The organism is Orrella marina (genome assembly GCF_003058465.1).
Taxonomy (GTDB): domain Bacteria; phylum Pseudomonadota; class Gammaproteobacteria; order Burkholderiales; family Burkholderiaceae_B; genus Algicoccus; species Algicoccus marinus.
Genome location: NZ_CP028901.1, coordinates 2131215 through 2188885, shown reverse-complemented (window position 1 = coordinate 2188885; position 57671 = coordinate 2131215). Strand labels below are relative to the sequence as shown.

At 54.7% G+C, this 57671-nt stretch carries 57 protein-coding genes and 2 pseudogenes (1 of these 59 only partly in view); 33 read left to right on the top strand and 26 right to left on the bottom strand.

Annotation, left to right across the window (positions count from 1 at the left end; all coding sequences use genetic code 11):
• Positions 1-585: 585 nt before the first annotated feature.
• Positions 586-1038, bottom strand: coding sequence for a metallophosphoesterase (locus DBV39_RS20630; protein WP_108621389.1), 453 nt, complete (start codon positions 1036-1038; stop codon positions 586-588).
• A 316-nt stretch (positions 1039-1354) separates the two neighbouring features.
• Here DBV39_RS20630 and DBV39_RS09855 point away from each other — a divergent pair, with 316 nt between their 5' ends.
• Positions 1355-2077 carry a DUF4145 domain-containing protein gene (locus DBV39_RS09855; protein ID WP_108621388.1) on the top strand — a complete coding sequence of 241 codons (723 nt, stop codon included), beginning with the start codon at positions 1355-1357 and terminating at the stop codon, positions 2075-2077.
• Between the two features lie 185 nt (positions 2078-2262).
• Here the strand turns inward: DBV39_RS09855 and DBV39_RS09850 are convergent, their stop codons facing one another.
• Both DBV39_RS09850 and DBV39_RS09845 read right to left on the bottom strand, forming a co-directional pair.
• Positions 2263-2907 (bottom strand): FMN-binding negative transcriptional regulator, encoded by a 645-nt coding sequence (locus tag DBV39_RS09850; RefSeq protein WP_108621387.1) that lies wholly within the window; start codon positions 2905-2907, stop codon positions 2263-2265.
• A gap of 10 nt (positions 2908-2917) precedes the next feature.
• On the bottom strand, positions 2918-3538 hold the full coding sequence (locus DBV39_RS09845) for a LysE/ArgO family amino acid transporter (protein WP_108621386.1): 621 nt from the start codon (positions 3536-3538) through the stop codon (positions 2918-2920).
• 97 nt (positions 3539-3635) lie between these two features.
• Here DBV39_RS09845 and DBV39_RS09840 point away from each other — a divergent pair, with 97 nt between their 5' ends.
• From DBV39_RS09840 to DBV39_RS20435, 10 genes are all read left to right on the top strand, one after another.
• The gene (locus DBV39_RS09840) at positions 3636-4535 is read left to right on the top strand and encodes a LysR family transcriptional regulator ArgP (protein WP_108621385.1); all 900 of its coding nucleotides are present in this window, start codon (positions 3636-3638) and stop codon (positions 4533-4535) included.
• 343 nt (positions 4536-4878) lie between these two features.
• Positions 4879-5721 (top strand): DUF4062 domain-containing protein, encoded by an 843-nt coding sequence (locus tag DBV39_RS09835; RefSeq protein ID WP_108621384.1) that lies wholly within the window; start codon positions 4879-4881, stop codon positions 5719-5721.
• Between the two features lie 417 nt (positions 5722-6138).
• Complete coding sequence (locus DBV39_RS09830) at positions 6139-9429, top strand: helicase-related protein (RefSeq protein WP_108621383.1); 3291 nt, start codon at positions 6139-6141, stop codon at positions 9427-9429.
• Positions 9426-10094 (top strand): DUF4391 domain-containing protein, encoded by a 669-nt coding sequence (locus DBV39_RS09825; RefSeq protein ID WP_108621382.1) that lies wholly within the window; start codon positions 9426-9428, stop codon positions 10092-10094. The genes DBV39_RS09830 and DBV39_RS09825 overlap by 4 nt, the downstream gene beginning before the upstream one ends.
• Positions 10095-10112: 18 nt before the next feature.
• Positions 10113-11993 (top strand): ATP-dependent nuclease, encoded by a 1881-nt coding sequence (locus DBV39_RS09820; RefSeq protein WP_108621381.1) that lies wholly within the window; start codon positions 10113-10115, stop codon positions 11991-11993.
• Positions 11994-11995: 2 nt separating this feature from the next.
• The gene (locus DBV39_RS09815; RefSeq protein WP_108621380.1) at positions 11996-13405 is read left to right on the top strand and encodes a DUF2130 domain-containing protein; all 1410 of its coding nucleotides are present in this window, start codon (positions 11996-11998) and stop codon (positions 13403-13405) included.
• A 61-nt stretch (positions 13406-13466) separates the two neighbouring features.
• Positions 13467-15323, top strand: coding sequence for a site-specific DNA-methyltransferase (locus DBV39_RS09810; protein ID WP_227870578.1), 1857 nt, complete (start codon positions 13467-13469; stop codon positions 15321-15323).
• 68 nt (positions 15324-15391) lie between these two features.
• Positions 15392-16990: an RNA-binding domain-containing protein gene (locus tag DBV39_RS09805; protein ID WP_265415989.1), complete on the top strand. Its 1599-nt coding sequence runs from the start codon at positions 15392-15394 to the stop codon at positions 16988-16990.
• Positions 16991-17093: 103 nt separating this feature from the next.
• Positions 17094-20147, top strand: coding sequence for a type III restriction-modification system endonuclease (locus tag DBV39_RS09800; protein WP_108621377.1), 3054 nt, complete (start codon positions 17094-17096; stop codon positions 20145-20147).
• 145 nt (positions 20148-20292) lie between these two features.
• Positions 20293-20559 carry a hypothetical protein gene (locus DBV39_RS20435; RefSeq protein ID WP_322348707.1) on the top strand — a complete coding sequence of 89 codons (267 nt, stop codon included), beginning with the start codon at positions 20293-20295 and terminating at the stop codon, positions 20557-20559.
• Between the two features lie 404 nt (positions 20560-20963).
• Here the strand turns inward: DBV39_RS20435 and tnpC (DBV39_RS09790) are convergent, their stop codons facing one another.
• From tnpC (DBV39_RS09790) to DBV39_RS09765, 6 genes are all read right to left on the bottom strand, one after another.
• The gene (gene tnpC, locus DBV39_RS09790) at positions 20964-22616 is read right to left on the bottom strand and encodes an IS66 family transposase (protein ID WP_108621263.1); all 1653 of its coding nucleotides are present in this window, start codon (positions 22614-22616) and stop codon (positions 20964-20966) included.
• Positions 22617-22647: 31 nt separating this feature from the next.
• Entirely contained in the window at positions 22648-23004 is a 357-nt protein-coding gene (gene tnpB / locus DBV39_RS09785; protein ID WP_108620452.1) for an IS66 family insertion sequence element accessory protein TnpB, read from the bottom strand.
• On the bottom strand, positions 23004-23342 hold the full coding sequence (tnpA, locus tag DBV39_RS09780; protein ID WP_108620453.1) for an IS66 family insertion sequence element accessory protein TnpA: 339 nt from the start codon (positions 23340-23342) through the stop codon (positions 23004-23006). The genes tnpB (DBV39_RS09785) and tnpA (DBV39_RS09780) overlap by 1 nt, the downstream gene beginning before the upstream one ends.
• A gap of 173 nt (positions 23343-23515) precedes the next feature.
• A complete protein-coding gene (locus tag DBV39_RS09775) occupies positions 23516-23680 on the bottom strand; it encodes a hypothetical protein (protein WP_159078893.1) in 165 nt (54 codons plus the stop codon).
• A 129-nt stretch (positions 23681-23809) separates the two neighbouring features.
• The gene (locus DBV39_RS09770; RefSeq protein WP_159078892.1) at positions 23810-24130 is read right to left on the bottom strand and encodes a hypothetical protein; all 321 of its coding nucleotides are present in this window, start codon (positions 24128-24130) and stop codon (positions 23810-23812) included.
• Between the two features lie 63 nt (positions 24131-24193).
• Positions 24194-24457, bottom strand: coding sequence for a hypothetical protein (locus DBV39_RS09765; RefSeq protein WP_227870577.1), 264 nt, complete (start codon positions 24455-24457; stop codon positions 24194-24196).
• 158 nt (positions 24458-24615) lie between these two features.
• Here DBV39_RS09765 and DBV39_RS09760 point away from each other — a divergent pair.
• From DBV39_RS09760 to DBV39_RS09735, 5 genes and pseudogenes are all read left to right on the top strand, one after another.
• Positions 24616-24981, top strand: a pseudogene (locus DBV39_RS09760) (integrase core domain-containing protein); the annotation flags it as partial.
• Positions 24982-25211: 230 nt separating this feature from the next.
• Entirely contained in the window at positions 25212-25547 is a 336-nt protein-coding gene (locus DBV39_RS09750) for a hypothetical protein (protein ID WP_108621372.1), read from the top strand.
• A complete protein-coding gene (gene ltrA, locus DBV39_RS09745; protein ID WP_108621371.1) occupies positions 25547-26812 on the top strand; it encodes a group II intron reverse transcriptase/maturase in 1266 nt (421 codons plus the stop codon). Before DBV39_RS09750 ends, ltrA begins: the two co-directional genes overlap by 1 nt.
• Positions 26813-26922: 110 nt before the next feature.
• Positions 26923-27189, top strand: coding sequence for a hypothetical protein (locus tag DBV39_RS09740; RefSeq protein ID WP_193853017.1), 267 nt, complete (start codon positions 26923-26925; stop codon positions 27187-27189).
• Positions 27179-27931 (top strand): DUF5131 family protein, encoded by a 753-nt coding sequence (locus DBV39_RS09735; RefSeq protein WP_108621370.1) that lies wholly within the window; start codon positions 27179-27181, stop codon positions 27929-27931. The genes DBV39_RS09740 and DBV39_RS09735 overlap by 11 nt, the downstream gene beginning before the upstream one ends.
• A 941-nt stretch (positions 27932-28872) precedes the next feature.
• On the opposite strand, the gene DBV39_RS09725 is transcribed toward DBV39_RS09735, so the two are convergent.
• From DBV39_RS09725 to DBV39_RS09705, 5 genes are all read right to left on the bottom strand, one after another.
• The gene (locus DBV39_RS09725) at positions 28873-30663 is read right to left on the bottom strand and encodes a DUF927 domain-containing protein (protein WP_108621368.1); all 1791 of its coding nucleotides are present in this window, start codon (positions 30661-30663) and stop codon (positions 28873-28875) included.
• Positions 30660-31613 (bottom strand): DUF7146 domain-containing protein, encoded by a 954-nt coding sequence (locus DBV39_RS09720; protein WP_108621367.1) that lies wholly within the window; start codon positions 31611-31613, stop codon positions 30660-30662. Before DBV39_RS09720 ends, DBV39_RS09725 begins: the two co-directional genes overlap by 4 nt.
• Positions 31606-32064, bottom strand: a complete 459-nt coding sequence (locus DBV39_RS09715) for a hypothetical protein (protein ID WP_108621366.1) — start codon at positions 32062-32064, stop codon at positions 31606-31608. The genes DBV39_RS09720 and DBV39_RS09715 overlap by 8 nt, the downstream gene beginning before the upstream one ends.
• A gap of 2 nt (positions 32065-32066) precedes the next feature.
• Positions 32067-32357, bottom strand: a complete 291-nt coding sequence (locus tag DBV39_RS09710) for a helix-turn-helix transcriptional regulator (RefSeq protein WP_108621365.1) — start codon at positions 32355-32357, stop codon at positions 32067-32069.
• A gap of 155 nt (positions 32358-32512) precedes the next feature.
• The gene (locus DBV39_RS09705) at positions 32513-32692 is read right to left on the bottom strand and encodes an ATP-binding protein (protein ID WP_108621364.1); all 180 of its coding nucleotides are present in this window, start codon (positions 32690-32692) and stop codon (positions 32513-32515) included.
• Positions 32693-32824: 132 nt separating this feature from the next.
• Here DBV39_RS09705 and tnpA (DBV39_RS09700) point away from each other — a divergent pair, with 132 nt between their 5' ends.
• From tnpA (DBV39_RS09700) to DBV39_RS09665, 7 genes and pseudogenes are all read left to right on the top strand, one after another.
• Positions 32825-33184, top strand: coding sequence for an IS66 family insertion sequence element accessory protein TnpA (gene tnpA / locus DBV39_RS09700; protein WP_108621363.1), 360 nt, complete (start codon positions 32825-32827; stop codon positions 33182-33184).
• Positions 33184-33540 (top strand): annotated as a pseudogene (gene tnpB / locus DBV39_RS19935) (IS66 family insertion sequence element accessory protein TnpB). The gene tnpA (DBV39_RS09700) and the pseudogene tnpB (DBV39_RS19935) overlap by 1 nt, the downstream one beginning before the upstream one ends.
• Before the next feature lie 23 nt (positions 33541-33563).
• Positions 33564-35294: an IS66 family transposase gene (tnpC, locus tag DBV39_RS09685; RefSeq protein WP_108621360.1), complete on the top strand. Its 1731-nt coding sequence runs from the start codon at positions 33564-33566 to the stop codon at positions 35292-35294.
• 165 nt (positions 35295-35459) lie between these two features.
• Complete coding sequence (locus DBV39_RS09680; RefSeq protein ID WP_407669182.1) at positions 35460-35891, top strand: c-type cytochrome; 432 nt, start codon at positions 35460-35462, stop codon at positions 35889-35891.
• Between the two features lie 70 nt (positions 35892-35961).
• Positions 35962-36378, top strand: coding sequence for a DUF411 domain-containing protein (locus DBV39_RS09675; RefSeq protein WP_108621359.1), 417 nt, complete (start codon positions 35962-35964; stop codon positions 36376-36378).
• Positions 36379-36538: 160 nt separating this feature from the next.
• On the top strand, positions 36539-36943 hold the full coding sequence (locus DBV39_RS19930; RefSeq protein WP_108621358.1) for a hypothetical protein: 405 nt from the start codon (positions 36539-36541) through the stop codon (positions 36941-36943).
• 152 nt (positions 36944-37095) lie between these two features.
• The gene (locus DBV39_RS09665) at positions 37096-37302 is read left to right on the top strand and encodes a hypothetical protein (protein WP_108621357.1); all 207 of its coding nucleotides are present in this window, start codon (positions 37096-37098) and stop codon (positions 37300-37302) included.
• A gap of 49 nt (positions 37303-37351) precedes the next feature.
• Here DBV39_RS09665 and DBV39_RS09660 read toward each other — a convergent pair whose 3' ends face one another.
• The 6 genes from DBV39_RS09660 to DBV39_RS09635 all read right to left on the bottom strand — a co-directional run bounded on the left by DBV39_RS09660 (position 37352) and on the right by DBV39_RS09635 (position 43257).
• Positions 37352-37798, bottom strand: a complete 447-nt coding sequence (locus tag DBV39_RS09660) for a DUF305 domain-containing protein (RefSeq protein ID WP_108621356.1) — start codon at positions 37796-37798, stop codon at positions 37352-37354.
• Between the two features lie 104 nt (positions 37799-37902).
• On the bottom strand, positions 37903-40152 hold the full coding sequence (locus DBV39_RS09655; protein ID WP_322348759.1) for a heavy metal translocating P-type ATPase: 2250 nt from the start codon (positions 40150-40152) through the stop codon (positions 37903-37905).
• A 236-nt stretch (positions 40153-40388) separates the two neighbouring features.
• A complete protein-coding gene (locus tag DBV39_RS09650; RefSeq protein WP_108621354.1) occupies positions 40389-41675 on the bottom strand; it encodes an arsenic transporter in 1287 nt (428 codons plus the stop codon).
• Between the two features lie 88 nt (positions 41676-41763).
• Positions 41764-42243: an arsenate reductase ArsC gene (locus tag DBV39_RS09645; protein ID WP_108621353.1), complete on the bottom strand. Its 480-nt coding sequence runs from the start codon at positions 42241-42243 to the stop codon at positions 41764-41766.
• 93 nt (positions 42244-42336) lie between these two features.
• Entirely contained in the window at positions 42337-42858 is a 522-nt protein-coding gene (locus tag DBV39_RS09640; protein ID WP_108621352.1) for an arsenate reductase ArsC, read from the bottom strand.
• Positions 42859-42915: 57 nt separating this feature from the next.
• Complete coding sequence (locus DBV39_RS09635; RefSeq protein WP_108621351.1) at positions 42916-43257, bottom strand: ArsR/SmtB family transcription factor; 342 nt, start codon at positions 43255-43257, stop codon at positions 42916-42918.
• A 40-nt stretch (positions 43258-43297) separates the two neighbouring features.
• On the opposite strand from DBV39_RS09635, the gene arsC reads away from it, so the two are divergent.
• From arsC to DBV39_RS09620, 3 genes are all read left to right on the top strand, one after another.
• A complete protein-coding gene (gene arsC / locus DBV39_RS09630; RefSeq protein ID WP_108621350.1) occupies positions 43298-43723 on the top strand; it encodes an arsenate reductase (glutaredoxin) in 426 nt (141 codons plus the stop codon).
• Positions 43724-43782: 59 nt separating this feature from the next.
• A complete protein-coding gene (gene arsH / locus DBV39_RS09625) occupies positions 43783-44541 on the top strand; it encodes an arsenical resistance protein ArsH (RefSeq protein ID WP_108621349.1) in 759 nt (252 codons plus the stop codon).
• 182 nt (positions 44542-44723) lie between these two features.
• Positions 44724-45707 carry an arsenic resistance protein gene (locus DBV39_RS09620; RefSeq protein ID WP_108623208.1) on the top strand — a complete coding sequence of 328 codons (984 nt, stop codon included), beginning with the start codon at positions 44724-44726 and terminating at the stop codon, positions 45705-45707.
• Between the two features lie 175 nt (positions 45708-45882).
• Here the strand turns inward: DBV39_RS09620 and cadR are convergent, their stop codons facing one another.
• On the bottom strand, positions 45883-46305 hold the full coding sequence (cadR, locus tag DBV39_RS09615; RefSeq protein WP_108621348.1) for a Cd(II)/Pb(II)-responsive transcriptional regulator: 423 nt from the start codon (positions 46303-46305) through the stop codon (positions 45883-45885).
• A gap of 149 nt (positions 46306-46454) precedes the next feature.
• Between cadR and DBV39_RS09610 the strand changes: the two genes are divergently transcribed.
• From DBV39_RS09610 to DBV39_RS09580, 7 genes are all read left to right on the top strand, one after another.
• Positions 46455-48884 carry a heavy metal translocating P-type ATPase gene (locus tag DBV39_RS09610; protein WP_108621347.1) on the top strand — a complete coding sequence of 810 codons (2430 nt, stop codon included), beginning with the start codon at positions 46455-46457 and terminating at the stop codon, positions 48882-48884.
• Between the two features lie 98 nt (positions 48885-48982).
• Positions 48983-49507, top strand: coding sequence for a copper chaperone PCu(A)C (locus DBV39_RS09605; protein WP_108621346.1), 525 nt, complete (start codon positions 48983-48985; stop codon positions 49505-49507).
• 162 nt (positions 49508-49669) lie between these two features.
• Positions 49670-50200, top strand: coding sequence for a signal peptidase II (gene lspA, locus DBV39_RS09600; protein WP_108621345.1), 531 nt, complete (start codon positions 49670-49672; stop codon positions 50198-50200).
• Positions 50201-50263: 63 nt separating this feature from the next.
• Positions 50264-50755 carry a c-type cytochrome gene (locus DBV39_RS09595; RefSeq protein ID WP_108621344.1) on the top strand — a complete coding sequence of 164 codons (492 nt, stop codon included), beginning with the start codon at positions 50264-50266 and terminating at the stop codon, positions 50753-50755.
• A gap of 77 nt (positions 50756-50832) precedes the next feature.
• Positions 50833-52377, top strand: a complete 1545-nt coding sequence (lnt, locus tag DBV39_RS09590) for an apolipoprotein N-acyltransferase (RefSeq protein WP_227870576.1) — start codon at positions 50833-50835, stop codon at positions 52375-52377.
• A gap of 70 nt (positions 52378-52447) precedes the next feature.
• Positions 52448-53695, top strand: a complete 1248-nt coding sequence (locus DBV39_RS09585; RefSeq protein WP_108621343.1) for a cytochrome P450 — start codon at positions 52448-52450, stop codon at positions 53693-53695.
• A 10-nt stretch (positions 53696-53705) separates the two neighbouring features.
• Positions 53706-54353 carry a cation transporter gene (locus DBV39_RS09580; protein ID WP_108621342.1) on the top strand — a complete coding sequence of 216 codons (648 nt, stop codon included), beginning with the start codon at positions 53706-53708 and terminating at the stop codon, positions 54351-54353.
• 695 nt (positions 54354-55048) lie between these two features.
• On the opposite strand, the gene DBV39_RS09570 is transcribed toward DBV39_RS09580, so the two are convergent.
• The 5 genes from DBV39_RS09570 to ccmI all read right to left on the bottom strand — a co-directional run.
• The gene (locus DBV39_RS09570) at positions 55049-55699 is read right to left on the bottom strand and encodes a DsbA family protein (RefSeq protein WP_108621340.1); all 651 of its coding nucleotides are present in this window, start codon (positions 55697-55699) and stop codon (positions 55049-55051) included.
• Positions 55696-56130, bottom strand: coding sequence for a disulfide bond formation protein B (locus DBV39_RS09565; protein WP_108621339.1), 435 nt, complete (start codon positions 56128-56130; stop codon positions 55696-55698). Before DBV39_RS09565 ends, DBV39_RS09570 begins: the two co-directional genes overlap by 4 nt.
• 125 nt (positions 56131-56255) lie before the next feature.
• A complete protein-coding gene (locus DBV39_RS09560) occupies positions 56256-57002 on the bottom strand; it encodes a cytochrome c biogenesis CcdA family protein (RefSeq protein WP_108621338.1) in 747 nt (248 codons plus the stop codon).
• A 46-nt stretch (positions 57003-57048) separates the two neighbouring features.
• Positions 57049-57663, bottom strand: coding sequence for a TlpA family protein disulfide reductase (locus tag DBV39_RS09555; protein WP_227870575.1), 615 nt, complete (start codon positions 57661-57663; stop codon positions 57049-57051).
• Positions 57660-57671, bottom strand: partial view of a c-type cytochrome biogenesis protein CcmI gene (ccmI, locus tag DBV39_RS09550; RefSeq protein WP_108621337.1) — the 3' end only. It continues 867 nt past the right edge of the window; 12 of the gene's 879 nt are visible here — the last part of the coding sequence; the start codon falls outside the window, past its right edge — the gene reads right to left on this strand; it ends in the stop codon at positions 57660-57662. The genes DBV39_RS09555 and ccmI overlap by 4 nt, the downstream gene beginning before the upstream one ends.

The window sequence follows — 57671 nt, the reverse complement described above, 5'->3', positions numbered from 1 at the left end:
AAGGGCGACAGGCCGCCTCCGGGCGGTTTTGTCAATTCTGGAAATGGATTTTTGCGGGCAGTTGTCTATGTGTTCCCCGTTCGCTCACAGTAAAGGGGTTTCGGCTGATGTGATTGACTGGACTCTGCTGAAGGCCTGAGGATTGTTTACAGGTTGATTGCGGGCTGTTCTCAGGTTTTGGCGATCAAAGTCCGGTCAGCCACGGGTGAATCTGTTGATGACACACCAGTTGAAGACAGCTGTGTGGCTCCCGTTTAAAGGCGCCCCGGTCCAAATAAAAATGCGATGCATGAAGTCGCAATTGATATGCGGGTGTATGCCCTGCATAGACGAGCGACAGTCCAGGGTGCCATGGCTTTCTGCTCACCAGAAGCCGACCGACCGGAGAATCAACCGCTTGGGCCTGACCCGGCTTAGCTGCCTTGAATACCCGTCTTCCCCAAACCATGGCGTCGCGCATGGAACTCAGAACATCCTCCGGACTCGAATCCAGCTCAGCATCTGTCAGAATCCTGTCGGGTACGGGTTTCTTGTGGATATTTTGTTGCTCAAAGAAGCGTGGGCTCAACTCCGGGTCGCCCGTCATCAGCTGCGAGTGCACGACGTGGAACCTGCCTGAACCCTCTCCCACGCTGACGACGAAGGGCAGGGCAGCGACTCTAGTAACAATTCGTATTGCAGTTCTGTCTGTTCGGTTTCATCGAGTTTTTGAACCCAACTGCCGCCGTTCTTGATAAACAGGTCATCGTTCTGCAAGAGTGGGCTAGATTTCATGCCGGGGTAAGAATAGTCAAGCAGCATAATTTCGTGGTTACCGCGAACAGCGTGAAACCAGGGTTCTTTTAGCAAACGCAGGCATGCCAAGGAGTTCGCTCCCCGGTCAATCAGGTCACCCACACTGATGACGCGATCACAAGCAGGATCGAAACTGACCTTCTCCAGCTCTGCTTCAAGCAGGTCGTAGCATCCATGCATGTCCCCCAAGATGAAATCGCGTCCGTTCGTATTGAAGGGCAAGCGCTTGTGAAGTGGCTGCATTGTTGACCCAGGTGTGTGTTTGACCGGCAGATGTGCTGACGGGGAACAAGTTTCTTATGATCAGGTTACATCGGCTCTGTTAGATGCGGTACTGTTTGTCTAAGGGGTGAGTGGCTGCAAACGGCCAGAAGCCGTCGTTCAATTATTGATCCTTGGGTTACTTGTAACAAGCTCCAGTCTCGAAATTTTAAGGTTTGCCTAAAATCTTGCTTGCGGTTGCTCACTTTCAGAATTTCGGATAGATTCGTTTTGTAAGAGCGACGGTCCCATTTTTGCGGTTCAAATCTAGTTATGAATCATTCGTGTAGGAAGTGACATGGAGTTATGGAAAAACTGTTGGAATTGTGGCCATGACACACCACAGGAAAGAGTGGCCTTAGAGTTTTTCCCTCGTATTTTAGAAATGTTTTCTAAGAAGGATGACGGTAAAGTTAATCAGCGGGCGTGGTCAGTATTCTACGATTCATATCTATTTGCGAAATGCAGGAAATGTTCTGCTCCATCGCTATTTGTCGACGAATATTGGACACAGACAACTTCTACTGAGGAATCCAAGTTGATTTCAGAAGAAGTAAAAGCAAACGGGGTTTCAAAATCAGGCAATCTCGTTCATAGTCTTAATTATCCTGCTTTCTCGAAGAACCCTTTTCCACAATGGACACATGATCTTGAAGAAACCTATATGGTTTTATTTTGGGAAGTGTATCAGGCGACAGCACTAGGTCTAAATTCGTTGGCGATGATGGGTATAAGAACGATTGTCGACAAATACGCTTCAGATAAGATTGGTGATATTGGCGGATTTGAAAAAAAACTTAACGCCTTATTGGAATCGAAAATAGTTAGTTCCGATCAGCATGCCTTACTTAAGGTGGTTGTTGATGCAGGTAGCGCATCGGCACATAGGGGATACAAACCAAGCAATAAACATTTAAAAAGTTGCTTGCAAATTATTGAGCACTTAATTAGTGTTGAAAAATTTGGTGATGTAATAAATGAGATCAAGCAAGCGACTCCAAAAAGAACTCATAATAATTAAATGCAACCGATCGCTGGCGTTTCGACTGCATTTAAACGCTAGTGGATGTCTGCTCTGGGTCGAAACCAGACTGTCATGAATGACAGCTTCCGACCCTTTGTCGACGTTGTGCCAGCCCCTAAGGCGCCGTTGCCCGAACACTCAAATCTTTACTTCGATTCTCGGAAGCCGCCACTCGGCTCCCGCTACTGGGGGCTGTCAATCTGCTGACGCACGAGTTCCGCCATCGCGTTTGATTGGGAGTCCTGCTCAGCCATTAATCCATCAACCGTCCCGTGTCTGTCGACGAGCGCTTCATCCTGACTGACCTTGAGTCGCCCTTCCAGTCGATCAATGCGAATTTCAATACCGACAATAGCGCGCAGTAGCTTTTCGACATAGTCCGTCGGAGCATCTTTCACGCTCCACGGAGTCGGCCGTGACGACTCCTGGGCATCAGTCAATTGATGCAGCATGCTCAGAATCCACTCGCCGTCTTCAACAGCCCTCGCATTTCCATGGGCATGAACCGTGACGTAATTCCAGGTGGGAACGACCTTGCCATGTCCCTCCTTGCCGGGATACCACGACGGCGTTATATAGGCTTGAGGCCCCAAAAACATGACGACTGACGGGGCACCTGCAAGAAGTAGTCGCCAAACCGGATTGACTCTCGACACGTGCCCGATCAAGCGACCGCTTTCCCCGTACGTTCGGTCAAGAACAAACGGTATGTGGTTAGCCACGAGACCGTCGCCCGTCTGGCAGGCCCATCCACCTAGTGGATATTGGTCGATATGGGCATGCATCTGGGCCAGATCGTTTAAGGCGTGATATTTCGGCCGGTACATGTTTTCTCCTTCAATTGCTCACGACGTGGCTGAGTAGCAAGGCCGCCAATACCCACATGGTCACGCCAATGATGCCATCTAGCACTTGCCAGGACCTCGGCTTGGCGAATAATGGCGCCAACCAGCGGGCACCCAAGCCCAATGCGCTGAACCACGCCAAGCTCGCCGAACTAGCACCGGCAACAAACCATCCCCTGAGAGAAGATGGTTGCTGCGCACCGATGCTCCCGACCAGCAAGACGGTATCCAAATAAACGTGTGGATTGAGCAGCGTAAAGGCAGCCGCCTGTGCCACCGCAGCGCCTCGGCTAAGTCCATCGCTTCTCGCATCGGCGCGCAATTCTGCTTTTTGTCGCATGCGCTGTAGTGCTTGCCATCCATACCAACCAAGAAACACGGCGCCAGATAACGCCATGGCCTTCGCCAAATCGGGTCGATCGCCAATAACCTGGGCCAAGCCAAAGACCCCTGCGCCAATCAATAAGGCATCCGCCAAAGCGCAGAACAGCACAATCAACCCGACGTGCTCTTGCCGTAACCCTTGACGCAGGACGAATGCGTTTTGCGCGCCAATAGCGACAATCAAACCGAGGCTGAGTACAAGACCTTGAATAAATACTGCGACGGCCATCTTTATTGCTCCCCGATGCTTGATGTCAGACAGATTGCCTTCCGAATGCAATGAAGGCAAACTATCTTTACTGAGCCAAGATTAGGAAATCTAAAGAGTGTTTGACTACGAATCGCTTTTTGCGCTCGCCGCCATCATTCGTGAGGGTAGCTTTGAGCGTGCAGCACGTACCCTGAACGTGACCCCATCCGCGGTGTCGCAGCGAATTCGCTTGCTGGAAGAGCGTGTCGGCACGCCCTTGGTCGTGAGAGGGCAGCCATGCCACGCGACAGAAATGGGTAGGCGACTTTGCCAGCACGTCGATCGCGTACGGTTGCTGGAAAGGGAATTACACGATGCGTTACCAACGCTTGCAACGGATGGTGGCGCCCGAGTGGAAATGCCAATTGCGGTCAATGCTGACAGTCTGGCGACGTGGTTTGCGCCCGTGGCAGCAACGTTTGCTGCCGAGTCTCCTGTGCTGCTTAATGTGGCGCTTGATGATCAGGACCATACAGCAGAATGGTTGCGCAGTGGTGTCGTCATCGCTGCAGTGACGGGGTCATCGCGACCGCCTGCCGGGTGCAACAGTCGGGCACTGGGTGCCATGCGGTATCTGGCAGTTGCCAGCCCCGCCTACGTAGCTAGATATTTCTCTGCAGGCGTCGGCGCGGGTACGTTGGCACGCGCACCCAGTTTGGTCTTCAATACGAAGGACGAATTACAGGCGCGTTGGGCCTATCGGTTGTGCCATCAACATGTGGAATTGCCGCGACACACCTTTCCCTCTCCCCATGCATTTGTGACGGCCGCTTTAGCTGGCATGGGTTGGGGACTGCATCCGCAATCGCTCATCACTCCCTATCTTGCGGCTGGAGATCTGGTCGAGTTGGTTCCCGATTCTCACTCGGATGTGCCATTGTTTTGGCAGCACGCCAGAGCTTCATCGTCTCTTCTAGAAGGTTTGTCGAGGGTAGTGATTGATGCCGCGAAAGTGGCGCTGGTGCAGACGGGTTGATTGTGGCGCCAAATTCCATGGATTAATTTGCTTACCTTATTGCTGCCGTTCGGGATGCGCATATGGCTGAAATTAAGAGCGCGACGGCAGTGACGGCTATTGGCCGAAACCAGACTGTTATCAATGGCAGCTTCCAACCCGGTGTGGTCGTTCAAGGAACAACCTAATTCAATCGGTCAGAACTATCTCAAGTCGATTCTGTTGCGATTCTTGCAAGTCGGATTTGGACTTAAGTGACCATTGACGGTAAAGAGGAAGAAGATTTGGTCAGATTGCAGTGGCTTGTATGGCCTACGCTTCGGTGCAGTCTACCATTACGTTATGTCGTACAAGGAGAGTGGAAGTGAGCTACAAAGCAACTGCGTTCAATGTGATGATTGCTTCGCCAGGCGATGTCGCGTCGGAGCGAGCAATTGTTCGAGATGTGGTTTACGAATGGAACGCTGTCAATTCTGGAACGCGAAAGACAGTCCTACTTCCGGTCGGTTGGGAGACTCATTCGTCCCCGGAAATGGGGGCTACCGCACAACAGATCATCAATCGTCAAGTATTAAACAAGTGTGATCTTCTCGTAGGTGTCTTCTGGACTAGGATTGGCACGCCAACTGAAAAGCACTTGAGCGGGACGGTAGAAGAAATAGAGGAACATATTGGCTCTGGCAAGCCAGCCATGCTGTACTTTTCTAGTCAGCCCGTTGCCATGGATACAGTTGAACTCGTGCAACTCCAGCAACTAAAAGAGTTCAAACAATCTTGTCAGAGTCGTGGTCTCTACGAGAGCTATGACAGTCATGCTGAGTTCAAGAACAAGTTCTATCGACATCTGCAGTTGAAAGTGAACGAGCATGAGCTATTTCAAGTAGCCGAGGCCGAACCGATTGACGCTACTGTCATTGAGTCGCGCACTTCGCTCCCTGATCTTGCGCAGGAGGCAAGAATTCTCCTCAAGGAGGCCAGCAAGGATTCCAGGGGAACGATTCTCCAGGTGCGCGATATGGAAGGGACCTCCATACATACCAATGGAAAGGATCTGATTCAGTCAAAGGACCGACGCGAAGTCGCGAAATGGGAAGAAGCGCTTGAGCAACTGAGATCTCACGACCTTGTTGTGGGTCGCGGCTATAAGGGAGAAGTATTCGAGATCACAAACCTCGGATATCAAGTCGCTGACATGATCGCATTATGATCATATTTAATTCCGTCACGGCGATTGCTGAACGCCAGCATGGGGGCACGAGGACGTGTATCACTTGACGCCAGCCACTTTGAGCCATCTTCAGGAGCAGCGTCTCATCGGCTTCACGAGAGTAGCTCAACGGCTCAAGCTAGAAAACGTACTGCCTACGAGATCAGGCGGCATGTACTGGCTCGATACCACCTACTCGGACGCTGACATACGGACTTCTGTTTCGAATATGAAGCGGAACTCGGTGCCAATCGCTACCCCAAAATAGCTAGGAAATTTATAGGTTCGCAAGCGATTAGCAAGCACCAGTCAAGAGGCCCTTCAAGCGCAGAGACTAAATTTGAGTTACCTTGATTAAACTTAGATCAAATGTGTCGTACTCAATCTCGTAAAGACTGAGTCACTGGGTAACAAACTATGCAACTCATCGACAATATCAATACGCTTTTGGGTGACGACCTAAAGCAAAGCTTGATTTTCGACTCGCGACTAAAAATCGCAGCGTCCTGTTTTTCGATGTACGCCTTCGAAGCATTGAAAGACGAGCTGGAAAAAATCGATGAACTGAACTTCATCTTCACTTCGCCAACCTTTGTGGCCAACGAGGTCACTGACAAGATTCGTAAAGAACGCAAGGAATTCCACATTCCGAAGCTTGATCGAGAGCGCAACCTTTATGGCAGTGAGTTTGAAATTCAGCTGCGCAACAAGCTCACCCAGCGGGCGGTAGCCAAGGAGTGCGCCCAGTGGATACGGCGAAAGGCCAAATTCAAGAGCAACCGCACCAAAGCGCCGATGCAGCAGTTCGCCTGCGTGCAGTCAGGAGGCACTAACATAGCTTACATGCCCCTGCATGGCTTCACTGCGGTCGATCTCGGGTACCAGCAAGGCAATGCGGTATCCAACCTCGTCAACAAGATGGACGAGGCACCGTTTGCGGCAACGTACCTGAGCCTCTTCGATCAGATCTGGAACGACCCCGAAAAGCTGGAGGACGTGACAGCGCAGATTTGCGAGCACATCGCTTCGGTCTACCAAGAGAACTCACCCGAGAGCATCTATTTCCTGATGCTTTACAACATCTTCAACGAGTTCCTCGACGACATCGACGAAGACGTCCTGCCCAACGACCGCACCGGCTACCAGGACACCCTGATCTGGAACAAGCTCTTCAACTACCAGAAGGATGCTGCTACCGGGATCATCAACAAGTTGGAAACGTACAGCGGCTGTATCCTTGCCGACAGCGTCGGCTTGGGCAAGACCTTCACCGCTTTGGCCGTCATCAAGTATTACGAACTGCGCAACCGATCTGTGCTGGTGCTTTGCCCCAAGAAACTGGCGGATAACTGGCTGAACTACAACCGCAACCTCAAGACCAATATCTTTGCCCGCGACCGGTTCAACTACGACGTCCTTTGCCACACAGATCTTTCCCGTACTAGCGGCGAGTCCTTCGGTACACCGCTGAACCGGATCAACTGGGGCAACTACGACCTCGTCGTGATTGATGAGTCGCACAACTTCCGCAACAACGACGCCTACAAGGATAAGGAAACCCGCTACCAGAAGCTAATGCGCAAGGTGATTCAGGAAGGGGTAAAGACCAAAGTGCTGATGCTCTCAGCCACACCGGTCAACAATCGCTTTAACGACCTGCGCAACCAGCTGGCGCTGGCCTACGAAGGCGACTCCGAAAACCTCACAAAAAAACTGCGCACGGACAGAAGCGTCGAGGAGATCTTTCGGGGCGCACAAGCAGCCTTCAATGCGTGGTCGAAGCTCCCCCCGGAAGAACGTACCGCGCGTGCGATCCTCGACTCACTGGACTTCGATTTCTTTGAACTGCTCGACAGCGTCACCATCGCACGCTCGCGTAAGCACATCCAGACCTTCTACGATACCAAGGACATCGGTCAATTTCCGGAGCGCCGCAAACCGCTGTCGTTTCACTGCCCGTTGACCGCGAGGTCGGACGTTTTGGGTTTCAACGAAATTTTCGAGCAACTCTCCCTGCTCAAGCTGGCCGTGTATGCGCCCATCAGCTACATCCTACCTAGCCGTCTGAAGAAGTACGAGGAGATCTACGACACCAAGGTCGGCGTTAAGGGAACGCTGCGTCAAGCCGACCGCGAAAAGAGTCTCCAGGCCCTGATGACGGTGAACCTGCTCAAACGGCTTGAAAGCTCGGTGCAATCGTTCAGGCTAACGCTGCAATCACTGCGGACCAACAACGAAGCCACCCTCGCAAAGATCGCCGCGTTCAATCAATCCGGCGGCGCGGTCACGGTGGGGGACCTCACGGAAGTGTTGGAAGGGTTGGATGCAGACGATGATGACCTGTCAATGCCCGGCGACGAGGGCGGCGAGATCGGCAGCAAGATCAAGATCAGCCTCGCCGACATGGACTTGCCGTCCTGGGAGCACGAACTGAAGGTGGACTTACAGGTCATCGATGCCTTGCTGGCTTCGATGAACAAGATCACGCCGCAGGACGACGCCAAGTTGCAGCACCTCAAAGCGCAACTGCTCGGCAAGATTGCAAACCCAATCAACCCCGGCAACAGAAAGGTGCTGATCTTCACAGCATTTGCTGACACCGCTGATTACCTATACGCCAACCTCGCGCCTGATCTGCTGGCGACACTCGGCATCCACACCGCCAAAGTCACAGGCTCGGGTGCGCCGCAGTCCACCATTAAGAGCAGAACCCACAAGCGCAGTTATGACTTCCAGGAGCTACTCACCCTGTTCTCTCCTCGCTCGAAAGAGAAGGCGGTGGTGCTGCCGGACGAGCCGCACGAGGTTGATCTGCTGATCGGCACCGACTGTATATCCGAGGGCCAGAACCTGCAGGACTGCGATTACCTGATCAACTACGACATCCATTGGAACCCGGTTCGCATCATTCAGCGCTTTGGCCGGATAGATCGAATTGGCTCCCCTAATAGCAGTATTCAGCTGGTCAACTACTGGCCCGATATTTCGCTCGATGAGTACATTAACCTCAAAGAACGCGTCGAGAGTCGGATGATGATCGCCGATGTCACCGCGACGGGTGACGACAACGTATTGTCTGCGCAGGCCAACGACGTGTCGTACCGCAAGGAGCAACTGCGTCGCCTGCAGGAGGAAGTCATCGAGCTGGAAGATTTGAAGACCGGAGTCTCGATTACGGACCTGGGCCTCAACGACTTCCGCATGGATTTGCTTAACTACGTCAAAGCCCATGGTGAACTGAACACCATGCCTAACGGGATGCACGCTGTCGTTGCGGCGAGACCTGCGATGGGCCTGCTGCCAGGTGCAATTTTCACATTGCGCAATCGCAATGCCGGAATCAGCCCCAATCAACACAACCGCCTGCATCCGTACTACCTGGTCTATATCAACCGCGAGGGTGAGGTCATCCATGATCACACGGAGGTCAAACGCCTGCTTGACCTGGTGCGTACCTGCTGCAAGGGCCAGGACAAACCCATCGTTGCCGTGTGCCAGCGCTTCAATCAGGAAACAGCGGATGGCCGCCGGATGCAGCTTTACTCGGATCTATTGGGAAAGTCCATCCGGTCGATGATCGAGGTGAAGGAGGAAAAGGATTTAGACAGCCTGTTCAGCGGAGGTAAGACCACGGCGCTGACTGATACCATCTCCGGACTTGACGACTTCGAGCTCATCAGCTTCCTTGTGATTCAGGAATCTGTATGAGCGCCTTATTTGCCTACCCCAAGCAAGCAGCCTTCGGACGCGTTCTACCCAAGAACAAGATCTACGAGCACAGCGGGGCTAACACCCGGTTGAAGGATCTGTTTGTTGAGCAGGTGGAGCAGATCGTGTGGCAATACAAGCTGGCCCCGGAAACAATCAACCTTCCTGCGCGGCCTGGCGTGCCGGAAATCCAGATTTTCAGCATCCATCTCAAAACGCCAGAACTGCACGCCGATGTGCTGCGCTGCATCGATGGGGCCATCCCGTTCCCCATTGTGTTCGAGCTGTCTTTCGATAGCCAGACACAGGTGACTGCCGCCTACAAACGCCCGAACGAAGCTGATGCCAGCCGCTGGGTGCTCTCGGACTACTTTGCATCAAGCTGGCTGGTCATGAACAGCGAACGCACCGCGATGCCCGTAGCCCTGCATCTGGGCGGCCTGTACGAGCAATTGCTGCACCGACTGATCCCACTGTCAGCTCGGCCACAGGAAACACTGGCCGAGCTGGTGGCGCGCGTCGAACAGGCACAAACCAAGCAGCGCGAGATGGATAAGACCACGGCGCGGCTGACCAAGGAGAAACAGTTCAACCGCAAGGTGGAAATCAATGCCGAACTGCGGAGGCTGAAATCTGAGTTGGACGAACTCAAAAAGAACAAGTGATAAATTCAAGGAGCCGAAATGAAGATTCAATCCGTTCGTATCAAAAATTTTCGCACGTTGAAGGATGTGACAATCCCTTTCGATTCTGTTACGACCTTCATAGGACCAAACGGTGCAGGGAAATCTACCGTACTTCGTGCTCTTGATTGGTTCTTCAATGGTAAACCTGGCTCTCTGACAGAGAAAGACTGCTCTTTTGGAGCGATTGACGAAGATATCGAAGTTCAGATCACATTCGCCGATCTCACTGAAAAAGATCGAGGGGCGCTTGGAAAGTATGCACCGGAAGGCGCAGCCACGTTTACAGCTTGGAAGCGTCGCTCACCTGACGGCTCCGATATTCTTTCGGCAAACGCAAAGGGCTTTCCAGATTTCAATGTGATTAAGGCGGCAGGCACCGCTACAGCAAAGAAAGATTTGTACGCCTCGCTTCGGCGTGATCGACCAGACCTAGATCTGCCTGCGGTCACCAGCGGCGCAGCCGTTGAGCAAGCAATGGTGGCATGGGAAGCAGATCACACGGATCAGCTTATCGATGCACCTGAAGCACTGCAAACCAACTTTTTCGGTTTCAACAGTGGCGGCAAGATGAGCGGTCTCTTCGACTTCGTCTTGGTTACCGCCGATCTTCGCGCAAGCGAAGAGTCTCTTGACGGAAAGTCTAGCATCATAGGCAGAATTCTTGAGCGTTCAATTGATCGCACGGCTGCTGATGAAGAAATAGCAAAAATTGTCGAAGAGTCTCGCACCAAACAGCAAAAAGTTTATGAAGAAAAGTTTAAGGAACAACTTGTTTCAATTACTGCGCAGCTCAATTATGTTGTCTCGTCTTATTCGCCGGGTCGTTCCGTTACCGTGTCTCCAGCAGACGTAGAGCTCAAAGCTCCAAAGACAACATTCGAAGTGGCTGTGCTAGATGGTACAACTGAGACCGCTGTAGAACGGCAAGGTCATGGTTTTCAGCGCACGATTTTGATTTCAGCACTCCAGCTTTTGGCGCAGTCCGGTGCGGCCTCAGCAGAAGGGGTCATTTGCTTGGCAATTGAAGAACCAGAACTCTTTCAGCATCCAATCCAAGCACAAGCCTTTGCAAAGGTACTCCGCTCGTTGGCCGAAGATACAGAAAAACGTATTCAAGTAACTTATGCTACGCATAGTCCATACTTTCTTGAACCGCGTCATTTTGATCAAATCAGGCGGCTGACGAGATCGACTGATGAGATTCCGGTCGTTTCTGTTCACTATGCAACTATGACGGACGTGAAGGCCAAGCTGCACGGGATCGTGGATGGCGAGGTGGTCGACCGTCGACTTGACCACAATGTAGCTGACCAGTTGGCTATCGCACTCTTCGCTAACCGAGCCTTTCTTGTGGAAGGTCCAACAGAGTCATCTATTTTTTACGGTCTTGGCGATAGACTCTCTCCCGGTTCGCTTGAAGCGGCAGGGGTATCCATAGTCTTCGTGGGAGGAAAAACTTCAATTCCACTCGCGCACGCAATTTTGGATTCGATAGGCGTTCCTGCATATGCTCTCTTTGATGCAGACACCGGTTGTGTAGCGCGTGCAACAGCTAGTGGGAAAACACAGCAGAAAATTGATAGTGAACGCAATCAGAACGCAAAAGAGAATAGAAAACTACTTCAGTACTTCGGGTTGGATCAAGAGGATTTTCCGGCAGCTAGGGTGGCTGAGAATGTGGCAATTCTAGACGATCACCTTGAGGGATTTTTATCCGAAAAGTGGGAGACCTGGGTTGTCGCCTGTCAAGATTTAGAGATCAATACAGGCATTAGTCTTGCAAAAAATCAACTTGCATACCGCACGGCAACACTCAGGGCAGAAGGTGACGTGCCCGAGATGCTGTTGCAAATCTTGGCCAAGGCGACGGGAGAGTAACTATGCACGAAATCATCTGCCCCCACTGCGGCAAGGCATTCAAGATTGATGAGGCTGGGTATGCGGACATACTGAAGCAAGTACGCGACAGCGATTTTGAAAAGCAGTTGCATGAACGATTGGAGTTGGCCGAAGAGGACAAGCGTAATGCGATTGAGCTTGCTCAGGCCAAGATCACTAGCGAGTTGCAGAAGGCTGCTTCTGCCAAAGACGCAGAACTACAGTACCTGAAGGCCAGACTTGATGCCACCGAGGTTGCACACAAGCTCGCGGTGGCCGAAGCACTGGGCAAGGTGGAAAAAGAGCGTGACGCGCTGGCCAATGATCTAGCTCAAGCGCAACGCGATAAGCAAGCTGAATCTGCCTTGGCAGAAACAAAGTTGACCATTGAATTGCAGAAAGCAACGGCTGCAAGAGATGCAGAAATACAAGATCTGAAAGCGAGACTGGATGCAAACAATGTTGCGCATAGGCTTGCGGTGACTGAGGCCGTGAATGCAGTTGAAAAGGAGCGTGATGAGCTGAAGAATGGCCTGCAGCGCAAAGAGCTTGAGAAGGATCTGGCTGAGAAGTCTCTGAAAGAAAGATACGAAATACAGATCAAGGATCGCGAGCACGAAATCGAGCGACTTAGGGATATGAAGGCCAGACTATCGACGAAGATGGTCGGCGAAACCTTAGAACAGCACTGTGAGACTGAATTCAACCGCATTCGTGCCACGGCTTTTCCGCGAGCCTACTTCGAAAAAGACAACGACGTGAGCAGCGGTAGCAAGGGCGATTATATTTTTCGGGATTTAGATGAGGATGGCACCGAAATCGTCTCAATCATGTTCGAAATGAAGAACGAGAGCGATGAAACCGCCACCAAAAAGAAGAACGAAGATTTCTTAAAGGAGCTGGACAAGGACCGTACAGAGAAAGGCTGTGAATACGCCATTCTGGTTTCCCTGCTAGAACCCGAGAGCGAGTTGTACAACACCGGAATCGTCGATGTATTTCATAGATATCCGAAGATGTACGTCATCCGACCACAGTTCTTCATTCCAATCATCACATTGTTGCGTAACGCGGCGATTAAGTCCCTAGCTTACAAGTCGGAACTAGCAGTGGTCAAGGCCCAGAATATCGACATTACCAATTTTGAAAGCAAGCTGGAGGCATTCAAAACAGGGTTCGAAAGGAACTACGATCTTGCTTCCAGGCAATTCACGAAGGCTATCGAAGAGATCGATAAGTCGATCGATCACCTGCAGAAAACCAAGGATGCTTTGTTGAGCACTGATCGCAATCTACGCTTGGCTAACAATAAGGCGCAGGACGTGACGATCAACAAATTGACGCATGGTAACCCCACTATGAAGGCCAAATTTTCAGAATTGAAGCAATTTGAGAGTGAGGGTGACGAATAAGGCGCCTGCAGCCTGTTGTCATGTCAGGGTCGATAACACCCATTTAAGAAGAGATTGAGTAGTGGACAAGTTAAAAATGCATTCACCCAACCTGACCGAAAACAACATCGCCCGCATTCGCGAGATATTTCCAGGCTGCGTGACCGAGGCACAGGGGGAAGATGGCAGCGTGAAGCTTGCTGTGGATTTTGATCAACTCCGACAGGAGTTGTCCGACGCTATTGTGGAAGGCCCACAAGAACGCTACCACCTCAACTGGCCGGGCAAGCGCGAGGCGTTGCTGATGGCTAATGCGCCGATTGCCAAGACGCTGCGCCCTTGTCGTGAAGAGAGCGTGGACTTCGACACCACGAAGAACCTGTTCATCGAAGGCGATAACCTCGATGCGTTGAAGTTGTTACAGGAGACGTATCTCGGCAAAGTGAAGCTGATCTACCTCGATCCGCCATATAACACCGGGAATGACTTTATCTACGAGGACGACTTTGCAGAAGGTACAGAAGAATTTTTGCGCCGCTCAAATCAAAAGGATGAAGAAGGTAATCGGTTAATCGCCAACACTGCAGCAAATGGACGATTCCATTCCGATTGGCTGAGCATGATTTACCCTCGTCTCAAGTTGGCACGAAATCTTCTAGCCGACGATGGATTGATTTTTATCAGCATAGATTCGCACGAGGTCCACAACCTCAGGAAGCTATGCGACGAAGTTTTTGGAGAAGGAAGTCACAAAAATACGATCGCAGTCCGACGAGGAATCAAGAATGTCCAAGCTCAGTTCGACAATGTAAGTTCTCTCTCTCAAGGACACGAATACGTTTTACTTTATTCAAAAAACTCTGAAGTGCGGTTGCCCAAGCTTTCACTCGCACACGAAGACAAAAAGCCTGGGAAGTGGGACACCTTTTGGCGAGGAACTGACCGACCAACAATGCGCTATGAGTTGCTCGGCGTACATCCTGAATCCGGGCAGTGGCGTTGGGAGAAGTCACGTTCATTGGAGGCTGTCGATAACTACAACAAATATTTGGCGCAAGCCGAGAGTGGCTTGTCGCTTGATGAATATTTTATTGATCACCTCACATCAACAAATATCAAATTGAATTTTGTCAGGAAAAACGACGAAGGTACCATTCAATACTACGTGCCACCAAGTGAGGGGAGGTTGCTAAGTGATAACTGGATGGACATCACTTTGAGTGGAAATGAAACTCAAGAATTTGACACCGAAAAGAGTGTGGCCCTTCTCCAACGAATTGTTGAGTGGGCGTGTGACAAAAATGGCATTGTGCTCGATTTCTTTGCAGGTTCAGGTACAACCGCACATGCTACGATGGCTGTAAACGGGAAAGATGGGGGAGAAAGAAAATTCATTATGGTCCAGCTCCCCGAGCAATGCAGCGAAGATTCCGCAGCTTTCAACGCGGGCTACAAAGCCATATCAGATATAACCAAAAATCGCATTCGTCGTGCTAGTGAAAGCTTTGTGGGCAGAAATAGCCCCGATGTTGGCTTCCGCGTCCTTAAAATCGACACCTCCAATATGGCTGACGTCTACTACGCCCCCGATGCTCTGGACAAAGCCAGCCTCGACCTATTCGTCGACAACATCAAGCCCGACCGCACAGCGGAAGATCTGCTGTTCCAGGTCATGCTGGACTGGGGTGTTGATCTTGCCCTACCCATCGAAAAGCAAAGCATTCAGGGTATGGACGTGTTCTTTGTCGATGACAACGCCCTAACCGCCTGCTTCGATGCCCACGGCGGTATCGACGAAGATTTTGTCAAAGAGCTGGCGAAACATCAGCCACTGCGCGTGGTGTTCTGTGATGCGGGCTTCAAGAGTGATGACGTCAAGATCAACGTTGAGCAGATCTTCAAACTGCTCTCACCGGGTACAGAAGTGAAGAGTATTTGAGAGCGCACATGGATTCATTGGAGCTTAAAACCATACTGGAGCGCTTGATTGCCACCTGGGAGAACGAGGTGGTGGAGTTCAAGCAGGCGGGCAACGACTATGACACGGACAAGATCGGTGAGTATTTCTCTGCCTTGAGTAATGAAGCCAATCTGCGGGGCTCGGAGCGTGGCTGGCTGGTTTTCGGCGTCAATGACAAGACCCGTACGGTTGTGGGAACGAATTACCGTCCCGAGCCGGAGCGTCTGCACGGTCTGAAGACTCAAATTGCCCAAAACACTGAGCCCAGCATCACCTTTCGCAATATTCATGTGCTGAGTGATGAAAAGGGTCGTGTAGTGCTGTTTGAGATTCCGGCAGCGCCGCGCGGCATTCCCATTGCCTGGAAAGGTCATTACTACGCCAGGGCGGGTGAAAGCCGTGCGCCGCTCGGTCTTGACAAACAAGATGAAATACGCCATCAGACTCTGGCCATGGACTGGACGGCACAAATCGTCCCTGGTGCCACGTTGGACGATCTGGATGAGGCGGCTGTATGCAAAGCCCGGGAATCCTTTGCCCAGAAGTACGCCAATCGCATCACGCTTGAAGAAGCCATGAGCTGGCCCCTGACGGCGTTTCTTGACCGTGCTCGTCTGACCCAGGAGGGCCAGGTCACCCGTACCACTTTACTGCTGCTCGGCCAGGCCGAATCGGCCTGGCGGCTTTCACCGCATCCGGCACAATTAACCTGGAGTCTGGAAGGCACTGAACGTGCCTATGAGCACTTTGGCCTGCCCTTTCTACTCAACACGACCCAGCTTTATCAGCGTATCCGCAATATACAACTACGCATCTTGCCGCAGCATGAGCTGTTGCCGGTGGAGGTGCCGAAGTATGACCAGAAGATTGTTCTTGAAGCCTTGCATAATTGCATCGCCCATCAGGATTACAGCCGCAATGGCCGTGTGGTGGTCACGGAGCAGCCGGATCGATTGATCTTTGCGAACGAAGGGGGGTTCTTCGACGGCCAGCCGGATGAGTACGTCGAAGGCACCAAAGTCCCTCGCCGCTACCGCAATCCATTTCTAGCGCAGGCGATGGCCGAGCTGAACATGATCGATACGATGGGCTACGGCATCCGCGATATGTATGTCGGTCAGGCTCGGCGTTATTTCCCAATGCCGGATTACGATCTGAGCGAACCAGGGGCGGTGAAACTGACCTTGTATGGCGGTGTGGTGGACATCGCTTATAGCCGCTTGCTGATTCAGAAGACCAACCTGCCATTGGCGGACGTGCTGGCATTGGATCGAGTGCAAAAGAAGCTGCCTATCCCGGACGAGGCGGCGACTCGTCTGCGCAAGGGAGGGCTGATCGAAGGGCGTAAACCCAACTACTTCGTTTCTGCCGTCATTGCTTCAGCAACAGCTAATAAAGCTGACTATATCCGCACCCGCGCGCAGGACGACGAGTTCTACGCCAAGTTGGTGATGGATTATCTAGAGCAGTTTGGTCAGGCAAGCCGTGCCGAGATCAACACACTGTTGCTGGACAAGTTGAGCGAGGCCCTAGGTGCAGAGCAGAAAGAGAAAAAAATAGGCAACCTGCTGACCAAGTTGCGACGCGCTGGACGGATTACCAACACTGGTAGCCGGGGGCAGCCACTGTGGAGGCTTGCAGAATGAATGTAGTAAGGTTTTTTGATTCATATTCATGTAAATCAATGGCTTACTCCTTTCTGCAGCCTGGGGTTGCAGAAAGGATGCAGAAAGAAAGGCAGGTGTTGCGATGAAACTGAAGTTCAAAACCCAAGCCTACCAAACCGCCGCCATACAAGCGGTGGTCGACTGCTTCAAGGGGCAACCGCCGGCATCCAGCGAAGCCATCAGTTACCGCATCGATCCCGGTCAATCCAAAGCGCAGACAGATAGTCTGTTTTCCGACGCGGGTTTCAAAAACGCCGACCTATTACTGTCAGATTCCACCCTGCTCGACAACATCCAGCAGGTACAACGCCAACAGAACCTGACCGTTTCCGATGCATTGGCCAAGACCAAAATCGCTCGCGTGAATCTGGACGTGGAGATGGAAACCGGTACGGGTAAGACCTACTGCTATATCAAGACCATTTTCGAGCTGAACAAGCTGTACGGCTGGAGCAAGTTCATCATCGTAGTGCCCAGCATCGCCATCCGCGAGGGTGTGGCCAAGTCGTTGCAGATCACCGCTGACCACTTTCTGGAGAGCTACCACAAGAGGGTCCGTTTTTTCATATACAACTCAAAGGAGCTCCACCACCTGGAGAGTTTTTCGTCCGACGCAGGCATCAACGTGATGGTGATTAATGTGCAAGCATTCAACGCCACAGGGAAGGACAACCGCCGCATTTATGATGTGCTGGATGACTTCCAGTCTCGCCGTCCGATTGATGTGATCAGCGCCAACCGGCCGATATTGATTTTGGATGAGCCGCAGAAGATGGAGGGTGCCGCTACCCTAAAGTCCTTGGAGGAATTCAAGGCACTGATGGTGCTGCGCTACTCGGCCACCCACAAGACCACGCACAACAAGATTCACCGCCTCGACGCGCTGGACGCCTACAATCAGAAGCTGGTGAAAAAAATCGCTGTTCGCGGTATTTCAGTGAAAGGGTTGACAGGCACGGCAGGTTATCTGTACCTGCAATCCATCGAGATTTTCAGCAAGAAACCGCCCGAGGCGCGGGTGGAGTTCGAGCAGAAGCTGGCAGGCGGAAGTATCAAACGCGTTGTTCGCAAGCTGGGCAAAGGTGACAACCTGTTCGAGCTGTCTAACGAGCTGGATCAGTACCGCGATGGCTTCGTCGTTGCCGATATCAACGCGAATACAGATACCCTGAGCTTCACCAACGGGGTCGAGCTTAATGTCGGAGATGCAACAGGGGACGTAACAGAGGCCGTGCTGCGCCGCATCCAGATCCGCGAAGCCATAAAGGCGCACTTCGACAAGGAACAGGTGCTATTCCAGCAAGGCGTGAAAGTGCTCACTCTCTTTTTCATCGACGAGGTAGCCAAGTACCGTGACTACGCCTCGGCTGACGAAAAAGGTGAGTACGCCCGTGTTTTCGAGGAAGAATACCTGCTGTATCTTAACGAGGTGCTGGATCAGGATGAGACGCCGTACATCAAGTACCTAAAGGGTATTTCTGCCGACAAGACTCACAGCGGCTATTTTTCCATTGACAAGAAAAGCAAGCGGCTGGCCGACCCAAAGGTTGCAGCGCGCGGCGAGAATGCCGGTTTGTCCGATGATGTAGATGCCTATGATCTGATTCTGAAGGACAAAGAACGTTTGCTTTCATTATCCGAACCCGTGCGCTTCATCTTCTCGCATAGCGCTTTACGCGAAGGCTGGGACAATCCGAACGTGTTCGTGATCTGCGCTCTCAAGCACAGTGACAACACGATTTCCCGTCGTCAGGAGGTGGGACGTGGCTTGCGGCTGTCCGTCAATCAGAGCGGTGACAGGATGGATCACCCTGCCACGGTACACGATGTGAATGTGCTGACTGTGGTAGCCAGCGAGAGCTACAAGGATTTTGTTGCCGCGCTGCAGAAGGACATCAGTGAGTCGCTGTCAGCACGCCCACGTGTGGCAGACGAAACATATTTCACCGGAAAGGTGCTGAAGACGGAAACTGGCGATATCGAAGTCACGCCGCAGCTTGCCAAACAGATCTACAAGTACCTGCTCAAGCACGATTACACCGACAGCGCGGATCACATCACCGAGGCGTACCACGAGGCTAAGAAAGACGGTGAACTGGCTACGCTACCACCCGAGTTGGCACCACATGCCGAACAGGTGTTCAAGCTGATTGACAGTGTCTTCAGCGAGAGCCAGTTGCCAGAAATTGGCGACGACCGCAAGCCCAAAAAGAATCCGCTCAACGCCAACTTTGATAAGCAGGAGTTCAAGGAACTCTGGAATCGGATCAACCGTAAGGCTGCATACAGTGTCGACTTCGACTCCGACGAACTGGTGCGGAAGGCGGTCAAGGAGTTGGATACCAGCCTGCGCGTCACTCCGCTTCAGTACACCATCCAGCGCGGTGAACAGGCAGATACCGTGACCTATGACGGCATCAAGGCGGGTAATGCGTTCGAGTTGAAGGTAACAGAGACGGAAGCCAACCGAGCCTCGATCCATTCGGCGGTCAAGTACGACCTGATCGGCAAGCTTGCAGAAGGCACCCAGCTGACAAGACGCACGGTGACCGACATTCTGAAGGGAATTAACGCCGTCGTATTCGCGCAGTTCAAGACCAATCCGGAGAGCTTCATTGCCGAGGCGATTCGCCTGATCAACGAACAGAAGGCCACGGTCATCATCGAGCACCTGGCCTACGATCCGGTCGAGGACAAGTTCGATCTCGACATCTTTACTGCCGGGCAAAGCAAGCAGGATTTCAGCAACGCGGTCAAGACACCCAAGCACCACATCTACGACTTCGTTCTGCCGGACTCCGGCTCAAAGCCAGAGCGGGATTTTGCTGTGGCGTTGGAGTCCAGTGCTGAAGTCGTCGTGTACGCTAAGTTGCCGCGCGGTTTCTTGATCCCGACACCGGTCGGCGACTACAACCCCGATTGGGCTATCTCCTTCAAGGAAGGCGCGGTGAAACACATCTACTTCGTGGCGGAAACCAAAGGATCGATGTCGTCGATGGATCTGCGCGAAATCGAGAGAACCAAGATCAAATGCGCCCGTAAGTTCTTCGATGAGATGAACCGCCGCTTCGCCTTGGAGAACGTCAAGTACGACGTGGTGGACAGCTTCGGGAAGTTGATGGAAGTGGTGAAGTAAAAATCAAGGCGAGACAATGAGCACTTTCGACAGCACCAAGCGGTTATTGCCCGATATCCTTACTGAAATCGTCAAGGGAAAGATTCAATTGCCGGACTTTCAGCGTGGTTAGGTTTGGGTTGATCAGCACATTCGCAGTTTGCTGGTGAGCATCGCCAGGTCATTTCCGGTTGGGGCGGTTATGCTTCTGGAGACAGGTGACGAGGCTAGGTTCCAGGTACGGCCAGTGGAGGGGGCGCTTTCATCAGGCGCCTCGGATGCGGAGCTTCTGATTCTCGAGAGGCAACAGCGACTCACCACGCTGACGCAAGTCTTGACCACGAAGGACGGGGTGAAGACCCGCACTGAGAAGGGCAAGCCAATTCGAGGCCACTACTACTGGCCCTTTTTTGTAACCTCCGTAACCCCATGAGAACCACTTGAGGTTACGCTGTAGGCCGCATTAAGACTCGCTGTAACCCGAGCAACCCGCATAACTCCGGTAAAAATCACTCAGCTTTGTTTCTACATTTTGGTGCGTGGTTGCCCATCCATTGATGTAGACATATGAGATGCCGCGAAGTTAAACCCGCCAGATCCTGGTGGGCAGGAAACTTGGCCAACTTTATCTGATGGGCAATCGAGCACACACCACGGTCGGCTTTTTCGGTCTGCAGCAGATGCTCGAGCAGCCACCAGCGTCCGCGCAAGACACTGAGTGAGTATGAAAACCCTGGATGAAGCAATCACTTTAGCCGCGTGAATTGTGTAGATTCCGCTAGGCCATTACAAGGACGCACATTTCACCCCGTACGCGATCCAGCAATAACAGGATGTTCAGATTTCGCGCTGAGTGATTAAATCCTGTGGATGAAGATTCCACGGCATCAAGGCCTCATAGTCCTCGACAGTCTGCGCCAATGGCAGACGACGCAGGACGTGGCGCAACCACAGGTAGGGTTCGAACCCGAAGCCCTTGGCCGTCTCGACCAGGGAGTAGATGACTGCACTGGCATGTGCGCCAGCCGGTGTGTCACTGAACAACCAGCCCTTGCGGCCCACCACGAACGGGCGAATGGCATTCTCGACTGGGTTGCCGTCAATGGGCAGATCGCCGCGTTCGGTGTATCGCACCAACCGGCCCCAGAACTTGTCCAGATAAGCCAGCGCTGCACCCAGTTTGGTGCTCGGCGGCACCAGTGGCAGATTTTGATCGACCCACTGTCGAATCTCGTTCAGAATGGGCAGGCTGCGCCGCTGGCGAGCCAGGTATCGGTCTGCATCGCTGGCCTGACGCACGTCTTTCTCTATTTTGTAGAGTCGAGCGATCATGGCCAGCGCCTGGTCGGCCTTGCCGACTTTGCCTTTGTGCACGGCCTGGGCTTCGACAAAGGGGCGACGCGCATGCGCCCAGCACGAGAGATGTTCCACACCAGGTGTTCGGGCCACGGCCGAGTAGCCGCTGTATCCATCGGTCATGAGGTATCCCGTCCACCCCTCGAGCAGTCGCACGGGGACCGTGCCGGAGCGACTTGGATCGTAGTCATAGAGCACCATCTTCTTGCCAGGCGGGCCTGCTACCTGCACCCACATGTAGCTTTGGGCCGTCGGATCTCGGTCAGGCTCCTTGAGCACCTGCACAATCGTCTCGTCCATCACAAGCACTGGGCTGTCGAGCAGCGAATCTCGCAACAGGTTGTGCAGGGGTTGCAGCGCCTGCGAGGTGCCGATCACCCATCGGGCCAGCGTCTGGCGGGTGACACGCGCACCCGAGCGTTCGAGCACGTGACTGAAACGAGCCAGCGGCAGACCATCGACATACTTGACCGTGAGCAACATCGCCAGCAAATCGGGGCTGGCGTTGCTGCGTGGCAGCACCTGCTTGGGCACAGGGGCAATCACCGGATTCTGGCTCTTGTCCGGGCAGCCGTAGCGCTTGCGGATATGGCGCAGCACCCGGATCTGCATGGGCACGATGTCAAGTTGCTCGGAGACTTCCTCGCCGATCTCCACCATCGGTGTGCCGCAAGCACAGAGCCGCTCGCTCTCGGGCACGTCGTGCACGATATCCACGCGAGGCAGATCACTGGGCAGTGGCCCACGTTTACCGCGCGCTTTGGGTGTTCTGGGCGTTTTGGAAGACTCGGAGCTGGCCGGCGCAATCACCGCCTGGTCATCGGCCTCGGTGGTCTCGGGCGCAATGGCATCAGCTTCATCAAACAGACGACCCTGGGCCGGATGCGCTTCGCTGCTGCGGCCAAACATTCGGCGTCGGGCCAGGATGAGGTCTTCGTAGAGCTTTTGCATGCGCTGCTGAAACTCACGCTCGTAGTGTGCCGAGTAATGCGCTTCATAGTGGGCGGCGTACTGCGCACTGAGCTGTTCGTGCAAGGTCTGCGTTAATTGCTCGAGCGCCGAGGCGCTGATCCCGAACTGTTCGGGATCGATCTCAGGCATCTCGATGGGAGGTTTACTTGATGGTGCAGACATGCGTCATTGTAGCATAGTCTGCCCCAAAAATCTATGTAACACATTGATAATTAAGCGCTTTATGTGGACCGTGCGCCCAGATATCAAACCCCTCCAGAAGCCACTGCAGGGCCTGTGGCGAGAGATTAACTGTTGACCCTGCCTCACCCTTGGGCCAAGCGAAACGATCGGTCTCAAGACGTTTATACCAAAGACAAAATCCGTTTCGATCCCAATACAAAATTTTTATCCGGTTACGGTGACGGTTAATGAACACAAACAACGCGGTGCCAAACGGACTCAACCCGAGCTCTTGCTCGACCAGAGCGCTCAAGCCCGCAATGGACTTGCGAAAGTCCACGGGGTGGCAACTCAGATAGACCTGATCAATCGCGTATCCAGGATGCATCACTGATCTCCCCGAGCGGTCAGACACAGACTACGGAGCCAATTGGCGGGTGGCAACGTCGCCAGCTCAATGCGCATATCGTCCAGGGTGATCGTGCAGGCGGTGCCGGGTCGTGAGGTAGCTAGCGGTGCTGGTCGCGACTGGACAGACTCCAGATTCACGCGCATGAAGCCTGACTGCTGCTTGCGCGAACGCTCAGCCTGTCGCCGGAAATGATTGCGCCACTTGTAAAGCTCGATCGCTTTGAGCTGGTTCTGCTCGGCATAGACTTTGGTGGTCAATCCTGAAGCGTCGATGGCATCCAGGTGCTTTCGCCAGAATTGTTCAGTCTCTGACATGTTGGAATCTCCAGTTGCAAGACAACGAGAGAATCGCATGCTCGGAAAATAACGAACAGCCCCGTCATAATGGAGCGCATACATTTCACCCCTTGTGTCCCTGAACGACAGGCGAAAGCTGTCGTAACGGGCTGCGTCAGCAACAGGGGCGTCTTTGACGAACAGTGTGGTCCTCACCGGATCGGGGGGGTAGATGGGTTGTTGAGTCTGGTCAGAATGTTCGTGAGATGCTCAATGCTGACTTGGCCCTTTGATATGATTTCTTCGAACGCCATCGATACGGCCATGAGCACGGCTTTCAGACCTGCCTGAGGCACACAGGCCAAGAAATCAGCCATGGTGCGGTCACCTCCCGCATGGCGCATCAGTGCCAATCACAGTCGCCGCAAGGGTTCAGGCATGTCCAGAAAAGGAGCGCCGCTAAGCAGCGTCCCGGGCTTGCGCTGAACCGGATCAATCTAGTGCTGTCATTCGTAGGCGGTTTGATCCCTGTCGGCTAACTGGTCAATACGAGCCAGGATCTGATCGCTTGCTGCTATAGCAATGTGTGTGGAATAAAGAGGTGTGCTGACGCGCTTGCCCACCCATTCACGCCGGTAGGTTTCGGCAATGGCCTTGGCGGTGTCGGCAAGCTCGCTCCGGGTGGTTTCAGCCGTGGCACGACGCTCGCGGTTGAGGCGGTTGGTTTCCTCCGCATAGGCCCGCATGGCTTCTGCCGCCATTGCCGGGGTCATCATCTGGTTCCGCAGGCCGGTCAACACACGGGTTTTCAGCGCCTCGCGCGGCACGGTGCAGCATTGCCGCTGACAGCTTGCAAGTCTCCCGCTCAATGCAAGCGGGTACGCTCGTTCTCAACGGCCTGTTCCAGTATCCGCCGGTAGCCGGCTTTCGTCATCCAGCGAGCACGGGCAAGGTGGCTTTCCCAGCAACGCCGCGTCCGTCACGGGATCGCGATGCGGCACGATCCGCGCCACCTCGGTCCAGTCAGCGCCGTCCGCCTCGGCGTCAAGCAAGCGCATGTAGGTTACATGATGCTGCTCGTCATAGGGCGTGATGAGGTCGAGCGTCGGTGCTTCGTCGTCCACATCGGGGTCGAGTTCGGGTCTCACTTGCATCGGCTGGCGCTGCCTCCATCACGGGGACCATGAGCGCTATCGGGCCGATGATCTCGAACGTCACTCCACCAGCAGGAAAACACGCTCACTGCTCAATGTTTCACTTTATGCGCTATCGGCGGAAAGGTCGCCCTACACCCGTTAGATGATCGCCTAGCGACAACCCATACGTCGAATCGCTGATCAAGACGGCAAAGTACCGGCCCGAGTTTCCTGCGCGGGGATTCGACACATTGGAGACCGCTCAACAGTGGAGCGCAGCATTCGTACGCTGGTACAACCATGAGCACCGCCACAGTGGCATCCAGCACGTCACGCCAGATCAACGCCATCGTGGTGAAGACATCAAGATTCTGGATGCCCGCCATGCGCTGTACCAACAACAGAAACGGAAGAATCCGGCCCGTTGGTCAGGACAAACCAGGAACTGGTCGCCGGTCGGTGCAGTCACCCTCAACCCGGAACAAGAGGCTGCGGTGAAAGCCGAGATTCAGATCAAAGATAAAAAGGGATTTGTTGCATGACTCAGGCGACAACTAATTTGACGTGTGCCACGAAGCAGCCAGTGGCAGGATTTATACAGGCTGCATGCTGTACCCATGATGAGGGAAGGTCCCTCGACATCGCCATTCAGGTGGAGGTGTCAAACCGCCTCAAGCGGCTGCGGTCAAGAGTCGTGGTCGTGAGCGTTGAGGAAACGGCAGGCGAGACCTGTCAGGTGTGAAACATTGAGACGAACGCAAGTGAACCGTTGATGAAGCATCGAAAAGTTATAAATGATGTCAAAACCGTGGTCATGTCAGAGACCCGGGACAAGGTCTGGCGAGTGCCTGATGATTGGCCAGACGGCATCCGGTGTATAGACGGCGTGACGCTGTTTCAGGCGTGGGTATGGAACGTGGGAACCTGTTGCTCTGATGGCAAGGGAGACGATCAAGCGGGCGCTCCCCGCAAGATCAAGAGTACCGATGCAGAGCGCAGGGACGGAGTGACCCGTAGTAGCGTTGAAGCCGCTGTAATGGCGGTCGAGCCAAGGGGTCACGTCATTGGGTCTTGTTCGTTACGACAACCGCCTGGCGGGAGGATCTGATGAGCAAGACAAAACCTTTCGAAATCCCCAAACAGTGGGTCTGGGAAGCTTTCAAGCAGGTTCGCTCACGCAAGGGCGGACCGGGTCACGACGGCCAGAGTCTGGAGGCGTTTGAAGCCAATCTTGGCAATAACCTCTACAAACTCTGGAACCGGATGTGTTCTGGCAGTTACATGCCGCCACCTGTGTTGCTGGTTGAAATACCCAAGGCAGGGGGTGGTGTCAGGCCGCTGGGCATTCCGACCGTCTCGGACCGTGTGGCGCAGATGGTCGTGAAACGGTATCTGGAACCGGAGCTGGAACGGCACTTTCATGCTGACTCCTACGGGTACAGACTGGGTAAAAGTGCACTGGATGCCGTGGCAATCACGCGAAAACGCTGCTGGCGTTATGGCTGGGTTGTCGATCTCGACATCAAGGGTTTCTTTGACACGATCGATCATGAACTGCTGATGAAAGCAGTTCGTCGTCACACGCAAGAACGCTGGGTACTGCTGTACATCGAGCGGTGGCTGAAAGCCGACCTGATCCTGAGCGATGGGACACGGCGTACGCGCACTCTCGGCACCCCCCAGGGCGGTGTGGTCAGTCCAATACTTTCAAACTTGTTTCTGCACTATGTCTTTGACTGCTGGATGGACCGGAACTGGCCTGATACACCCTTTGCCCGCTATGCGGACGACGTGGTGTGTCACTGCGACAGTCTGGAACAGGCACAGCAATTGAAGGCAAGTCTGGAGGAACGCTTTGCACAGTGCGGACTGACGCTTCATCCAGAGAAGACGCGTATTGTGGACTGTCGTAAAGGCAACCCACCGGATCCTTATCCAAACCGCTCGTTCGACTTTCTGGGATATACCTTCAGGAATCGTCCGACCCGGGCCTACGATGGGTCCCTGTTTGTGGGTTTCAATCCGGCGGTTAGCAGGAAAGCCCTCAAAGCCATGGGAGATCAGATTCGAAGCTGGAAACTGCACCGGAAGGTTCAGCACACGCTGGAAGAATTGGCGCGTGAGATCAATCCGGTGTTGCGTGGATGGATTGACTACTACGGGCGATTCAACCATGCCGAGCTGGGTCTGTTGTTCAAACGACTTGAGGAGCGACTTGCCCGCTGGATGCGACGGAAATACAAAAGTGTTCGCCGAAATCGCAAGAAATCCTGGGACATTCTCCTGAGCTTTCGTCAGCGGATGCCCGATCTCTTTGCGCATTGGCGTCTGCTGTATACAGGTCGTAAAGGTTCAATGACAAGAGCCGTATGACGCGAGAGTGTCACGTACGGTTCTGTGAGCAGCTCGGGGGAAGTGCCCCGGGCTGACTCGACACGCTCCGGCCGTCACTGGCATATTCCCCAGCCGCTTGGTCGATGCCCTTGCTGTTCTCGCTGCAACGACCGCTTGATCAGCTTCGCGCCTCGCTGCTTAAGGACTTTGCAGGTCAGGAGCTTTCTGTTGCCGAAATCTATGAGCGCCACAGCGTCGACACGCCGTATGTCATGAAGAATTACAAGGAAAGCCCCACGCAGCTTGAAACGGAGGGGAAGATTGGCGTTCGGAGCCTCAAGGGCACCCGGCGGAAAGGAACATTTGCTGACCACCTGATGGTCAGGTTTCCAGCGAGTAACATCAATGGCGAATAACTCTTCGATCGAATGGACGGAAGCGACGTGGAACCCTGTTGTCGGTTGCACGATCATTTCGCCGGGATGCACGAACTGCTACGCGATGCGCATGGCGCGCCGGTTGGAAGCGATGGGCCAGCCTAAGTACGCTGGCACGACACGCATGTCTGGCGGCCGCCCGAAATGGAACGGCGTTGTGCGGATAGACGAGGATTCGTTATCTCTTCCGATGACGTGGAAAGTCGGTTGGATGATCTTTGTAAACTCAATGTCCGACTTATTTCATGAAGACGTGCCACTAGCGTTCATAAAGCGGGTGTTCGCAACGATGCGGGAAACCCCGCAGCACATCTATCAGATTTTGACAAAGCGGGCCGAGCGCCTCGAAGAACTATCGCCGAAGCTGGTGTGGCCCCAGAACGTTTGGATGGGCGTGAGCGTCGAGAACGAAAGCTACATGTTCAGGATCGATCACCTCCGTCGCACGCAAGCAGCGGTCAAATTCCTGAGCCTCGAACCCTTGCTAGGGCCGCTCAACAATCTTGATTTCATCGGTATCGATTGGGTCATTGCGGGCGGTGAAAGCGGACCTAATGCCAGACCTGTCGAGCCGAATTGGATACGAAGCATTCGGGATCAATGTTTTGATGCAGAGGTAGCCTTCCATTTCAAGCAATGGGGCGGTGTCAACAAAAAGAAGACCGGCCGCGTTCTCGATGGCCGTACCTGGGATGATTTTCCTGTCGGCGCTGAGGTGTAGCCGCTTGAGAGCCATGCCGGCACAGCTCTCAAATCTCCACCATCAGTAAGTGTCTGTCTCGGTCAAAGCCTGCCAGTGCCCTGATTACAAAACTCGGCATCAAACACGTGATTGTGTGCGGCTGCACTTGGCGATCTCCCTGGTCGATAACTTTTCATGCATACATATGCCACCTGACTTTCTCCAACACGTTCATGGTGATCAACTCAAAACTGCTGCTCAAAAATAAGCAGAAAGATCCAACACCACATGGTGAGTATTCATGCGCCAACACATCTGTCGGATCAAGGTGCGGTGCTGGTTCGCATCTTTGAGTGCACCTTTTGTGCTTTAGGTGGATTGTGCGCAGGCAGACGTATAGGCCTGCCAAAGTGGTAGTCCGGTCGTGCATCGCTGAAGATTCGGGTTCTGACCGGCCGCAATGCAATATTTGCACGAGAAGTGATGGACGTGATACTCTGATGCCAGTTTTTGCCAGTCGCCTAACCTGTTGTGACAGATCACCGCAGTCTGTATGGGTTGCTCCACTGTTTCCGTGGGCAATCCACTGGAATCCATGTCAAGGCTTTTAAGATTTTCAATCGGTGACGGGTAGGGGTTTTCTGCGTGTGCCGCGGCACCCCCTTTGAATGCCTCTTTTGCAACTTGTGCTGATTTCAGATCGTTACAAGGGTCGGCGTATCGTGATTGCAGATGCTTCAACAGGTCAGATGTGCCCATTTCTCCTCCTTACCCTGTTTTTGATAGGGTTACAGAGGTAACAGGGGTTGCAGCCAGCAAATACGGGCGTTTTCGTGTAACCTATTTCCTCTCTCATGGGGTTATGTGGGTTACAAACCTGACCCCTTTTTACCGATTCTGTAACCCTTGTAACCCCGCGTTTTTCTGGGCAGTACACCGACCTTGCGTCAGTGCCGATCACGCAATCCCCGATCATTTGCTTATGCATCGGCTGCCTCGCTCAGTTTTTCGGCATCAATGTGGTACAGCTTTTTGACGCCCTCGTTTGCTGTTCTGGTTGCGACCTGTGTTCTCCCGTTCGCTCCTTTTTTAGCAAACACGCCCGCGACATCAAGCGCCCTGACAACCCGTTTGATGTCATACCCTGGCGTGGCCTCTTTCATGCCGCCAGCAGTGAATAGGTAACGAATCGCCTCGCCTGACTTGTCCAGGTAGCCCGCCCGGTTTATGACAGACCGCACAGAGTCATCATTGGCGATATCCGAGAATCTGCTCTCGCCATGCTTGTCGGTAAAGTCACGGATTGCGCGCAGAATCGCGACATCCTCAGCATTGCGCCCACTTGTGCCGCGCTGATCCTTCCACAGCTTGAAACCCCTCAGCGCCGCGTCATCTGCCTGGCCTACCTTCCAGGGCACCACGCCCGCACCTATGGCAATCTCACCAGCCAGCCCGCACAGGGCAAACACCCGCGCCGCTCGGGTCTCCTGCCCGTCTGCCGCGTTGAACCGCTTTAGCGCAACTTCCAGCATGGGGGATAGTTCCAGCCCTTCATTGAAGGCATCCACCAGGGCCGCCACAAAGGCTCGTCCTGCATGGCCGTAGTTTTGGGTGGAACCATCTCTTAGCGCATCCGAGAATGCAGCGCCAGACGCAAACCCTTGCAAGTCATCCCACGCCCCGTGAGTGCCGGTGATAGGTACGTCCAGCAGCCTGAGTGCCTGGCCTGCCTTGGCTTCATAGCCGCCTGCGTTCATGCGTGATGCAATCGTGACTTCGCCAGTGGAGAGGACAAACACGCGCCACCTAGATACCTGGCGTGCTTCGCCCCTTATATTGGCTCTCGTCTTGCCGTGGCCGTTGACCAATGCGTAGGCACTTTCGTACAAGTCTTTGGGGCTAACCTCGCCCACCTCATCCAGCGCCAGCAGGGTGCCGGTGTGCATCTTGGCCGCACCTTCCAAGCCATTTGATGTGGTGCGCCACGTCCGGCGAAACATCGAGCCGCCCCAAACGGATATCGCCGCCTGAAGGATGGTTGTCTTGCCTGCGCTTGAGTCACCAAAAAGATGCAACCCCGCACCGTCAATGTTCAATTTTTCCAGCAGAACACCGGCAAACCCAGCAGATATGCCCAGGGTGAGCATCGGATTGCCGACCGCCTTAGCTGCAACCTGTGCCTGCCAGCCTTCCAGAGTGCCTGCTACGCCATAGGGGGCGGTTCGCTCTGTGGCTTGATACCAAATGTCCTCACCCCCGAAAATCGAATCTGGCAGAACAAACACGTTGCCATGCCAGCCGGTTGTACTGGCTGCTCGTAGCCTCTCACTTGGATGCTGGGCATTGATGTAATCCAGAATGCGTGACTTGGCCTTTCGATCCAGCTCCAGCCCCTCACCCAGCAGCACGCTGAGCACGTCCACGCCATCGCCCGCCAGCATCTGCATAGGCATGGCCCATTGCTTCCAGATGCCGTTCACGCTGATGTAGCGAAGCAATCGCCCGTGTTCCGCGTCTTCCTGGCTGGCAGTCAAAGCCACCACTTGCAAGGGGGCACATAGCCAATCATCTGTAAGTGTCGGACGGTCGTCGCCGTTCTGCTTGACCGCGTGCCAGTAAACTCCTGCTTTCATCGTTTCGCCGCTACGCACTACAAGTTCGTTGTAACATCGCCAGCAGGGGCGGTCACGGGCAGGCGGGAATGGATCGACGACGGCAGACACATCGTCGACCGCAAGCACGGGAGCAACAGTCGTCTGGTTTTGGGTCATACGGCTGCCCCCCTTTGCAACGCTATCAGTTCGTCGTTCCAGTCGCCCACCTTGGGGGGCGTGAGTATTCGCGTGGTCACTCCTTCCTTTGCTGTACGTTGGGCTAGCTTGGTTGCTGCATCCTGACCTGCGTTGCTTTCGTCGTGGTCTGCGAATATGTACAGGTTGCCCACGCCCTCAGGCACCTCAAACCCCATCAGGCCACTTGTTGAGACACAAGGCCAGACGGATACATCCGAGAGCATGGTTGCCGCTATGCCTGTCTCGATCCCCTCGCTCACACCAATGCCCAGCCGCCCATCTGGCCGCCGTGATGTCTGCCCAATCTTGATAGAGGAACCCCGCATCACACCAGCAGCCGGACAAAGCTTCTTGACGGTTGAAACGGGGGCCTTTGCACCTTCTGTGGTTAGGTAGGTTCTGTGGATCGTCACCAGTTCGCCCGCCGGATCAGTTACCGCCGCCAGCATGGCCGGATAAGTGCCCACGCGCTCGCCGTCTTGCCAGTAGTTCAGACGCGGTACAAACCTGAGCGCGTCGGTGTTGGGCACACACAGCCCGCGCCGATCCAGGTAGATACCTGCCGCACATGTCTGGGTGAGGGGGTATGCACCCTCCCACAGCTTGACGAGGGACTGACGGTTACGCTCCCACTGCTCGGCCTGTTCCTGCTCACGCTCGCGTCTGGCTTGCTCGATCAGTAGTCGGTGCCTGTTCTGTTCCTTTGGTGACAAGGTCCGGTCAGTTGAAATCCACTTTCCCGAAATCGCGGTTTTCCAGTTCCACCACAGGCACACGGGCACCGCGTCATCAAACAGTCGATATGCACCGCTACGCTTGCCACCTTTGTCTCCTGTGACCTTGCAACGCTGAAGGCTGCCAGCCTTTATATTGCCCGGAATCAGGCCACCAGCCGTGAGCGCTGCCTGAAGTTTTGTGTAGTCAATCATGGTCGCTCCCTTCCAACGCACGCCACTTGGCTTCGTCCCAAATCTGCGCTTTGGTGGAATTGACAGGTATTAGCTCGGACACTGCAAACCAGTGAGCAGGATTGCCCCCGCACTGAATGCCCGTCTGTTCCATGGCTGTCCGTACAACTCGCGGAGTGCGAGCAAACGAACATGCCCGTTTCCATGACATCAACCTGCGATCTGCCGCTGGCAAACCAAACCGCACACACCCTGCCAACTCGTTTTGTTGCTCAAAGGTCAGCTGTTCAATCGACCCGTCAGCACGCGCAACCATCTTGATTGCGGTTGGTTCGTACTCTTGGTTGGCAGAGAACCAAAGCAAGGGCCTCTCTTTGGGTGCTCCTACGTTGCTTGGAATAAGAAACCCAAGGCCCGTGATTGACTTAAGCCGATGGTCGCCTGTGGTGTAGTGCCATACAAATTCACTCATAATCAGGCTCCCCTTTGTTGCTCTGTCTGCCAGCCCTGTGGATCAGCCATCCATTCCCGCACGTCAGACAGGCGCCACCGAGTGCAGCGAGGAGAGATCTTGATAGGTGAGGGGAATCGTCCAGCCTGGGCGAGTTTCCAGGGCCAAGAACGCGAAGCACCCAGCAGATGGGCCACTTCTTTGTCTGTGATTAGCCGGTCATCGGCTAGCATTGAATATGCGCCGACTTTCGCTGCTTGCACTTGTTGCTTGGTAAGTAGCCGACTGTCGGCTGTAGTCGCTTTGTACGCCATATTGTGCTCCCATGGAGATTGAACATGGTGCGTACTTTCAAATATCAAGGTAGGCTCAAGGCAACACCCTAAGACCTCAGGGTTGCGCACAGTTTCAACCCTTCGGGTCGCCGGTATCTTTTACCCTGCGAAGTCAGTCGGTACGCGCTGTGCAGCTACCGATCCGGCGTGGAAGTTCCCAAAAATTTGTCGCGTGCAAAGGCCTGATCCCATTCGCCAAACTCCATGTTGCTGGTGATGATCACCGAGCGCAGTTCGTTGGGATGAATAATCAACTCAGTGAGGTCTTCGTCTTGGATGCTGGTGGGAAGTGAATCCCCGGGCGAGGAACGCACTCACTCCTGGAGTTTGTCGGCGACTGCTCACCTTTGGGGTCATCATTAAAGTATCCAGTCCATTCACCCCATGATTGTTTAGTGACCGCACCTGGCGGATCATTTGCCTGACGTTTTTTCGGAGCAAGGCAAATGAGCAGCAAGGAAATCTCACACTGGCAGTTCCATCTCGACCAGATTGACCAGGAAGGCATCAGCACCAAGGCCTACGCAGCACGCGAGGGACTGAGTCTTCAGAGTTTGTATCAGTGGCGACACGAGCTGAAGCGACGACGTGCTGATGATCCGGTCTCGCTGACGATCACGCCCCGGTCCCCGGGGAAGTTTGTTCAGGTGCCTGTGGTCGCTCCGGATCTGTCGAGCCAGTCAGCCTTGCGTTGCAGCCTGGTTCTGCCATCGGGTGTGCGCCTGGAGATGTCGGACCTACCCAGCATTGGCTGGATCACGGCCCTTGCGCACGAACTGGGTGGTCCGGCTGGAGGGCAACGCTGATGCACCCGGGTTACACCATCGGATCGGTCTATCTGCATCGCGATCCCATTGACTTCAGAAAACAGATCAACGGGCTGGCGGCCCTGGTGCAAGGTGAGCTCGAGCTCAGTCCATTCATGGATGCCGTGTTTGTGTTCACCAACCGTGGGCGCACCAGCCTGAAAGTGCTCTATTGACATCGTAACGGTTTCTGTCTCTGGCAAAAACGTCTTGAGACCGACCGTTTTGCCTGGCCCAAAGGGGCGTCGTTTGAGCAGGCTCACCCAGTGTCGGCCAGTGAGTTCCAGTGGTTGCTGGAAGGTCTGGATCCGTGGCACAAAAATTCGCATAAAGTCTTGAATTACAAACACATTTAAGCCATTTCGAGGTATAATGCAGCATGTCTGATCGTGCTGCAAACACCCCCTCATCCGGAACCGATTCCTTGCTGTCTTCACTGGTGGCAGAGGGTCTGAATCCGTCTGCTGCAAACAAGATCGAGCTTGCAATCGAGGCCATGATTCAGGCGCAGGTCGAGCAACGCATTCAATCTGAGCTCGACAAATTCATTCAGCAAGAGAAAGCCCGTCAGGATGCGCAGTTCGATCAGCGCGTGGCCCATGAGGTCGTCCAGAAGGTGCTCGAGATCATCGAGCAGAACCGTCTGGCCCGTCATCGTCAGTTTGGTGCCAGCAGCGAAGCGTATCAAGGCACACTCTTTAATGAAGCCGAGGTTCTCGCTGACCAGAGCGAGGACGAAGACGACGAGTCGTGCACCGAACAGGCACAGGCCGACAACACTCCGGATGCGCCCTCGCGCAAGAAGAAGTCCAAGGCACGCGGTCATCGCGGTGCGCTGCCACCGGAGCTGCCCCGCGTTGAGGTGCTCATCGATGTGCCGCAAGACCAGCGCACGGATACCCACGGTCAACCCATGGTGCGCATTGGCGAGGAAGTGAGCGAGCAGCTCGACATCATCCCGATGAAGATGCGGGTGATCCGCACGGTGCGCCCCAAGTACGCACCGGCCCGAGGCGATGGCAAACCCGTGATCGCTGCGCCACCTGCGAACCTGCTGCCACGCAGCATCCTGAGCGCGGGCGCCATGGCAATGGTGATCGCAGTCAAGTTTGTTGACGGCCTGCCATTGTTTCGCACCACCAAGGTTCTGGCGCGCAGCGGCATTCATCTGCCACCGCAGACGCTGGCCCGCAACTGCATCAAGACCGCCCGGGCATTGCAGCCGCTGTACAACCTGCTCCAGGACACCTTGTTTGACGGCTCCATCATTCACATGGATGAGACGCACGTGCAGGTGCTCAAGGAGCCAGAACGAAAGGCCACCACCAAATCCTACATGTGGGTGCGGCGAGGCGGTCCACCGGGCAAGACCGTTGTCCTGTTTGATTACGAACAGAATCGCTCGGGCAAAACACCGGCGCTTTTGCTTGAGGGCTGGCGTGGCCATTTGATGACCGACTGCTATTCGGGCTACAACGGCGTGGGCCATCAACCCGGTGTCATCCGCATGGCATGCATGGCGCATTGCCGCCGCGAGTTTGTGAAAGCAGATCGCGCCAACCCCTCCAAGAAGGACACACCGGCCAAACAGGTCATCCGATTCTTTGCCCGCCTGTACCGTATCGAGAAACGGGTGCGCAATGCACCCGATAGCTTCCGTTACCAGGTTCGCCAGCGACTGAGCAAACGAACACTTGATGAGTTGCGAGCCTGGCTTGATCAGATGAGACCGCTGGTCACACCCAAGAGCCAGCTGGGTAAAGCCCTGACGTATCTGGACAACTGCTGGGACCGGATGGTGCGATACATCGACCGTGGCGATCTGCCAGTAGACAACAATTCGATTGAAGCCACGATCAGGCCGTTCGCAGTGGCTCGCAAAGCCTGGCTCTTCGCGAACACGCCAGCCGGTGCCAAAGCCAGTGCGTTGCTTTACTCGCTCGTTGAAAGCGCCAAAGCCAATGGCAAAGAGCCTTACGCATGGTTGTGCTACGTGCTCGAGCGCCTGCCCCTGGCTCAGAACGCCGATGACTACGAAGCGTTGTTGCCGTGGAATATTCATGACGAGGATCTCGCCATGAATCTGGTCGCACGGGAATCATCGGCATAACAGACTGTGCGTTGACAACCAGTCAGCAACAACTCCGCAGCCAGTGAGCACACCTGAAGAGCCACGCCTGCTCGCTGCGCACATTCCGTGGTGCGGATCGCTTCTTCTTCGATGAGTTGCAGGTGGATTTGCCACCAGGCCGGATCGTGCTGTGTCATGTGTCTGATGCTGAAAAATGTCAGCCCCATGATCCACCAGACACGATCAACCCGCAATCATGGGTTAGTTGGACTGCATACATCCCTTGTGATGCAGGGCAAGGCGATCTATGCGAACAATTGCGCAGCCTGCCATGGCGAGGCCCTGCAAGGCCAGCCGAACTGGCGTGAACGTATGTCCAATGGCAGGCTGCCTGCACCGCCGCATGACAAGAGCGGCCATACCTGGCACAATCCCGATGCGATGTTGGTCGATATGGTGAAAAACGGTCTGGTCCCTGGGAAGACAGCACCTCCAGGCTATGTAAGCGACATGCCCGCGTATCGCGACATCCTCAGCGACCAACAGATCATTGCGGTACTGACTTATATCAAAAGCACTTGGCCTCCTAAAGTTCTAGAGGCACAGAAGGAAGTTACTTTGCAACGGCAGAACTAAGCTGCTTGGTTGTGGTCTTTATCTATACTATGAATCATTCAAGATCTACATTTTTGCTGGAGCAGGTTTCATGAAACTATGGCTAACAGCGGCTGCCTTATCTGTCGCGTCATCCTTTGCACAGGCTGCCGGCACGGCCATTACCGTATATCAGGACCCCAATTGCGGCTGCTGCACCGGATGGGTCGAGCATATGCGGGATGCTGGCTTTGATGTTACGGCGATCAAAACAGCCGACATGGCTTCAGTCAAGCAAAAACTCGGTGTGCCACCAAAGCTTGGATCGTGCCATACAGGCGTGGTAAACGCCACCGGCCAGATCATAGAAGGGCATGTGCCCGCCAATGCAGTCAACAAGTTGCTCGCTGACTCGTCGGTGAAGGGCGTGTCGGCGCCTGGCATGCCGTTGAATGCGCCGGGCATGGGGGAGCTGGACGGCAATTTAGTTACTGTCGACTTTAACGGTAAACCATTTTCTAAGGACTAAAATCTACAGACGAGCAACGATATAGCCGGGTACGCCACGATTGGTACGCATTTGCTGCTCTGACGCTGGAAGACACTACACCTCCACACCTACATCTCTCTTGCGCCACAAGTTCAAGCCGGTTCGTGAAAAGTCAATTTTCTGAATTTAGGAGATCAAAATGAATATGAAAGCACTATTTATTGCGCCCGTTACGGCGCTCTTGTTGGGCGTGAGCGGTGCAGGAGTAGCAGCGACTCCCAGCGGCGATGGCACATCCACGGGCATGAAAGCTGAACCAGGCATGATGCATAATGGTGACGCGAGCCAGATGGGCCAGATGAAGCCAGGTAGGATGAAAGATCACGGCATGATGGGCGACGGCATGATGGGCGGCGGCATGATGGGCGGCGGCATGATGGGCGGCGGCATGATGGGGATGATGGGCAGTTGCCCTATGATGGGTGCCGCCGGCGGCGCCAATAGCAAAGTGATGATGCAGATGCATGGCGAGATGATGCGTGCCATGGGTGACATCATGATTAAGTATGCCGATAAACTTGAAGTGCCATCCTCGCCTCAATAACGAGATCTGAGTTCGAACCAAAGAGCTGTCAAGAAAGCTATTTCGATGGCTTTGGATGCGCTGCGAGCCGTTCATGGGGCGTCGGCTACCAAATGCCGGCGCTAACCGAAGACCGCCTCCCGCATCGTCCTTGGAAACGATGGAGCGATCGCTTGAGCAAGCCATTTACCTTCGGCACCCTGCGTACTTCGCTTTGCATTGATGAGCAGTGGGTGATCACAGTCGCCAATGCGATTGCCAGAGCGCTTGAGGCCAGCACGACGCTGGAGACCTGGGTCAGCGCATCGTCGGCTGATGCAGAGTTTCCGGCATTCAATCCTGTGCAGTTACCCAGGCAGTCAATGAGTATTGTTGCTTAGAACCTTTCCTGTGACTTCGTTCAGGCTCACTTGCGGCTCAGATGCGGATTTATTTCTCGAGATCCTTGATAAGCGCTTTCATTTCTTCGATTTCCCTGCGCTGTGACTCGATGATTTGACCGGCCAGTTCACGAACGCGAGGATCAGAGAGGGTCGCCCGTTCGCTGGTCAAGATCGCGATGGAGTGATGCGGAATCATCGCCTTCATCCAGGAAACATCCTCAATGGTTGACTGACTTCGCACAAGCCAGAGTGCAAGCGCAAATACTATTGCACTGGCGACAAAAATCGCACTGTTCACGCGACGACTTCGGTGCATATGGAGCATGAAGGCCAACATGATGATTGCCATCGCGGCGCCCATCATGAATGCCATATACACGCGCGTTTCACTGAAAAAGACGTCGGCCAGCTCATACGTATTTAGATACATAAGGCCGAACATCACGATCGTTGAAGTAGCGACCATGGCGGCAAACCGAAGGTATTGGCGCATGGCTGATCTCCTGTTTTACGTAAAGATTTGCTATTTCTCCAAACACGTCAGCTTTGGCTACTTGCTAAGTTCAAGTGCCACCGACTCACGCGACGCGTTGCACTTCAGGTAGACTTTCGAAGCCTAAGGGCATTGAAAACGACCGATGCTGAACTCAGACTCATCGCCAATGCCGCGAACATGGGTGAAAGCAACAGCCCGACAAACGGGTACAAGACCCCAGCGGCCAAGGGCACCCCAAGAGCGTTGTAAACGAATGCGAAGCCGAGATTTTGCTTCATATTGGCGATTGTTTTGTCCGAGAGGTGGCGCGCAATCGAGATGCCGCGCAAGTCTCCCTTGACCAGCGTGACCTGCGCGCTGTTCATCGCCACGTCGGTTCCGGTACCCATCGCAATCCCGACATCCGCTTTGGCTAGGGCAGGTGCGTCATTAATGCCGTCGCCGGCCATCGCAACAACTCGGCCTTCTGCTTGAAGTTTGCTGACCAAATCCAGCTTGTCGGCCGGCTTCACTTCACCGTGAACCTCGTCAATTCCTAATTGCTGTGCCACAGCTTTAGCCGTCGAAATGCCGTCGCCTGTTGCCATGATGACGCGGATCCCAGCCGCCTTGAGATCCTTCACGGCTTCCGGTGTGCTTTTCTTGATTGGATCAGAGACGGCCAGCAAGCCTATTAATTGACCGTCTGTTGACAAATACATGACGCTTGCACCCTTGGTGCGCAACGATTCGGCGGTACTGGCCATGATCGTAACGTTAACGTTTTCTTGGTCCATGAGAGCGGTGTTGCCGAGGGCGAGGTGCTTACCGTCGACCTGGCCCCGCACCCCAATACCGCTACCCGATTCGAACTCGTTGACGGCACTGAGGCTTAAGCCTTGCTCACGCGCTGCGCTAACAATGGCGTCTGCTAGCGGATGTTCACTGCCTTGATCAAGGCTAGCCGCCAGACGCAGCACTTCGGCAGCCTCTGTGTCGCCTGCCGGAATGGCCTGCTCGAACGCAGGGCGGCCTTCCGTCAAGGTGCCGGTCTTATCGACGATAAGGACATCGACTTTACGTAGGTTCTCGATGGCTGCTGCATCGCGAAACAGCACGCCCTGGGTGGCGCCACGGCCGGTTGCCACCATAATGGACATGGGCGTGGCCAAGCCCAGGGCACATGGGCAGGCGATGATCAGTACAGCTACGGCGTTAATCAGGCCATATACCCAGCTCGGTTGCGGCCCAAAAGTACCCCAAACAAAAAACGTGATGATGGCGATGACGACGACTGCCATCACAAAATAACCAGCCACTTGATCTGCCATGCGTTGCATCGGTGCGCGGGAGCGCTGCGCTTGTGCGACGAGCTGCACGATCTGCGAAAGCACGGTCGCTGAGCCGACCTTTTCAGCTCTAATTATTAGCGAGCCGGATGTGTTCATCGTCGCGCCAATCACTTTGTCACCAGCGCGCTTGCTCACCGGCAGAGGTTCGCCCGTGAGCATGGATTCATCCAGCGAACTCGCACCATCTTCGACGACGCCATCAACGGGGACCTTCTCCCCGGGACGCACGCGCAAGCGATCGCCTTCATGCACGTGCGTCAGGGGTACATCTTCTTCTGATCCATCCGCGTTGATCCGGCGGGCTGTTTTGGGTGCGAGTCCCAGCAGTGATTTGATGGCAGCTGACGTCTGCGAACGCGCCCGCAGTTCCAGGATCTGGCCAAACAGAGTCAAGGAAATGATGACCACTGCGGCTTCAAAGTAAACAGCCACACGCCCCATGGACATGAACGTTTCGGGAAAAACGTCCGGTACGATTGTCGCCACTACGCTGTAGACAAACGCGGCGCCTGTACCCAGGCCAATGAGCGTCCACATATTGGGGCTACTGTTGATAACGGATTGCCAGCCGCGTACGAAGAAGGGCTGGCCGGCCCATAGCACCACGGGTATAGATAACACGAGTTCGATCCATGTCTGGGCGCTCATGCTGAACCAGCCAAGCTGCGGGCCGAACATGGCCAGCACGGTCACAATGACCGTAAAGGGCAGCGTCCACCAGAATCGCCGAGAGAAATCTTTCAGTTCAGGATTGTCGTCTTCCAGGCTGGGCATCAGTGGCTCGAGCGCCATGCCACACTTCGGACAGTTTCCTGGACGATCCTGTCGAATCTCAGGGTGCATCGGACAGGTATAAATTGTGCCAGGAGCTACCTGCTCGAAAGCTGCTTCGTTCTTGTTTTTCTGACCGGTGAATTTTTTGGGATCACGCTTGAACGTTTCCGAGCACTTGGTGCTACAAAAATAGAAACGCTTGCCTTCATGCTGAACCTGATTTACGGAGTCTTTCGTCACTGGCATACCGCACACAGGATCGGTTAGTTGCAAGCTGGAGGCGGGCTGCGTCACGTTGTGGTTGTGAGGTTCAGACTTGTTGTGCGCCATGGCGATAAAAACCTTCCAAGAGTGTGAGCGCAAGTTCAGCCCGTGTACGGCCAGATGCTTTTAGCGCCAGGGAAATTGGGGTCAAATTCCATCATGCCACATACCAACACGTGATCAGACGTTAATTCGGGGCTTGGCGCATTACATTTTTGTCATGTAACACCTAATCGCAGCGCGAGCGCCGCGAGGGTAATAAGCAATACGGGCAAAGTGAGCACGATGCCTACTCGGAAGTAATATCCCCACGTAATGGTCATCCCCTTGCGTGCCAGGACATGCAGCCACAGGAGCGTAGCCAAGCTGCCGATAGGCGTGATCTTGGGGCCCAGGTCGCTGCCAATGATATTGGCATAGATCATGGCTTCTTTAACCACGCCCGTTGCCTGACTGGCGTCAATCGAAAGCGCCCCGACCAGAACGGTAGGCATGTTATTCATAATGGACGAGAGTAGGGCGGTGAGCACGCCGGTGCCCAAGGTGGCAGCCCATAAACCGTGGCTGGCCAGATAGTCGAGCAGATTAGCGATCATTTCCGTCAGCCCCGCATTGCGCAGCCCATAGACGACCAAATACATGCCCAGAGAGAATATTACGATAGGCCAAGGCGCTTCGCGCACGACTTTGCGTGTGCTGATTTTGTGCCCGCGTCCCGCGACGATAAGCAGCGTGATTGCACCCAAAGCTGCAATGGCACTGACTGGCACGCCAAATTCTTCAAGGGTGAAAAAACTGATCAACAACAACCCTAGTACGATCCAGCCGGCGCGAAATGTCGCCAGATCGCGAATCGCCGTTTTCGGTTCTTTGAGCTGGCTGTCGTCGTAGCGAACCGGAATACTGCGGTAGAAATACAGCAACAGAACCAGCAGGGTGGCGGCAACGGACACAACGTTGACGGGCACCATGACCGCGGCATATCGCGCAAAACTAATATCGAAAAAATCAGCGGAAACAATATTGACCAGGTTGGACACGATGAGTGGCAGACTGGCCGTGTCGGCAATAAAGCCCGCCGCCATGACAAAAGCCAGTGTGGCTGCAGGGCTAAATCCTAACGCCAACAGCATGGCCATGACGATGGGTGTCAAAATCAAGGCGGCGCCGTCATTGGCGAAGAACGCAGATACCGCAGCCCCAAGCAACACGATCAGTGCGAATAATCGCCGGCCATGCCCACCGCCCCACCTGGCGACATGCAGTGCTGTCCATTCAAAAAAGCCCGCTTCGTCCAATAACAGACTGATAATGATGATTGCCACGAACGTGCCGGTCGCGTTCCAGACAATCTGCCAGACCACGGGTATGTCGCTGAAGCTCACTACGCCGAAAGCCAGCGCAAGTGCTGCGCCGATCAAAGCGCTCCAACCAATGTTCAAGCCGCGCGGCTGCCAAATAACCAGGACAATGGTGACAATAAAAATTAATAGTGCAGCAAGCACGTTGTATCTCTCTTTACGACAAACGGGAAGGCGCCCTCGGCAAAGGGCATTGGAGATGAGAACGTCAATTCAAAAACGCAATGATGCATCAAGGGAAAAGATCGCCAATACGATCGAGTTCGGCTTTCAGGCGGGTCGGGTCATTCTTCAAATCAGTGAGCGGCAACGCCAAGAATGCCTCAATGCGCGTTCGTAAAATGCGGTATGCAGCATCGAACGCCGCGTCAATTTCGTCGTCGGTGCCCGTGGCGTGGGCAGGATCCTCAACGCCCCAATGTGTGCGTATGGCTGGCCCCAGGTACGCGGGGCAGGTTTCGCCTGCGGCGCTGGCACAAACGGTAACGACCACATCGGGCGTGTGCGGCAGGTTATCCCAGGCTTTACTGAAGTAACCATCAACTGAAATGCCTTCACGCGCGAGCAGCGCCAATGACCTGGGGTGAACCTGGCCCGTAGGATGGCTGCCGGCGCTCATGGCCTCCCAGCCTGTAGGCGCAAGGTGATTGAAAGTGGCTTCAGCCAGGATAGAGCGGCACGAGTTACCCGTGCACAGGAAAAGGACGTTCATATATGCGATACACAAGAGATGGGAAGGGCGATCCTGGCAACAGATTCAGATCCGCAAAAGGGCTCGCGCCGAACCTGTCCGAGCGCATATTGGTTAAGAAGCTGTGGTGCTCGCTAGTGTTGCGCGATCGCCCAGTGTGTCGAGTTCGCGTTTGATTGCCGCTTTGTCCAGCGTGGCCAATGGCAGGCTATTGAAAATCTTGATGCGGGTTGCGATCTGGCGAAAAACCTTATCAAACTTCCCTCGCTGTTCTTCAGCGGTTCCCGTACTGGCCGATGGATCTTCAAAGCCCCAGTGTGCGGTGATCGGTTGGCCAGGCCACAATGGACATTCTTCACCCGCTGCGCTATCGCAGAGGGTGACCACAAAGTCCATTTGTGGGGCTCCTGGTCGGGCGAACTCATCCCAGCTTTTGCTGCGCAAGCCATCGACCGACAGACGCGTTGCTTGAAGAATGTCGAGAGCAATCGGATTCACGTGCGGGCCGGGGCGGCTTCCGGCGCTGAATGCCTTAAAACGATCATGGCCGAAAGAATTGAGTAGCACTTCGGCCATGATGCTGCGCGCTGAATTCCCTGTACAAAGAAACAGGGTGTTATAAACTTTATCTGACATAGTGCAAAATGTCCTCTGTTGTGTGTTGCTGGTTCAATGGCCAGTCCATGAGAGTGGTCAAGCGCGCGTTTTCTGGGTCACGGCACAGGCATCGAGACTTACGGGCGAGCACGGGTTTCCGCCACAGCAGTTTTCGGTGAGATAGGTCAGAAGAGAATTCATGGCTTCGTATTCGGCTGAATAAAATACAAAACGTCCTTCTTGTCGCGACGACAACAGCCCCGCGTTCACCAGTTCTTTTAGGTGAAAAGAAAGCGAGGAGGGCGCAATCCCTACCAATTCTGACAGCTGCCCGGCCGGTAGGCCGGCTGGGCCGGCTTGCACCAAGTAGCGATAGGCTTCCAGGCGGGACTCGTGGGCGATGGCGGCCAGTGCGCGGACTATACTTTTCGTTTCCATTGATCAATAATACTAGAAACGTTAAAATAATGGAATCACTATGAGCGATATCACGATCTACCACAATCCCGACTGCGGCACCTCGCGCAACACGCTGGACTTGATCCGCAATGCCGGTATAGAGCTCACCGTAATTGAGTACTTGAAAACGCCACCCTCCCGTGAGGCGCTCGCCGATCTAATTCAACGTGCCGGGTTAACGGTGCGCCAGGCGCTACGTGAAAAAGGCACTCCATTTATGGAACTGGGCCTGGATAATACGGCACTCACGGATGCCCAGTTGCTCGAGGCGATGCAAGAGCATCCCATTTTGATGAACCGACCTTTCGTTGTTACACCCTTAGGGGTACGCCTGTGCCGGCCTTCGGAGATGGTTCTCGATATTCTTCCTCAAGCCCAGCAGGGGCCCTTTACCAAAGAGGACGGGGAAGTTGTCATCGATGAGCGCGGCCAACGCGTGCGTTAACGATACTCCGCCCTCCAACGCGACTCAGCGCGTCTTTTTTTGTTAGTTTGAGAATATTGATGACCAGCTATTCTTCACCCGCCGATTTGACCTTGCCAATAGTCGACGAGACCCTATTGGATACACCCACTCATGACAAACTTTCCTTGTCGGTTGGGGCAACGCATCCGCCCCGTATTCTTCTACTGTACGGTTCGCTACGTGAGCGCTCATACAGCCGCCTCCTTACCGAAGAAGCGGCGCGCATCCTGACGCGCTTGGGCGCCGAAACAAGAATTTTTAATCCACAGGGTCTTCCGCTGCCCGATAGCGTTCCTGCCGATCATCCTAAAGTCATTGAGTTGCGGGAACTATCGAATTGGTCCGAAGGGCAGGTCTGGTGTAGCCCCGAACGACATGGCACCTTAACAGGGGTGTTCAAGAGCCAAATCGATTGGCTGCCTCTGGAGGTGGGAAGCGTGCGACCGACGCAAGGCCGTACCCTCGCTGTCATGCAGGTCAGCGGCGGCTCCCAATCCTTTAACGCGGTCAACGCGCTGCGCGTACTTGGCCGTTGGATGCGCATGGTGACCATCCCTAACCAGTCATCGGTGGCGAAGGCCTACCAGGAGTTCGACGAGGACGGACGGATGAAACCTTCGGCCTACTACGACCGTGTCGTCGACGTGATGGAAGAACTTGTTAAATTCACCTTGCTGGTCCGGGATCGCAGCGATTACTTGACAGACCGCTACAGCGAGCGAAAGGGAGTGGCGGCCGAGGTCGCCCGCTTGGCGGAGCGCGCCATGGAGCACGAGGCAGAAAGCACAGGAAGCTAAACGGCAACGGAGCACGGTCTTCGGACCGTGCTTTGGATATTGACGTATGGTGCGAGTAGGCCATGGTTTGATGCTTGTATCTGCCCGGAATTTCAGAGCAACGCTATTACGGGGCTTCGTGTTGACGTTCGGTCATCCGCATAATATGCACGTAATTTAGTATGGCGGAGCTAAACAGAGGTATGCAAATCAAGAGAGAGTTAGTCGAAAAGCACCAAGTCGGCATCTATTTGGGCTCGGTTGTCTTAGCTGTTTTAGTGGTTTCATTAGTGCCTGGCACCACGGCACTCGGATATGGCATCAATCCCGCGCTCGCTGTTATGTTGTTTGTAACATTCCTGCAAGTGCCATTAGCCGATCTTGGGCGAGCATTCGGTCGTGGTCGGTTTCTCGCTGCATTACTCACCACGAACTTTGTGGCTATTCCGCTTTTGATTGCTGTAGTCGTGCAACTCCTGCCGCCCGACCCTCTGGTGCGATTAGGGGTTCTGTTGGTGTTGCTGACGCCGTGCATCGACTACGTAGTAACGTTCTCGCACTTGGGGCGAGCTGATGCTCGCCTGCTATTGGCGGCAACTCCCACGCTCTTGGTTGTGCAGATGTTGTTGCTACCAGTCTATCTGGGACTGTTCCTCGGGAATGATGCAGCAACCCTTGTCCAGCCCGGCCCCTTCGTCCATGCCTTTGTCTGGTTAATTGCTGCTCCGCTCGCCCTGGCCGGCGCCATGCAGCTGTGGGCAGCTCGAAGCCACAGTGGTAAAAGAGCATCCGCGGCACTTGGGTTTTTGCCCGTACCAGCGACCGCCGTCGTCTTGTTCATTGTCGTGTTGGCTGTCCTGGCGCAGCTCGGGCCAGCCACCGATGCGGCCTTGGGCGTGATCCCGTTTTATATCCTCTTTGCCATGATTGCTCCATTCATCGGATGGAGTGTCGGCCGGTTATTTCGCCTTGATCCCGCCGCCGGACGGGCCGTCGCTTTCAGTGCCGGAACGCGTAATTCTCTGGTCGTGTTGCCGCTTGCCCTCGCTGTGCCTGGGGCCATCCCCGTCCTGCCGGCAATCATCGTCACGCAAACCTTGGTCGAGTTAATTAGTGAACTGGTCTACGTACGTTTGATTGCAAAGCTCGGCGGCACCGTTCGTACTGCGCCGCAAGCCTCCAAGTAAACAAGAGGCCCTGCACGCTTACCTACTTTATTAAAGCTTTAGGTCAACAAAGCAAGGAGCGCTCACACCGCTGTGCGTCCTTGCTGCGCCGCTACCGCATGGCTTCGTATACCCGACTATCATTTCGGAAATATGACAATAAAGTAATCCGCGTGTTTTCTGGTTCGTCACCTCACTAGGGCAGCTTCTCCGCATGGCAAGATCGATCGGAAAGGGCACGCAATATCCCGCATGAACTGGTCGGTGCCGTGCTCGCGCATTTTTGGCGCAAAACCACCAGATGCCCCTTTAATTGCATCAACTCGTCGACGCGCACCTCCACCGCGTGGATGTGCTCATCAAGCAAGGCATTCACGTCGCCACAATCCTCAGTAGGCGTATCGCGGTACCGAAGCAAAGTTCGAACTTCGTCCAACGCCATGTCGAGCGTACGGCAGTGCCGGATGAATCGTAAGCGTTCAATGTGTTCCTCGCCATACAAACGATAATTGCCATCGCTTCGAGAAGGCTCGGGCAGCAAGCCCTCCTTTTCGTAGTACCGGATGGTTTCAACCGTTGATTCTGTACGTTTGGCAAGCTCACCGATCTTCATTGGCATGACGGCCTCTATTGTTTATAACACTCGAGTGACTATAGGCTTGTGCGATCAAGAAATCAAGATCTGACCTGTTGCGGGGTGAAATCAAAGCGCTTGACTCTGAAGCCGCTAGAGGCTTTCTAATACCTGCATTCAAAGGAGAAATTCTCATGCAGTTTCATATCGAAGCCATGACATGTGGCGGTTGCGCCGGCAATGTCGTCAAAGCCATCCACTCAGTCGATCCGAAGGCGGAGGTCGCCACCGATCCGCCCACGCGCAGCGTGCAAGTCACCTCGTCAGCGACAAGAATGCAGCTTGAAACCGCCTTGTGCCAGGCGGGTTACCCACCCCGCGGCAGCGATGCCCCAGTCGCTAAAAGCGCGGCTTCCGCTCCCGCCCAGGAAGTGCCTCCAGGCGTCTCCATGCAAGTAGAGGGAATGGACTGCGCAAGCTGCGTCGGCAAGATTGAAACGGCGCTGGCACGCATGCCCGGCGTTTCTGATATCCGGCTGAACTTCGCCACAGAGAGGCTCGAACTGACGCTGGCGCCCGAATCGCCCACCCAGCTTGGTGACATCAAAAAAACCATTAAGAGCTTGGGCTTTGGCGTATCCGCCAGTACCGACCAAAGCGCTACGCCAGGCATCGGCACGGACGATCAAGCCGCCGCACCCCAGCTGCGTTGGTGGCAAACTAGAAAGGGCAAGCAGGTCGTGGGCCTTGGCATTCTGATGGCCACCGCCTACGCTATCGCGCAATTTTTCCCGAATTACGGAGCCTGGGTGTTTGCTGCAGCCGTGATTGTCGGCGTCTTTCCCTTTGCCCGCAAAGCGCTCGCGCTGGCCAAGTCTGGCTCGCCCTTTTCGATCGAAACGCTAATGTCCGTGGCCGCGCTTGGCGCCCTGGTCATTGGCGAGGCCGAAGAGGCAGCGGCCGTCGTATTTTTATTTTCGGTCGGTGAGTTGCTGGAGAGCGTCGCTGCCGGCCATGCTCGCGCTGGCATCAGGGCCTTGGCATCACTGGTTCCGAAAACGGCGGTTTTAATCGATCCACAAGGTGGGCAACGCGAGGTCCTCGCGGCCTCGTTGGACGTGAACGACCATGTGCTCGTGCGCCCCGGGGACCGGGTGTCCGCCGATGGCGTGATTATCCAAGGCGCGTCCAGCCTTGACGAGTCGCCCATCACAGGCGAGTCCATACCTCTTGCGAAGACGGCAGGCGATAATGTATTCGCTGGCTCCATCAACATTGATGGAGTGCTCCAGATTCGCGTGGAAAAGGCCGCCGCCGACAACACGATTTCGCGCATTATCCATCTGGTTGAACAGGCACAGGCCTCTAAGGCACCCACCGCCCGTTTCATTGAGCAGTTCAGTCGTTACTACACGCCGGCCGTGATGGCTATTGCCGCGCTGATCGTGCTTGTTCCGCCGCTGGCGATGGGGGCTGACTGGGAAACGTGGCTTTATCGTGGTCTGGCGCTGTTGCTGATCGCCTGCCCCTGCGCACTCGTGCTGTCTACGCCGGCGGCTATTGCCTCAGGCTTGGCTGTCGGGACGCGCCGCGGGCTACTCATCAAGGGCGGCAATGCCTTAGAAACCATTGGTCGGGTGAGTACGATCGCGTTTGACAAGACAGGCACCTTGACCGAGGGCAAGCCCCGCGTCACTGACGTGGTTGCCTTTACATCAGGGCGCGAGGACGAGATTTTAGCGCTCGCCGCAAGCGTAGAATCCGGTTCGAATCACCCGCTAGCCAAAGCCATTGTGAGCCATGCCGAGGCCGCTAACAGCCTTATCCCCGCTGCCTCGCATGCCTACGCCACCGCAGGTAAAGCCGTACATGCAAGCGTAGCTGGCCGCCAGTTGGCCATTGGGTCGCCGATTTACACCGCGCAAGCAGCAACCCTGACAGAAGGACAACGCGCACGCATCGAAGCGCTGCAACATGACGGAAAAACCGTTTCCGTTCTACTGGACGAACAGACCCGTGAAGTGCTTGGACTGGTGGCGCTACGCGATGAGCCAAGGCAGGACGCACAAGAAGGTGTGGCCGAACTCAAAGCGATGGGCGTGCGCTCAGTCATGCTCACCGGCGATAACCGCCTGACCGCCCAAGCCATCGCCGGCCATTTGGGCATGGAATGGGAAGCCGAGCTTCTGCCCCAGGATAAGCTGCGCCTGATCGATGAAATGAAGCGCAGCGCCAAGGTCGCCATGGTGGGCGATGGCATCAACGATGCACCAGCGCTGGCAACGGCCGATGTCGGCATCGCGATGGGCGGTGGCACCGACGTGGCGATCGAAACGGCCGACGCGGCTCTGCTGAAAAGCCGCGTTACGGATGTAGCCCACCTAGTCGCGCTTTCACGTGCAACGATGGCAAATATCCATCAGAACGTGATTTTTGCGCTCGGTTTGAAGGCCGTATTCCTGATTACCACTGTGCTGGGCGTCACGGGCTTGTGGGTTGCCGTCATGGCCGATACGGGCGCGACGGCAATTGTCACGCTCAATGCGTTACGTCTGCTGCGTTTCAAGGGAGCGGCGCCGACAAAGCATCATCAATTGCCCTTACAGCCGGCAAGGGCATCGTGAGCAAACGTGAAGGCGATGTTTTGGTTCATATTGATCCTGTCCGGACAGGAATGACATCCGAGCGTTTATGAAAGTTTTCGTTTTTCTGAGGTAACCGTATGAAAAGAGTGATTGTTGGCGCTTTTGTCCTGTGTACGGGTTCCATTGTCTATGCTGCAGGTCCACACGATGCACACGTACCCGTCGCAGCTCATGCGCAAACCGCACAACACGTCAGCAAAGGCGCCGATGGCGGCGCCGAGCTGTCTAAAACACTGACGGTTTCGGATTGCTGGATTCGCTCCTTGCCAAGGCCGACTCCTTCTGCGGGCTACTTTGTGATAAAGAACGCCGGCAATAGTGAAGCAAAGCTCGCCTCCATGTCTATTGCCGCTTTCGACCAGGTGTCCTTACATCAAACGATCGATCAGGACGGGAAAAGCAGAATGGCCGTGGCTGACGCTGTTTCGATCCCTGCCGGTGGCGAACTGGAGTTTAAGCCGGGCAGCTACCATGCGATGCTTGAGAAGCCTACTCAAGCGCTTGCCGTTGGTAAGGAAGTCGAAGCCGATTTCGCGTTTCAGTCAGGGGAAACAGCTAAGGCGCTGTGCGAAGTTAAGCCTGCCAACGCTCTCTCGAAGTAGTACATATTATGGCGACAAGTTCTGCGCTGGTCCGAACAGGCGAGCATGACCGGACCATGGGCCGCTTCACATTTCGCTTAGGCGAAGCAACCGATTTGCATGCGCGCGCATTCCGGCCGATGTTGATGCCGATCTGGCACAAGGAAGATTTGGAGATGCAATATGACCGATAAACTCTTGCAACCGAGTGTGCCTAATCAGGTGCGTGCGTATCAACGGCGCTGGTTGATGATCGCGTTCGCGGCGCTGGTGCTGGATATCATCACCAAAGCTGGCGTGTCGGCGCTAATGCCGTATGGGCAATCGGTTCCGATGACCGGCTTTTTCAATCTTGTGCATACTTGGAATACCGGCGCTGCGTTCAGTTTCTTGGCCGACGGCGGGGGATGGCAGCGATATTTCTTCATCGTGATCGCCTTCGCCGTCTCGGTCTGGATAGCTCTTGAGCTACGCAAGCCGTTGCCAGCGTCGCAGGCATTAGCTTATAGCTTAATCTTAGGTGGCGCGCTTGGGAACGCGTTCGATCGCCTGCTGCGCGGACACGTCGTCGATTACCTCGATTTTCATCTGGGCGGCTGGCATTGGCCTGCATTCAACGTGGCGGATATCGCCATCGTCTGCGGCGCCGCGCTGATGGTCTTTTCAAGCCTGCGTCAAGCAAACGATGTATCGAAGGAGAAAACGAATGAATAGCCCGGAGTTCCGTTGCGGCGACAACTGGCAACTTGTTCAACGTAAGCGAGACTAGGATGTGAAATGAGAAAACTGTTTACCAGTATTGCCGTGTCCGCTGTAGTCCTTTTGCCAGTATCGGGATATGGTCAGATGGGAATGATGAGAGACGGACATATGGATTTGCGCCCGATGCAAGATTGTGGACAAATGAATATGTCGATGAAGCGTCATCGATTCGCCATGATGAACGGCATTGATGAAAGATACACTAACAAAAACAATCCACTTTCTCCTGACTCACAAATCATCGCGAGCGGGAAAAAACTATATGAGCAAAACTGTGCTTCCTGTCATGGAGCGACAGGACTGGGTAACGGCGAGGCGGGGAAGATTTTAAACCCGCGCCCGTCAAACATTGCAGTATTTAGCAAAATGCCGATGGCGACGGACGGCTATTTGTACTGGACGATCGCGAAAGGCGGGGTACCGCTTGGAACAGCAATGCCTCCATTTGATGGCGTCTTCCAAGAAACAGAAATCTGGAAAATCATCACGTACCTACGTAAGCTTTAGTATCAAGCGATGATTAACCGATATCGTCCGAGCGGCGAGAGCTTAGCAGGGCATTCGAACGGTGACTGGAGGCGGGGTTGCGTCGATTAATCGCTGTCATCGTCGGCGTGCCAGCCTTTTCCTGTGCCGTTGCCCTGACAGTGGGCGCGTTAACGGTGCTCGGGTACGCGCCGTTTGCACTCTTCGCGGTGCCGGTGCTTTCGCTGGCCACACTGTTTGGCCTCGTGCTGCGACAGTCCACCGCCAGGCACGCTGCGCTGGTGGCATTTTTTTTCGGGCTGGGCTTGTTCGGCGCGGGTGTGAGCTGGATCTACGTCAGCTTGCACGTGTACGGCGGTATGTCGGTGATGCTAGCGATCATCGCGACCATCGGGTTTTGCAGCTTTTTGGCGCTGTTTTCCGCTTTGTTTGGCGCCGGCGCTTGGTATGCCCGCGATAACGGCCGGCTGTTGTGTATCGTTGCGCTACCCGCGTGCTGGGTGGCGACAGAATGGATGCGCGGCGTCATATTCACCGGTTTCCCATGGCTGGCTGTCGGCTATTCGCAGACATTTCCCAGTCCGTTAGCCGGTTATGTGCCGGTGCTGGGTGTATATGGCGTTTCCCTTGTCGTGGCAGTAAGCGCAGCACTGTTGCATGACTTTCTGACGCATCGAAAGGGCCGAAAACGATGGAGTATCGCACTGCTGTTCGGCATGTGGGCCGTCGGCGCGGGGCTGCAGCAGGTGCATTGGACATCGCCCGTCGGGCCGTCATTTCTCGTTGCGCTGTTGCAGGGAAATATTCCGCAAGACCGAAAATGGCGTACTGACGAGGTCGCATCAACGCTAGACACTTACCGTTCATTGCTGCAGCAGCAAGGCAAGGCGAAGCTTGTCGTTATGCCGGAAACTGCGTTGCCGTTGTTCGTTGACGAGCTTCCGTTGGGGTATGTTGACGAACTGAGCAGGTGGACGCGGTCGGCCCAGGCCGATCTGATCATCGGCGTACCGGAGCGCGTGGTTGAACAAAACGAGACGCGTTACTACAACAGCGCGGTTACCATGGGAACGTCGGCTGGACAAACGTATCGCAAGCAACATCTCGTTCCATTTGGCGAATTCATCCCAGCCAAACCGTTGCTGGGCTGGGTGCTCGATATCCTGCATATTCCGCTAGCCGACTTATCGTCTGGCGCCGCTGCGCAGCCGCCGCTACGCCTGGCTGGCCAAAGAGTGGCGATCAATATCTGTTTCGAGGACGTGTTCGGCGAGGAGATCATCCGGACTTTGCCGGAGGCGACAGTCTTGGTAAATCTCAGCAATCTGGCTTGGTTCGGCGACACGTTGGCGTTGCCGCAGCATCTGCAGATCGCTCAAGTGCGGGCTCTGGAAACCGGCCGGTACATGTTGCGCGCAACGAATACCGGTGCCACGGGCATCATTAATGAACGCGGACGTATCGTGCAATTGGCACCAATGCACAGGACGGTGGGGCTGTTAGATATGGCACAAGGTTTTACTGGGGCTACGCCCTATGTACAGATGGGCAATCTGCCGACTCTGTTACTCTGCGGAGCCGGTGTGCTGCTCGTGCTGTGCGCGGCGGTGCGAAACTACCGGGCAAGATTCTTGCTGAGTTAGTCTAGGCAGCTTATTAAAATGGTACTGGAAGCTGGCACGGCGATCGCCCTGCAATGGAGAGAACATTTTTATGCTGAAGACTCCAAGCGACAAAACATTGGACAGCACGCTTCCGTTTGCACGGGATGGTTACCTGTTCGTCACGAAACGTTGCGATCGGTACCGAACAGATCTGTTTCAGACGCGGCTCCTGCTACGCAAAAGCATCTGCATGCGCGGCGAAGACGCAGCGCGGTTGTTTTACGACGAAGGCCGGTTCGAACGCTCCGGCGTCGCCCCGGTCAGGGTTCAGGAAACCTTGTTCGGCCGGGGCGGAGTGCAGGGATCGGACGGCGCGGCCCACCGTTGGCGCAAAGAGATGTTTCTGTCGCTGATGAGCGCGCAAGCCATCTCGCGTTTGGGCGAGCTGAGCGCGATGCAGTGGCGCGCCTATGCGGCAAAGTGGGAAGAGCAGGAGCAGATTGTGCTGCTGGACGAAGCATGCGAAATCCTGTGCCGTGCCGTATGCGAGTGGGCTGGGGTGCCGCTCGCAGAATTGGAGGTAACGAAAAGAGCTCGGGACTTCGCCGCGATGATCGACGCAGGGGCGGCGATCGGCCTGCGGCACTGGCGTGGAAGATGGGCGCGCAATCGGGCGGAAAAGTGGATCGGCGGCATCGTGGAGGATGTACGTAACCACCGGCTAGCACCGGATGAAGGCAGCGCGCTGCATATGATCGCATTTCACCGTGATAGGCAGGGGCAGTTGCTGAATGAACGGATCGCGGCGGTGGAGCTCATCAACGTGCTGCGCCCGACCGTTGCCGTAGCTTGGTATGTGACGTTCGCGGCCCTGGCGTTGCACCAATATCCTGAATGTCGACAACGGATTGCGGCCGCGCAGGAGGGCTATCTGGAATGTTTCGTGCAGGAGGTTCGCAGGTTCTATCCTTTTTTCCCAGTAGTCGCCGCGCGCACACGCCACGAGTTCGAATGGAAGGGCTATCGATTGCCCGGGCGAACAAGGGTGCTCCTCGATTTATACGGCACGGACCACGATACCCGACTCTGGGATAGGCCAGACGCATTTGTACCGGAGCGTTTCCGACACTGGGACGGGAGCGCCTTCAATTTCATCCCACAGGGAGGAGGCAGCCACCGCAACGGCCATCGCTGCCCTGGTGAGTGGATTACCATCGAACTGATGAAAGTAGCTGCGGAGTTCCTGAGCGCGCGCATTCAATACGAGGTCCCGCAGCAGGATTTGCGGATCAGTCTGTCGCGCATCCCGGCATTGCCGAACAGCCGATTTTTGATTAGGAATGTGCGGCAGATCTAGGAGGTTGGGCATGAGCAATGAATGCGACGCCGATGGCGGCGAGAGCGAACTTGATGTGCGCGATGCTACCCAGCGGCGCACGCTGGTTTGGGTACTTGCCATCAATCTGGCGCAAGCGTTGGTAATTGGCGTCGTCGGCGTGGCTGCCGACTCCACTGGTCTGATGGGCGCGGCCCTGGACAATCTTGCCGACGGCTTGGTGTATGCGGTGAGCCTGTACGCCGTCGGTCACTCTGTTGTCGCCAAGGCGCGAGCCGCGCGCTTGTCCGGATTTTTCTTGATCGCGCTTGCCGTGGGGCTGCTCGTCGAAGTCCTGCGGCGTTTTGCGGCGGGCGGAGAGCCGGTCGGCATGGTGATGATCGTCGCGGCGATCGCAAACGCAGCCGCCAATCTGGTCTGCCTGCGCCTATTGCGGGCGCATCGGAAAGAGGCGGTTAATCTGCATGCCTCGTGGATTTTCACCACCAACGACATGATCGCTAATGCCGGCATTGCCGTTTCTGGGGTCGCGATCATTTTCTTCAAATCGCCACTGCCGGACTTGCTGATCGGGCTGGTGGTGGCCGGCATCGCGCTTAAGGGCGGATGGGAGATCCTAGAGCAAGCACGCCAGGCGCGCCGCGAAGGGGCACCTGCCGCACCCGAAAAGCAACGATAATCGCCTATCTGCGGCCCATTTATGACGGCGCGTGCCGTAGGCGTTGTTGGTTGAAGTCGCTCTGCCCTTCTACCTCGCCGACGAGCCGATAGGTTCGACAATGATTATTGTGGCGCTGGTTCGCTCAACAACGTCGAACTACGGACACTTTCCTTTACCCTTATGCACCTGTTATGCCCTGCAACAAATGACGCCACTAAACCACTACAGAAGCCTTGACAAGGGGCGCTCTCAAAAACAGACATCAGCGTTGCGCACGCTCTTGGCGCCGCCTTTTACTTTTATTCTTCGATAGCACAGGCGGCAGCGAGTTTTGTCGAAGCTGCTCACCACGCAATCGCTCCTGTGTAGCTGCGCTTGCCGCACGGCGCTTTACAACAAGCCGGGAAATAGCAAAGGCTATCGCAAATGCGACAACCAGTATAATGCCACTGGCCAAACTGATCATTTATCACTCCGCAGCGGCGCTACGGCACCGCAAGACATAGTTCAAGAATTCTAGCGCGATTCTGTGTCGATTCTCGCCATGCGATTTCCACCCACCACGCCACACTCCAACTTGAATCAGATGCCTCTTGAACTGCATCAATTCTTTGACACGCCCCTCCGCCTCATGGATATGCTCGTCTAACGTCAATCTGATCAATACGTCAGCCGTTATTCCGTTCTGGGGTGTGGGATGGAAAGCGCGGGCTTTAGGGATAGGCCGCCTTGACCTCTTGCTCAACTAACGCCTTAAGCTGCTCATAGCCAAATTTAGGCAAAGGCTGGCCATTGACAAAAAAGGCGGGCGTCTGCTTTATATTCAAGGTACGAAGATCTGTCTTGTCTTGTTCAATAACGGTCGCAACGGTTTCCTTACCCGCGTCTTTACGCGCCTTTTCAACGTCCAAACCGCTTTCCTCGAGAAAGCCCCAAATTAGATCTGGCTGTGGATTGTCATGCGAGGCCCATTGGGGCTGCATACGTAGGACCGTTTCCAAAGTCGGCCAATACTTATCTTGCATTCTGGACGCCTCAAGAATCTTAATCATGTCCTCGGAGCCCTCGTGAAAAGGGGCATAGCGAATGACGAGTTTGACTTTTCCATCATGGGCGTTGACGAGATCTTTGACGCCGGGGTAGAAAGCCCGGCATGTTTCGCAGGATGGATCGAAAAATTCAACGATCGTGACCTTGGCGCTCGCCGCGCCGAAAACAGGCGAATGCATTCGAACGAGCTCGCTCGCCGGGGTGTCTGCCGTCTTATTCTTGCGAAGCTGGCTCTGTTCATATACGAAAGCGCTCAGGGCAAAAGCCATGACCGCGACGATGCTGGTAAGAGTAAGAAGAGTTCGTTTTTTCACTTTTGAGGACCTTTTTTTACGATAAGAAGAACAGCGAGCGTGGTGAATGCGACTAACGACAGGAGGGGAATCGAAATAAAACCGAACAGGTTCAGATCGGCTTTCGCACAGGAAGGGCCTGCGCCACAGGGCTGGAGCGCTTCCGGAATAACACCGACATACAAAAGATTATGGTACGCGGCGACAAGCCATCCAGCGGCGACGAGCGGCAATGCATACCTGAAGACTTGTGTGTCCGAAGTGGCCAGGCCAACTGCTAGAACGAAAACGAGCGGAAACATGAAAATGCGCTGGTACCAACAAAGCTCGCAAGGGTCCAGGCCCATGATTTCACTGAGAAATAAGGCCCCCAGCGTTGCGACAAGTGCAATAATCCATGCAGCAAAGAGGCGATACCAACGTGGTTCAGAAAGATGCGTTGCGATAGTCATAAAACTTCAGTCCTCAATGGACGACTCCAAAAAAATAGGCCGACCTCATAATGGACGAGGCGAGCGCCATGGCGCTCGCGACCATATAGCGTCGGCATCGGCTTGGATCACATGGCCTGTGTCCGTTAACCTATACTGCCAAGGGCCGGGAATGTCCTTAGCAACCAAATCGCAAAACGCACCAATTGCCCGCTCGCTACGGCGATACCCATCAAGACGAGGATCGCACCGGTTACGAGCTGCAGGTAACGACCCGTACGGCGCAAAGCGCTCAGACGGTGCATAAAAGGCGTCATGAAGAATGCGGAAAGGAGGAACGGTACCCCCAGCCCCAAGGCATACACACCTAACAGCACTGTTCCATGCCCAACACTCTCAGAGGTGGCGCTCAGCACAAGGATGCTGCCAAGCACCGGTCCAATGCATGGCGTCCAACCAAAACCAAAGGCCACGCCAAGCAATGTTGCCGACCAAGGGTTACCACCCTTCACGCTGGACTCGAAGCGATAGTAGCGTTGAGCCCATAGCGGCGTACGAACGACGCCCATGATCATGAGGCCCGCAAGCGCGATAATGACGCCTGCCGCAATATTGAGTTCGTAGCGATAGCTTAAGAACAGGCGTCCGATTGCCGTAATGCTGGCGCCCAGAATCAGAAACACCGACGAAAATCCCAGCACAAAGCATGCGCTTAGTCCAAGGGTTCTCCAGCGCCTAAGGCGCACCTCCATTGGGGATGCCGTTGGCGCAACCGCGCCACCCGCAACAAAAGAGAGATAGCCTGGTACGAGCGGTAACACACACGGCGACAAGAATGACGCGATGCCGGCGACAAACGCTGTTAGCAATCCAACGGTACTCAACTCAAGCATCGCATAGCCTCAAACGGTTGTTTCTTAACATTGAAGCTTCCCATTGTCATTGGCCTTCACCCGGCGAGCGCGCCAATGCGGCATCGATCAAGGCTTCTACTTGAGTACTATCCCAAGCGGCAGGCCCCATTGCGCGACCAATTTCACGTCCGTCCCGATCAATCAGCAGAGTCGTTGGAACGCCTGGGGCGCGAAGCGCATTTGGAATCTGTGCCGACGGATCGAAGTAGCCGCGCAAAGCCTGTATCCCGAACTCTTCATAGAACGGCTTGACCAAGGCGGTGTCACGATCAATCGACAAGGCCACCACTTCAAAGTTCTCGCCGCCACGTTTGTCGTTCAACCGATCAAGCGAGGGCATTTCTTCTCGGCAAGGTGGACACCAGGTGGCCCAAATGTTGAGCAACACGACCTTTCCACGGAAGTCCGTCAGGCTCATCTCCTTGCCGGCTTCGTCCTGAAAAGTGAAGGCGGGCAGGTCGCGCGGCGTATGCCAGCGCATAAAGCGTTGGTCCCCAATATCAACTGCAACATTGAGCATGCCGGCGAGGGGATTCTTCGACGCATTGCCACGTTGATAAAAATACAAAGCGGTCGCGATGGCAATGACGGCGATAAGGGCTAGCGCCGACCAGGCGAATATCTTAAATGGGCTCTTCATGATGGTTG

Coding starts and splice junctions, on each gene's coding strand:
- DBV39_RS20630 (WP_108621389.1), bottom strand. CDS start 1,038: ATGCAGCCACTTCACAAGCGCTTGCCCTTCAATACGAACGGACGCGAT.
- DBV39_RS09855 (WP_108621388.1), top strand. CDS start 1,355: ATGGAGTTATGGAAAAACTGTTGGAATTGTGGCCATGACACACCACAG.
- DBV39_RS09850 (WP_108621387.1), bottom strand. CDS start 2,907: ATGTACCGGCCGAAATATCACGCCTTAAACGATCTGGCCCAGATGCAT.
- DBV39_RS09845 (WP_108621386.1), bottom strand. CDS start 3,538: ATGGCCGTCGCAGTATTTATTCAAGGTCTTGTACTCAGCCTCGGTTTG.
- DBV39_RS09830 (WP_108621383.1), top strand. CDS start 6,139: ATGCAACTCATCGACAATATCAATACGCTTTTGGGTGACGACCTAAAG.
- DBV39_RS09825 (WP_108621382.1), top strand. CDS start 9,426: ATGAGCGCCTTATTTGCCTACCCCAAGCAAGCAGCCTTCGGACGCGTT.
- DBV39_RS09820 (WP_108621381.1), top strand. CDS start 10,113: ATGAAGATTCAATCCGTTCGTATCAAAAATTTTCGCACGTTGAAGGAT.
- DBV39_RS09815 (WP_108621380.1), top strand. CDS start 11,996: ATGCACGAAATCATCTGCCCCCACTGCGGCAAGGCATTCAAGATTGAT.
- DBV39_RS09800 (WP_108621377.1), top strand. CDS start 17,094: ATGAAACTGAAGTTCAAAACCCAAGCCTACCAAACCGCCGCCATACAA.
- tnpC (WP_108621263.1), bottom strand. CDS start 22,616: ATGTCTGCACCATCAAGTAAACCTCCCATCGAGATGCCTGAGATCGAT.
- tnpB (WP_108620452.1), bottom strand. CDS start 23,004: ATGCATCCTGGATACGCGATTGATCAGGTCTATCTGAGTTGCCACCCC.
- tnpA (WP_108620453.1), bottom strand. CDS start 23,342: ATGTCAGAGACTGAACAATTCTGGCGAAAGCACCTGGATGCCATCGAC.
- DBV39_RS09775 (WP_159078893.1), bottom strand. CDS start 23,680: ATGGCTGATTTCTTGGCCTGTGTGCCTCAGGCAGGTCTGAAAGCCGTG.
- DBV39_RS09765 (WP_227870577.1), bottom strand. CDS start 24,457: ATGCAAGTGAGACCCGAACTCGACCCCGATGTGGACGACGAAGCACCG.
- DBV39_RS09750 (WP_108621372.1), top strand. CDS start 25,212: ATGAAGCATCGAAAAGTTATAAATGATGTCAAAACCGTGGTCATGTCA.
- ltrA (WP_108621371.1), top strand. CDS start 25,547: ATGAGCAAGACAAAACCTTTCGAAATCCCCAAACAGTGGGTCTGGGAA.
- DBV39_RS09735 (WP_108621370.1), top strand. CDS start 27,179: ATGGCGAATAACTCTTCGATCGAATGGACGGAAGCGACGTGGAACCCT.
- DBV39_RS09725 (WP_108621368.1), bottom strand. CDS start 30,663: ATGACCCAAAACCAGACGACTGTTGCTCCCGTGCTTGCGGTCGACGAT.
- DBV39_RS09720 (WP_108621367.1), bottom strand. CDS start 31,613: ATGATTGACTACACAAAACTTCAGGCAGCGCTCACGGCTGGTGGCCTG.
- DBV39_RS09715 (WP_108621366.1), bottom strand. CDS start 32,064: ATGAGTGAATTTGTATGGCACTACACCACAGGCGACCATCGGCTTAAG.
- DBV39_RS09710 (WP_108621365.1), bottom strand. CDS start 32,357: ATGGCGTACAAAGCGACTACAGCCGACAGTCGGCTACTTACCAAGCAA.
- tnpA (WP_108621363.1), top strand. CDS start 32,825: ATGAGCAGCAAGGAAATCTCACACTGGCAGTTCCATCTCGACCAGATT.
- tnpC (WP_108621360.1), top strand. CDS start 33,564: ATGTCTGATCGTGCTGCAAACACCCCCTCATCCGGAACCGATTCCTTG.
- DBV39_RS09680 (WP_407669182.1), top strand. CDS start 35,460: ATGCTGAAAAATGTCAGCCCCATGATCCACCAGACACGATCAACCCGC.
- DBV39_RS09675 (WP_108621359.1), top strand. CDS start 35,962: ATGAAACTATGGCTAACAGCGGCTGCCTTATCTGTCGCGTCATCCTTT.
- DBV39_RS19930 (WP_108621358.1), top strand. CDS start 36,539: ATGAATATGAAAGCACTATTTATTGCGCCCGTTACGGCGCTCTTGTTG.
- DBV39_RS09660 (WP_108621356.1), bottom strand. CDS start 37,798: ATGCGCCAATACCTTCGGTTTGCCGCCATGGTCGCTACTTCAACGATC.
- DBV39_RS09655 (WP_322348759.1), bottom strand. CDS start 40,152: ATGCCAGTGACGAAAGACTCCGTAAATCAGGTTCAGCATGAAGGCAAG.
- DBV39_RS09645 (WP_108621353.1), bottom strand. CDS start 42,243: ATGAACGTCCTTTTCCTGTGCACGGGTAACTCGTGCCGCTCTATCCTG.
- DBV39_RS09640 (WP_108621352.1), bottom strand. CDS start 42,858: ATGTCAGATAAAGTTTATAACACCCTGTTTCTTTGTACAGGGAATTCA.
- DBV39_RS09635 (WP_108621351.1), bottom strand. CDS start 43,257: ATGGAAACGAAAAGTATAGTCCGCGCACTGGCCGCCATCGCCCACGAG.
- arsC (WP_108621350.1), top strand. CDS start 43,298: ATGAGCGATATCACGATCTACCACAATCCCGACTGCGGCACCTCGCGC.
- arsH (WP_108621349.1), top strand. CDS start 43,783: ATGACCAGCTATTCTTCACCCGCCGATTTGACCTTGCCAATAGTCGAC.
- DBV39_RS09620 (WP_108623208.1), top strand. CDS start 44,724: ATGCAAATCAAGAGAGAGTTAGTCGAAAAGCACCAAGTCGGCATCTAT.
- cadR (WP_108621348.1), bottom strand. CDS start 46,305: ATGCCAATGAAGATCGGTGAGCTTGCCAAACGTACAGAATCAACGGTT.
- DBV39_RS09610 (WP_108621347.1), top strand. CDS start 46,455: ATGCAGTTTCATATCGAAGCCATGACATGTGGCGGTTGCGCCGGCAAT.
- DBV39_RS09605 (WP_108621346.1), top strand. CDS start 48,983: ATGAAAAGAGTGATTGTTGGCGCTTTTGTCCTGTGTACGGGTTCCATT.
- lspA (WP_108621345.1), top strand. CDS start 49,670: ATGACCGATAAACTCTTGCAACCGAGTGTGCCTAATCAGGTGCGTGCG.
- DBV39_RS09595 (WP_108621344.1), top strand. CDS start 50,264: ATGAGAAAACTGTTTACCAGTATTGCCGTGTCCGCTGTAGTCCTTTTG.
- DBV39_RS09585 (WP_108621343.1), top strand. CDS start 52,448: ATGCTGAAGACTCCAAGCGACAAAACATTGGACAGCACGCTTCCGTTT.
- DBV39_RS09580 (WP_108621342.1), top strand. CDS start 53,706: ATGAGCAATGAATGCGACGCCGATGGCGGCGAGAGCGAACTTGATGTG.
- DBV39_RS09565 (WP_108621339.1), bottom strand. CDS start 56,130: ATGACTATCGCAACGCATCTTTCTGAACCACGTTGGTATCGCCTCTTT.
- DBV39_RS09560 (WP_108621338.1), bottom strand. CDS start 57,002: ATGCTTGAGTTGAGTACCGTTGGATTGCTAACAGCGTTTGTCGCCGGC.
- DBV39_RS09555 (WP_227870575.1), bottom strand. CDS start 57,663: ATGAAGAGCCCATTTAAGATATTCGCCTGGTCGGCGCTAGCCCTTATC.